Source organism: Sulfuriflexus sp. (assembly GCF_032250955.1).
In the GTDB taxonomy this organism is placed as follows: Bacteria; Pseudomonadota; Gammaproteobacteria; order AKS1; family AKS1; genus Sulfuriflexus.
The window spans coordinates 1-43,205 of sequence record NZ_JAVVES010000020.1; the positions used below are offsets into that span (position 1 = coordinate 1).

Genomic DNA, 43,205 nt, shown 5'->3' on the forward strand with positions numbered 1-43,205 from the left:
GACTGAAATCGCCTTATATCACGCGCTTGGAGCGCTACCTGCCCCGAAAACTACCCATGAATTTTTCTGACGAGGCTAAAATCGAATGGCGGGATAAGGCCTTTCTCCGGATGCTGCCAGCGAACCAGTGCCTCCATACCGCTAACCTTGCCGGTACGGGTATCGATCTGTGGCTGATAGTAAACAACAAACTCATCTCGCTCGAGGCCTTTGCGCATATCCTGTTCTATCTCGAGACGATTATGTGCCTTACGATTCATTTCCTCGCTATAGAAAACCGCCTGGTTACCACCATTGGCACGAGCCCGGTTCAGGGCATTTTCAGCACCCTTGAGAATGGTATCGAAGTCATCGTTATCAAGCGGGTAGAGGCTCAAGCCGATACTGCACTGGATGTGCAGTTCGCTTTCACCGATCCAGACGGGTAGTTCGTTAATCGCCATGATCTCTTGTACAAGATCATTGACCTGATTGAAGTCCTCCAGCCCGGAAGCAAGGATGGCAAAAGTATCATCATGATGATGCGAGATATAGATATCGCCGGTTCTGATAGTCTTGAGTCTTTGCGCATACGCTATCAGGACCTCGTCGACGACATCATGGCCGAGTGTTTCATTAATATGTTTGATTTTATCGATACTCACCAGAGTAGTGGCAATTAATTTTCCCTTTTGCATGGGAAGTTCAATCATCTTTCTGGCACGTTCCTGAAATTTTTTTCGCTTGGGCAAGTCCGTCAAACTATCATAGTGACGTTGATGGTTGATTAATTCCCGGGCACTTTTTAGTTCTGAGATATCCTGTAATGTACCGACGATGCTGACAGGGTTGCCATGTACATCACAGATAATCTCGGTTTGCTGATGAACATACATCTCTACACCATCAGGTCGGATAAGACGATGCTCTATCTGGTATGGCAAATTTCTGGTTAAAAGTTGAGAAAAGGCCTGTTTGAAATGTTCCAGATCATCTGGATGGACGAGCTTCAGGAATTCATCTATTGATTGGTGGTTATATGATTCATCAAGGTTGAGTAGTTCGAGGAGTTCGACAGATGGTCTGATATCATCAGAACCATTATCCATTTCCCAATAACCCAATCGTGCGATACGCTGCGCATGGCTGAGTTTGGCCTGATGCTTTTGCAGGCTTTCATGCATCTCGGTGGCGCGCAGGGCATAACGCACACGTTGTTCGAGCAGGGGCCAGTTAATCGGCTTGGTAATAAAGTCGGTTGCACCGGCATCAAATGCCTTGTCTACCGAGTCGACATCACTGAGACCAGTCAGCATTAAAACAGGCAGGCTCTGGTAGTCAGAAATAGCGCGGAGCCTGCTGCAGGCATCATAACCATTCATGATGGGCATGATGACATCCATCAGTACGAGGTCAGGCTTGTGTGCATTGAACATATCAATGCCGATACTGCCATTGTCGGCATCAAACAGGATGTAACCGTTATTTTTCAGGATTTTGACTAGCGCTTTACGCGTGACGGAATCATCATCAATAACGAGGATTTTTTTCGGTTCTTGTGCCGGCATGGTTGCTATAGGTATTTATTTGCGGAGCATGATGTTGATTGCATCAATGCCTATCGGCAGCTCGGTGTTCAGCAATTGCAGCTGATTCTCTGCTTTCACCATGTCATTATTTCGAGCCTGCACTTCAAGTATGGCGCAGAGCCGGGAAAACCGGGACAGGCCAATAATACCGCTGCTGGATTTTAGCGTGTGCGCCTCGACAAAAACCCTCTCGGTATCATTGGATTGAAGAGAGGCAGCAATGGTTGCGAGTGCGTTGGGGGCGATTCTTGAGAATTCAGAAACGATATCCTGAATTTCGTCACCCATTATCTCTTTGATTTCATTTAGCTTTTCACGGTTCAGGCGGGGCATGTCGTGAGCCTGGTCGATGCCGGTCATAGCGCTGTTCCTTCCTCAATCTACCGTTTACGCTGGTCTATAGATTTATCGGCAGAATAGCTGGTTAATTAAATTTTTTCAGTAAATAAGTGTTAAGTATCTGATATTAATAAAGCCGGAGAGATGGCGGCTACTTCCCAGGGTGCATCTGTTCCGGGCGTAATTTGGGTGTGAAGTATTCTTCGGCGTCATCAATATCAACTTCACCAGCATCATTGACCAGCGGCTGTTCGTAATCATTCCAGCCACGCAGGCCGGTTTTCAACGAACTGACATGGTTATAGCCCAATAATTGCATGACATAGGCCGCGAATACACTGCGGTTGCCGGATCGGCAAATGACGACGACATCCCGGTTGCGCGCCTCAACGAGTTCAGGAACAGTTTCTTCGAAATCATGTTCACAAGCGGTTTCAAGTATGCCGCGTGGAACGTTAAGCGAGTCCTTGATGTGCATGGCTGTAAATTCATAAGGTTCGCGCACATCAACGAGTAAAGGCGGGCTGTCGGATTCGAGTTGCTCCTCAAGATCCCATGGCATGATTTCGCTGACCTTTTCGGCATATTCGCTAACCAGCTCGTTGAATTTCTTCATAGTATTGCCTGTATTGGTTGTTATCTATTCGCTTGCCTGTAACCATGTTCAACTGCAATCACGGCAGCCTCAACACGAGAGTGAACGCCGAGCTTGCGCAAGATGGCCTTGACGTGAAGTTTTACAGTGCCGTCAGAAATGCCGAGATGCCTGGCTATGACCTTGTTACTTTCGCCTCCGGCGATATGCTCAAGGATTTCCTGTTCGCGTGGTGTTAATTCGGAAAGCGGTGTGGCGGGCTCAATTTTTTCCTGTTCCTGCGGCTTACCCTGAATAATGTTGGTTAATGAACCAACCAGTTCCTTGGCAACAACATTCTGGCCAGCGAGGGCATCATTGAGAGCAGGGATCAGCTCATCCGGATTCATATCCTTCAAGAGATAGCCGCGCGCACCGTCTCGCAGGGCCCGCGCAAGATCTTCCTCATCCCTGCTCATGCTTAACATTAGTACCGGAATAGTGTTCTCCAGTTCGCGCAAGCGTGACAGGGTTTCAAGACCGTTCATCCCTGGCATCTTGATGTCAAGCAGGATTATGTCTGGCTGTAGAGAGGTCGCTAATTCAATTCCTTCCTCACCACTACCTGCTGAACCAATCACCTCAATGCCGCGACTCTGCAGGAGTTCTTCAAGCCCTCTTCGAACGAGGGCATGGTCATCTATAAGTAAGACTCGCAATGCTTGTTACCTCAAACTATGTTTCTAAATGTTTCTAAATGTTTCTAAATGTTTCTGATTGGTTTGAGGAATATGCAAAATTATGCGTGTTCCTTCCCCAGCATCACTCTCTATTTCGAGCTCGCCACCCAGGGCATCGGCACGTTCTTGCATAACCGACAGGCCAATATGTTCGCCGGGATTGGCGATTTCCTGATCATCACTGATGCCAAGACCATCATCTTCGATGAGAATCGTGCAACCGCCGTCAGCGGGGCGGTTGAACAGGATGCGTACATTACAGGCATTGCTGTGTTTTTTGATGTTTGCCAAAGCTTCCTGGATGATACGGTAGGCCTGGAATTCTTGTGCCGGTGACATCCCGGCATGATCTTTTATATCGCCGGTATGAAAATAGGTATTGATGCCGGTTTCCTGCTTGAAATTATAGATGAGGTCCTGCACTGCGTAGACGAGACCTCGTTCATCCATGCGCGAGCGGAAGTTAGATAATAATTCACGCAGGCTGGTATGCGCCTCATCAATTGATGTATTCAGGCGACGTACTTCACTCTGTGCAGCACGTACATCCTTCTTGTACAGGGTCTCGCCAAGCATTTTAGTTTGCAGTCGCATTCCAACCAGTGCCTGTGCAAGCGAGTCGTGAAGTTCATTGCCGATCATGTTGCGCTCCTCCATGATGGCCAGGCGCCGGGCATTAACGTCAAGGCGCGACTTTGCAATAGCCAGGCCAAGGTGCTTGCCAATCGAGTTGAGAAGGTCACGGGCATCCCTTCCCAGTTCACTGCTGGGACGCTCCAGAAAGAGATTATAAACCCCAAGTATACGATCCTGATACTGTAGCGGGACAACCACCATTTCACTACAATTCCCCTCGACTACGGCGCAAGAGAGAAACTGGTTACAGGCCTCCACACCTTTCTGGATACCGAGTCCGCCATGTTGGCTTATCCGGCCACACATACAACGATTCATATCGACGAGTAGATCTTCTTCACGGATCGTACTGGTCATACCACGACTGGCGACCAGACGGGTCTGGAGACCTTCAACAAGTCGTACACTGGCAGCACTGGCATCCACCAGCGTCATCAGCGTATCAAGAAACTGTTCCAATAGTTCGTCCAGATTACCGGTTGAACTGAGACTGGTGGTGATGTCATACAGGATTTCAAGCGAGCGCGATTTGTTGGCGATATGCGCGGTCTGCTCACGGACTCGCTGATCCATTTCCTCGGTGAGACTATGCAGCTCATCAGTCAGCCCGTTAACGTCCTGGATAAGACTGGCGAACTCGCCACGGGGTGGCAAGTCGATATGCTTATGCAGATCACCGGCACGAATACGTTGCGACCAGTTACGTAGATCAGCAATGGGTTTAAGCATTTGCTGGCGGATACGGTATACAGTATAGGCGAGCAGGAAGAGCCCACAAACGAGCAACAACAGCTGTGTAATGAAGACCACATCCGCATGGTTTGGCCAGAAAAAGCCGATAAAGGTTGTGGCGGCAAATAGCAACAGGGTAACCAGTAGACCAAGGATGGGCACGAGCAGACGGTTGCGTGACAGGGTGCTGACAACAATATTACCGGACAGTGCACCGAGCGAGTCATCCGGGACATAGTGACTCGTCTGGTTGATTTTATCGCGCTGGAGTATTGATTCAGGGTTCATGACATCGATGTGGTTACAAACTGTGTCTATTTTAGCAGATAAATGGCAAGGAAGGGTGATGTCAGCGACCTGGTATCCATTGAAATATTGTTTAATTACATTGGCTTATGAGTCACGGCGGCGCTTGTAGCGACTAATCGCCTTGACAAGTTCGGGGTAGGGGAATTGTTCGATGCTGTTGAATTCAGCGATGGCATGCGTTACCAGTTCGTGGATGTCGCGGCTCCTGGCTGCGCGGGGCAATGTTTGCAGACCTCGCAGACCACCACTCTTGAGTCTCATCTCCTGGCCATGGGTGAGGAGACCATGCGCGGTATTCAGTTGCAGGGCAAAGCGGGCATTTGCCTTCAACTGGCTAACCAGTGACACACAATCCTGGCGCGCATCAAGATTGGAGCAGATTACATTTTCCTTTTCGCCAACAAATGTCTTGCGCGACTGGGCGCAGTCAAATTCGGTACTTTGTATGGCGCGCTCAAACGGACAGGCATTGGCAACTGCCATGACTATCCGGCTTGTGGCGGTGTCTGGTTTGGATCATTAGGATTAATAAAGATAAAGTGCTTGTCTTCTTCCCCTTCGATATCAACAAAGTCGAGAGTGGCGCCGGTTAGCAGGTCACGCGAGGACTCGCCAATCAATATATCAAGCGGGCCGATGCTGACTACAGCATCGCTGTCGGCCTTGTTATTGTCAAAGCCCATGCCATATTCAATATTGCCTTCTTTATCTTTGGTGGCGGCGATGCGCAGAAACATACCGACCATGTCGCTATCGGCGGCGGATTTCTTGATTTGTTCAATAGCAGCGTCTGTAATCGTTATCATAACATTTCATACCTTAGCTAGTGGTTACGAATTGCGCTTGCCGCGCACAAAATCGATAAAGCGTTTTACCCAGGGGTTATTTTTAACATGACGTTGGTGCGTATAACAGGCTAACATATTTTTATATATGATTCCGTCATGACTGCCATTAATGCCATGTCCACGCATGACTTCATAGGCAAAGCGATAGTCTGAATCAGGCGAAAAATTCTCCAGGCTCGAATAATGGAATTCATGTGCCTGATGCTCCCGGCAGCTATCCTGGGCAGGCCAGATAAAGTCTTCAACTTCCCTGATTCGCACGTAACCACGGCCCTGTGGCTTTGCGTGCATCTGGATATTACCGGGGATCACGCCGACCATGTCATACCGTTCGGTATCCCAGCGAATAGAGCGCGATAGATACATCAGGCCGCCACATTCGGCATAGACAGGTAAGCCGTTCTCGATTGCAGCACGTATGCTTTCAAGCATGCTCTTGTTCGCGGCAAGCCTGTCCATGCAGCTTTCGGGAAAACCGCCGCCGATAAACAGGCCATCGATATTTTTCGGCAGGGAACTGTCATCCATACTGCTGAACTCAACAAGTTCGGCACCGGCATCATGCATGGCCTGCAAATCGCCAGCATAATAAAAGCCAAATGCTGCATCACGTGCGATGGCAATACGCAAATCTGTTGCAGCGGCTGTTATCGTCTGCGCAGCAGGAGTAGTGATTTCGCCAGCCTGCCCGCCGATTTCGAGAAGATGGTCGAGATCGACAGACTCGCTCACATGCCGGGCGATATTGGCGATGTGTTGACCTGCTGCCTGTGCTTCATTGCTGGGCATGAGCCCCAGGTGACGCTCGACGATGGCCATGTCTTCATGCTGGTGTACGGCACCAATTACAGGCACATCGGTATAGTGCTCGATAACCCGGCGGAGCTTGCTTTCATGCCGGGAACCGCCGAGCCGATTGAGAATGACACCACCGATCTGGACATCTGTGTCGAAAGCCTGGTAACCGAGGATTAACGGTGCAACACCGCGTGTCATGCCTCGGGCATCGAGAACCAGTATTACGGGTGCTTCAAGCAGTTTGGCGAGCGCAGCGTTACTGTTACTGCCGTCAAGGTCCAGGCCATCGTATAGACCCTTGTTGCCTTCTATCAGGCTGAAATCGGCTGCATGGGCGAAACGGCTGAAGTTATCCAGGATCTCTTCGTGTTGCATGGTGTAAAAATCGAGATTATGACAATCGCGGCCACTGGCGCTGGCCAGCCACATCGGGTCTATGTAGTCAGGGCCTTTCTTGAAGGGTTGCACCTTGATGCCACGGGCATTCAGGGCGGCGCACAGACCAATACTAATCGTGGTCTTGCCCGATGATTTATGAGCAGCAGAAACAAGAACGTGGGGCATTATGCATACCCCACGTTTTCAGTTATAGCCTTTGCTGTTGGTAACCTAGCCAGCGGTAGCCTCAGCTTCGACCGGGGCTGGCTTGTGGTGTGGGTCAACGAGTGCATCTTCCAGGCTGTTAGGCAGGAAGGGCAGTACTTTGATGGCAAACGTGGTCATGACGAGGGCAAGGGCAACACCACCAAGACCAAGGCCAATTTCCCAAATACTTGGTGCATATTGTGCAACCTGACCATCGAGGAAGCTTGAGCTGGCTTCGTAGCCCGGGAAAATTGGCATCGGGTAAGCCTGGCCACCAATAATGATGACGTACATGGATGCCAGACCGCCGACGATCACCATAGCACTGGCTATGCCAATCCAGTTGCGTGACTTGCCCATGCTCGGGTGATAAACAATCGCCATGGGCAACAGCATGCCGATAATAACCCAGCCGATCCAGAACATCTGGGTATAGATGCCGCCCTCCATGAGGATGAAGCGCTCAATACCGTGGTTTTCGGTGCCATACAGGCTGGTCAGATGGAATACGAATACAAAGTAGAAGATGGCGGCAACAAACACGCCGAGCAGGTTCTTCAGGGTCCGCAGTACACTGTCACCCAGTTCACGCCCGGTCCAGCGGTAGGCGGCCATCAGGGTCAAAATGTAGATAGCGAGACCAAAGCCGAATGACATAATGATGAACATCGGTGCCATGATGGCCGCATCGTAGCCCTGGCGGGCGACAATAAAGCCGAAGATAGAACCGGTGCCGGTCGTCAGAAGCAGGCGCCAGATAAAGGCGAACAGGCCAGCCTGATGCGAATACTTGTTCATGCGCCGTTCCATCATGAACCAGACATAAACCAGTACGGCAAGGAAGAAGCCCGGGTAAAGCAGGATATTCCAGGCAAATACTGACTTCGGATTAAGGTAGGTGGCGGCAATGACCAGGCGGTCAGGTCGGCCGAGGTCGAGCATTAATACCATCAGACCGCCGGCCAGAAAGGCAAAGGCGAGCAGGGCGGATAAACGTCCCAAGGGCTTGTACATCTTCCGGCCAAAAACACTGCCGATAGAGGCAACATTCAGTATCCCAGAGGCGGCGATAATCATGAATACGGCGAAGACGTGGGGCATACCCCAGATGACATGATTATTCATGCCGGTTACGTGGTGGCCGTTATGTTCCATCACCCATGTTGCGCCCAGGCCGAGCAGCAGGACAAAACTCAAAAAACCTAGCAAGCCCCAATAAGCGAGACTGCGACCTTCGACTGTACTGTAATGAATAGCTGGCTTCATTTTTTATAATTCCAATTCCGCTGAATCAGTATCTATTAAATACCACGATAACGAACGCCGGTGTTCAGGTTCAGATCGGCGCGTATTTGTGTAGACGCTTGCTGCTTCAGTTCTTTTGAGAGATTGCTCTCAGGATCGTTCAGATCACCGAAGATAATGGCATTGTGGCCTGCCTTCGAACAAGCTTCAGCACAGGCAGTATTGCCATCGCCACGGTCGATCTTATGAACACACATGGTGCAGGATTCAACCGTACCTTTACCACGCGGCACGTCCGGATTCTGATTGGTGAGTTCTTCATGAATGAATGAGCGTGCCTTGTAGGGGCAGGCCATCATGCAATAGCGACATCCGATACAGATGTGTTTATCGACAAGTACAATGCCATCGGCACGCTTGAAGGAAGCGCCTGTTGGACAGACATCTACGCAAGGTGGTTCTTCACAATGCTGACACATCATCGGCAACTGGTGTTCGCTACCCGTGAGGTTATTCTTCAGGGTAACAGTGCGAATCCACTGTGCCTTTTGCGAAGCACCAGACTGCTGCTCATCGCTGCTGCCGCTACCCCAGGCATTCTCTGTCTCGCAGGCTGTGACACAGTCATTGCAGCCATCTGCGCACTTGTTGCTGTCTACCAGCATACCCCATCGGACCTTATTGCTGACGGACTCATCAGCCGGACGTGCAGATGCCTGACCAACCTGGAACAGGGTGACACCGGATGCAATTGCAATGGCGCCACCGGTTGCGGCCGCAGATTTACCGATAAATTCACGGCGACCTGTAATTACTTTTGGCTGCTTGTTCATTGTTCACCACCTTGACGAGCGATCGAGTCGAGCAGTGTTTTGCTTGGAGGTGCTTCGTGCTGTTCACGGTAGGCATTCATGCGATCAGTTACGATCGGGTGGAAGGCCGTTTCGCGAGGTTTGGTGGCATGACACTCAAAACAATCCAGTTTGACGCTGGTATAGGTATGACAAGACTGGCAGAACTCACCGGGGGCATTGACCGGAATGTAATCTCCTTGTTCATCCTTGTTGGCATGACAATTAATACATTCCTTGAGACTGTATTTCTCGGTGCGAATGCCCTTGTGCATAGTTTCATCTCGCTTGTGCAAGAGAAACTCCATGTGATCCCGACGCATCACCTCAGCAGGTTCGACACATTGGTCGCCCTTGCTGCGATTGATCTTCAGTTCCGGACCGATATCAGCCGCACTGAGCGGCCCACTCAAAATGAGCGAGGCCGCCAGTACGATAAGTAGATTGCGAATCTGCTTCACGATAATCCCTAATTTGGTCAATTAGTGTTCGCCAAGGCCCATCTTGATGTAGCCGGTAGGGCAAACATCAGCACAGATGTGGCAACCAATACAACGAGTGTAGTCTGTGTAGACATAACGACCCATGGTGGACTCGTCCTTCGGTGTACGCAGAACGGCATCCTGTGGGCAATAAATGACACAGTTGTCACACTCGAAGCACATGCCACAACTCATGCAGCGTTTGGCTTCTGTAACCACGTCTTCTTCCGGCAGACCATCCATGCGCTCCTGGAAATGACCCAGTACTTCTTCTGCAGTGGGGACATGTTCGGAACGTTTCTTCCTGTCTTCCTTGGCAAAGTGACCGAGGAACAGTTCTTCATGAGCAATGATTTCATTCGCGGCACGGTCTTCGTAGTTATGAACCGCAAAACCACCGACCGATTTACCTTCACCATCGGTGCCGCGCAAACCGGCATCAATTGCACGTTCGTCTTCTATCGCCTTGAATACACCCGGTGTATTGCCGACTTCTTTCAGTTTATCCATCAGGTTGAATTTATGCACATCGACCTTTGGACGATTCTTCAGGGCTTCATTCTTGAAGAAGTGGTCAATGGTCTCGGCAGTGATCGAACCCTGGCCGATAACGGTAGTAAGCAGATGTGGACGAACAATATCACCACAGGCGAAGAAGCCTGGCTTGTTCGGGATCTGAAAGTGCTTGTCGGCGTCGATAAGACCACGCTCGTTAGCGATGTCATCCATGCCTTCGAAAGTACCACTCTGGCCAATCGCGGAAACGATGAGATCAGCTTCCAGGTCAAACTCGGAACCCTCAATGACTTCCGGTTTGCCGCTTGAGTAATCAAGCTTGGCAACGCGCAGGGCAGTAGCCCGGCCGCTTTCATCGCGGACGACGCTGACCGGTGTCAGGGAGCCCTGAATTTGAATCCCTTCGCGGGTTGCATCTTCAATTTCATGCTGCGCAGCATTCATGTTTTCAACCGGCTGGCGTGAAATCAGGGTAACATTGGCACCCTCCATATTGGCGATGTCGACCACGTCGTGGGCTGTGTGACCGAGAACCACGTTTTCAGGACGGTCTTTTTCGCTGGCATCCTTGATGTGACCAAGACGACGGGCCACCGAGGCAACGTCGATAGAGGTATCACCACCACCGACTACCACAACGCGACCGGAAACGGCCTTCAGACGGCCATCGTTAAAGGCCTCGAGGAAAGCAACACCACTGATGCAGTTTTCTGATTCGTCGAAGCCGTCGATGGGCAGACCGCGACCGGATTGTGCGCCAAGTGCAAACAGCACAGCATCAAAATCTTTTTCCAGTTGTTCCATTGAGATGTCAGTGCCGACCTTGGTGTTGGTCTTGACTTCTACACCCATGTTGATGATGCGGTTGATTTCACCATCCAGCACATCACGTGGCATACGGTAGCCAGGGATGCCATAACGCATCATGCCGCCAAGTTCAGTATGGTTGTCAAAAATGGTAGCAGCGTGACCCATGCGGCGCAGCTGGTAGGCTGCTGACAGGCCAGCAGGACCGCCACCAATGATGGCGACCTTTTTGCCGGAGTCAGTGTTGCTGGCCTCGAAGGTGTAACCGGATTCCAGCGCATTGTCGCCGATAAATTGTTCAACAGCATTGATGCCGACATAGTCATCGACTTCATTACGGTTACAGCCATCCTGACAAGGCGCGGGACAAACGCGACCCATGGTTGACGGGAACGGGTTAGCGTCGGTGGAACGACGGAAGGCATATTCCTTCCAGTCCATCTCGCCGGTCGGCTTTTCTATACCACGAACAATGTTCAGCCAGCCACGGATGTCTTCACCTGAAGGGCAACTGCCCTGGCAGGGTGGAGTCTTGTGGACGTAAGTCGGGCACTTGTGAGTCTCGTCACCGACGAAAATCTGATCGCCCCATGATGCCCAATCTTTCTCGCCATCTTCAAAACGGCGATGTGTAAAACCTTCGAGGTTGCTTGCTATGTCTTTCTTGGATGTTGCCATCTCTGTTCTCCTGATAAGGAATCCAGTTAAATTATTCTTTGGTGCCCAGCTGGATAGCATTGCTAACCAGACCGTGAACACTACCGATCATATCCATTGGGAAGTTGTAATAGGGCAATGTCTTCGTGAACTGACTCTTACAGATCGCACAGATCGCAGCAAGATAGTTCACATCATGCTCTTTCACAAGCTCATCCAGAGCTTGCATACGAGGCATTGCCCCTTTAACACGAAGTTCCATGAGGTCATCGGTCAGCAGGCCGCCGCCGCCACCACAACAGAACGTGTTTTCGTGAATCGTTTCAGGCGCCATATCATAGAAATGATTGACAGACGCCTTGATAACCTCGCGTGGCAGAATGAACTGACCACCTGGCATGTTACCCATGCGTGTTGCACGTGCCACGTTACAGGAATCGTGGAAGGTAACGCGGTGATCGTCATTGGCTGACGGATCGAGGTTCAGTGCGCCGCGCTGTATGAGGTCATGTGTGACCTCAATAATGTGCTGCGGCACAGGGTAATTCGGGTCGAGGAAGTCAAACGGACCAGCCAGCGTGTTCCAGAAGGCATAAGCAACGCGCCAGGCGTGACCACATTCACCGACAACAATACGCTTTACACCCAGATCCAGTGCTGCCTCACGGATACGCAGTGCAACACGTTTCATATTGTCGTAACTACCGATAAACATACCGAAGTTAGCGGCTTCAGAGGCATGCGAACTCAGAGTCCAGTTAATGCCGGCCTGATGGAAGACCTTGCCGTACCCGATGAGGCCATCAATGTGAGGCTCAGCAAAGAAGTCGGCAGAAGGAGTGACAACGAGGATGTCTGCACCTTCAACATCTACCGGGTACTTTACGGCAACGCCGGTGTCCTCTTCGACTTCTTCTTCCAGGTCTTCAAGGGTGTCAACCAGTGCTGGCTTGGGCAGACCGAGGTTGTTACCGATCTTGTAAACCTTGGCGATAATCTCGTTACAGTACTTTTGTCCAACACCAACGGTGTCGAGGATCTCACGGGCAGCCATGGAGATTTCGGCTGTATCGATACCGTAAGGGCAGAAGACCGAGCAACGACGGCATTGTGAACACTGGTGATAGTAGCTGTACCATTCATCAAGTACATCTTTGGTCAAGTCAACAGCGCCGACCAGTTTCGGAAACAGTTTGCCGGGCAGGGTGAAGTAACGACGATAAACCTTGCGCAACAGATCCTGACGTGCCACTGGCATGTTCTTTGGATCGGCGGTACCGAGGAAATAATGGCATTTATCAGTACAGGCGCCACATTTCACACATGAATCAAGGTATACCTTTAGTGAGCGGTACTTGTGTGTCAGGTCTTCGAGCTTGTCGAGCGCAACCTGTTCCCAGTTTTCAACCAGTTCACCGGGAAAGCCAAGTGGTTCCTGATGCTCAGGCTTCGCAATAAATGGCGAGCTCTTGGCCATCGTGCCTTCCTGCACAGCAGGTATGACCGGGATGTCCTTTAGCTCTGGTACGTCGTAATCTGCCACGTTGTTGCTCTCCTAAATCTTGTACTTAACGCTTATTTGTTAGCGTCTTTGGCCCAGTCTGCAACGTGTCGAACTTCACGCGGATTATCGACCTGGTTACGGGTTGGACTGAAGAACAGGCCCGCTGCATGTAACAACTTGCTGAACGGGAACACAATCATCAGCACAGCAACGAGTCCAAGATGAACCATCAAAATGGGGCTTTCCGGCATTGGCTGAATGTTGAATTCCATCAGGCCAATCATAAAATTCTTGACGCCGACAATGTCTGTATGGGAAACAAACTTCATCAGCAGGCCGCTTGCGGCAATACCAATCAGCATAATCAGCATCAGGTGATCAGACGGTGACGAAATATAACGTACGCGATCAACCAGGAAGCGACGTGCCCACAGGCCAAACAGGCCCAGCAGCATAGCGAAACCGGCATAGATACCAAATGGCTGGATAAGATTCACCCAGAACCAGGGGGTATCCGTGAAATAACGGAGGTGGCGCAGCAGCACCAGCAACATACCAAAGTGGAATGCCCAGCCAAATAACCAGGTCCATTTGGTGGCTTTAAACAAGCTCTCGAATAAAACGACCTCGCGTGCCAGCCGATAGGCAACGCCAGCACGGGTAGTCGGTGCGGGTGTCGTCGCAATCTTTAGCGGGGCAGGGGTCTTCGCATACGTATAGATGCGATAGGCCAAGCCAGCAACCAGAGTTACTGTGGCGAAATAAAATAAAATGCTATAGGCCAATGTCACAGACATCGATTAATACCTCATGGCGTAAGTAAGTATGGCCGGGACATATCCCGGCCAAACCGGTATGCAAAGTCTTATACGCAGCCTGTTGGCTTTGGAAGACCAGCGTACTTACAAGCCTGCTTGGCAGGACCGTATGGGAACAGTTCGTACAGGTACTTGCTGTTGCCCTTGTCCTTGCCCAGTTTCTTACCAATAGCCTTGGTCAGAACGCGAACAGCAGGGGCGATCTGGTATTCTTCGTAGTATTCACGCAGGAAGTTAATTACTTCCATGTGATTGTCTGTCAGGTCACAGTTGTCAAGTTCAGCCATATGAGCACCAATCTCTGGAGTCCACTCACTACGGTCAACGAGGTAACCTTCCTCATCTACTTCAATGCTCTTGCCACCAACTTCAATGCTAGCCATCTTCTCTTCTCCTTAAATAGGACAAACTAAAAATTTGTGAACTCAATCAGAGCCACGACTGAACCTGACTATGTTCGGCTGCCAATTTGACAAACGCTGCATAGTCCACAAGTTCGATACCATCAATCACGCGGCCTTTAATACCACGGGCATCAACATCCGCGCCCAGGGCATAAACTTTGACAGTCTTCATAGCATCTTCAACCATGGCTGAAGAGCTGGCACCTGAAATGGCACCGTATACACCATCTTCCAGTAACAGAACCGAGCTGCCTTCTTTCGCTGTGCCGATGGCACGCTCAAGAGAATTCTTGTCAAAGGGTGATTTATTTACTGTGTGCAAAATTGCCATAACCAGTATCCCCCTAGAAATTAAACATGACGTCTGAACTATCGATGAGGTCAGCCATTTCAGTGCGGCTAACGATGCTGATTGATGACTTTTCAGCCCAATCATCATCTTCATCTTCGTAGGTCAAGGCCATCAGGTCATCTTCGGTAAGACCACGCTCATCGAGAGACTCTTTTTCAACATAGATCTTGTTGATGTCATAGTCACCCAGGGCGTTGTAGGTTGGGGCGAAGTTTTTTGTGCCAATACCATTGGTATCCTGACCCTTGAGGATCTGGAAAACGCCGTCATCCATAAACGCGAGTCTTACATCTTGCTCAAAGGCGGCACCGATGAGCACAACTTCAAGTGATTCCAATGCGTAAATCGTGCCGTGTGGGGCCTTACGATTTACATAGAGGAATTGTTTAACTGTACCTTCACTCATTTCACATATCCCTCAATATCAGTCGCCGAACACAACCAGGCGATCTGCCTGAATGCCGGCTTCGATAAGCTGACCAAGACCTGAAATGCGGAATCCTTCCTGGATGTTATCGGCGTCCTTACCGTTACGCTTGGACTCATCTGCGTCGGCGATGCCGCGGCGTTGAGCCGCGGCAACACAGAGGACGAGATCCAGGTCATGTTCTTTAGCCAGTTCTGCCCAACGGTTAACAATGTGGCGGTCATCCTGAGGAGGAGTCGTCAGGCGTGTGCCGTTGTTAACACCGTCATGGTAGAAGAATATACGCATGACTTCATGGCCATTATCAATTGCAGCTTTTGCAAAGTGATAGGCCGAATCAGTCGCTTGATGCGTGTAAGGGCCTTCGTTGATCTGAATCGCAAACTTCATGGATAAATCCCTTAGAAGCGGATATGCGCAGAAGCGTTAAGGCTGTGACGCGCACCCTTCCAGTTATCGACGTGGAACTTGGTGAACGGCAGCTCGGTCAGCTCGAAGAAACGAGGCCAGCCGATACGTTCAACCCAGTCACCGGTACGTTCCCAATCCAGGGCATCCTTACGGTAGGCTTCAAGAATCGTCTTGACGATTGCAGCAGCTTCCGGCCAGCGTGGTGGATTGTTCGGTACGCCAGCAGCAACCAGTTTGTGGAACATTGGCTTGCTACGTGCATTTGAGTGCTTGCCACCAACCCAGATAGCGAGTTTGGTGAATTCAGCATCATTGATCTGCATCGGCGGACATGGTGGGAAGCAAGCACCACAACAGATACATTTCTTCTCATCAACTTCCAGTGATGGCTTGCCGTTAACCATGGCAGGGCGGATAGCCGCAACCGGGCAGCGTGCAACAACAGATGGACGCTCACAGGCATTAGCAACCAGATCATGGTTAATCTTGGGTGGCTTGGTGTGCTGAATGTTAATCGCGATATCACCCTGGCCACCACAGTTAATCTGGCAGCAGGACGTTGTGATGTGTACACGGTTAGGCATTTTTTCAGAAACGAAGTCTTCGTAGAGTTCGTCCATCAGGGCCTTTACAACACCGGAAGCATCGGTGCCCGGGATGTCACAGTGCAACCAGCCCTGGGTGTGAGAGATCATGGTTACTGAAGGACCGGTACCACCAACTGGGTAACCGGCATCTTCGATGGCGGCGATCAGGGGTTCAACCTTTGCTTCGTCAGTAACACAGATTTCCATGTTGGAACGAATTGTAAAGTGGATGTAACCGTCACCAAACTTGTCTGCGATGTCGCAGAGCAGGTTGATTTCGTATGGGCCAAGCTGACGCTGGGTACCCAGACGTACTGACCAGATCTCATCACCGCTCTTGGCAATGTGACGCAGAACACCTGGGCGTGGACGTTCATGGTAAGCCCATGCGCCAAAGTTTTTCTTCATGGACGGGTGCAGATACTGGAACCCGTCAGGACAACCGCTCTCAATTGGAAAACGTGGAGTATCAGACATAAAAGCCTCCAAATTCCTACTAAATTAGTTAAGTATTTTGTTACTCTCTAATGATGGGGCCCGCTTCTAGAAGCGGGCCCCGTCACTGGTTTTTTTGCCAAGTATTAGCCGGCTTTACGCTGGTTCCACTTCTCAGCTTCTTCGTCCCATGTATCCATGCGAACATATGAAGACTGACGAGCGGAGGCGATCATGTTTGGATCAACATCAACACCGATGCCTTCCAGGAAGTTCACCAGGCCGATACGGTCAATCATTTCACCGCAACGCTCGTGCTCAAGACCGTTTTCAGCCCAGAAGTCGATGATTTCTTCAGCCAGCTCGGTGAGGGCTTCGTAATCTTCATCATTTTCCAGCTTCATGAACGGAATCAGAACAGTACCCATAAGGTCACCGATCTTCAGTGTACGCTTACCACCGATAAGGATAGTGACACCTTTGTCGTCACCGACAGACAGGGCCTTGGTCATAACGTTGATGCAATGCATGCAGCGGACGCAGTTACGGTTATCAACGTTCAGGGTGTCGTCATCGTTCAGGGACAGGGCGTTAGTCGGGCAACGTGTTACAACATTGTCGATAACGTATTTGCGGCCTTTGTCGGCAACAAAGTTCTTTACTTCTTCCTGGTTGACCTTCATATCATCGCGCCATGTACCGATAATGGCCATGTCCGCACGCTGAATGGAATTCATGCAGTCATTCGGGCAACCTGAAACCTTGAACTTGAACTTGTAAGGCAGGGCAGGGCGATGCATGTCGTCGATGAAGTTGTTCACCAGCAGGCGGTGAATCTTCATTTCATTGGCACAAGACTGCTCACAACGCGCCGCACCAATACATGACATACCAGTACGTACACAAGGACCGGCACCACCAAGGTCCCAACCGTATGAGTTGATTTCGTCAAAGAAGTGCTGGGTGTTTTCAGTGTCAGTACCGATGAACATGATGTTACCGGTCTGGCCGTGGAAGGCTACCAGGCCTGAACCCCACTTGCTCCATGAGTCAGACAGCTGACGCAGCATATCTGTGGAGTAGTGATTGCCTGCTGGTGGCTGCACACGAATGGTGTGGAATTCTTTTGCCTCAGGGAACATTGGTTTGCCGTCGGCACCCATCAGTTCGGTGAAGCGAGGAATGATACCGCCGCCATAACCGAATACAGAAACGGTGCCGCCTTTCCAGTAACCCAGGCGAGTGTTGTATGAGTGTTCAAGCTGGCCAAGGAGATCGACAACCATGTTGCCGAACTTCTCTTCCATAGCAAGACGTTTCAGACCTGTAACAAAGCTCGGCCACGGACCGTTCTCGAGTTCGTCGAGGTTTGGTGTGTTGTGGAAGTCTTTGCTGGACTTCTTGTCCTTAGGCAGGAACGTATGATGACGTTCTGGATTCTTAGGTGTATCAGCCATTTTTGGATTTCCTCCTGTAGTGCTTGCACCTACATGGTGTATAGCCACAGTTTATTTACAAAACAAAACTTACAAGTTGAGATGCCGACTGCTTTTAGCTCTGTTGAGGGTTTGCCGGTAACCCGGCCTCTCACAGAACAAATCAACACCCCTGTGTTCGATGTTGGAACATTCTACCGATGTCACGCCATAACAAAACCTGTCTTTGGGGGTGTATAGAATCTTTTGCCCCCTCCCAAAAGAGATATAGATAAGACGCTGGATTCTATATTGGTGATCACCTCCCGGCAAATAAACCCATGGATCATTTTGCCGTCTGCTGATAAATCAGTTGAATAGTAGCATTATCAGCATTAGATAACGCATCTCTCTTACGGGGGCTTTCCTGCCGGTCCATTTTCCACTAAAGTTCGCTGCCTCTGTCTAATTCCGATGAAATTGCTTGGGTTTGGCAAGGCGGCTTGCGAGAGACCGTTAGATTACTCTATATATAGATGGATGCGCAATTTAGAAATGCGCGAGACTTAAGGTGTTAGACGTTAATGACAAGCAGTGCCGGTAATCCGTTCGATCTGGACGATGACAGCGCCTACCAGCAATGGCGCGAGCACAAGTTGGCTAACTATCCGCATACGGCAGCGGAGTTACTGGTTGATATCAATGACCCGCGGACGCTTAGCGAGGCGGAGTCAGCATTAATCAAAAATCGAGTTAATGCCTGTAACATGCTGATATATAGAAGCAAGCTTGGCAGCCTTGAGGACAAAAACATCCCGCGTAAACTGGGCCAGCAACTGGGTCTGGACGCACTGGATCCAAACATGCTCGCCGATGATGATGGCATTACCTCCCTGACCGTGGTCGAGGGCAAGAACAAACGGGGCTATATCCCATACTCGGACAAGCGCCTGCTCTGGCATACGGATGGCTATTACAATGCCCCCGGGCAACAAATCAGGGCATTTATCCTGCATTGTGTCAGGCCGGCATCGGCCGGCGGTGAAAACGCGTTGCTGGATCCGGAAATGGTCTATTTACGCCTGCGTGATGAGAACCCGGCGCATATCATGGCCCTGATGCACCCCGAGGCAATGACCATCCCGGCGAACATGGAATCGGGTCAAGTGACCCGGCCGGCCCGGACCGGACCGGTTTTTTCTCTTGATCCGATCGCTCATCGCCTCCATATGCGTTATACGGCACGAACTCGCAGTATTGTCTGGCGCGATGACGACATGACAGTCAAGGCCTTGACAGCACTGGGAAAATTACTGGATGAAGCCAATCCAGATGTATTTCATTACCGGCTGCAGGCCGGCGAAGGTGTGCTGAGTAATAATGTATTGCATAGTCGCACTGCTTTTCGGCAGGGACAGACCGAGGCGGAACAACGTTTGTTATACCGGGCCCGTTACTATGCCAGGATTTCTACTAATTAATTGCAACAGGAAGGACATCGACGATGCTCTACTTGAGTGAAGTATTGATGCAGAACCATGACCTGAACCGCTTCGAAGACCTGGTCAAGGTCATTGAGGAAAAGGCTCGCAGCAGCGGTGAGATCCATTTCGATATGGATGTGAAGCCGACTTACCCGGATACGCCGGAGAACTGGGAAGATCGCCTCGAGGGTGCCTTTGCCGGGATTTACTCGGTGACCCGTTAACAAGAATTTACATTAGGATTACGATATAACATTATGAAATATCTAAATACAGAAGAGATACGGGACGCCGAAGAAGCCGCTGATGCTGAACAACCTGTCGCGCTCTGGGAAGCTCGCCTGCAAGAACTGGAAGACAAGATCACCGAACTGCCAGCGGGCTATGGGCCACTGGAGAAGGCGGAACTCCAGCTACAGGTCTCGGCCGTACTGGTCGACCTCGAACGCGGCGAAGAGGCCTTCGATGTCGCGCGCGAGGCCTTTGACACCTTCACGGCACATGAGGGTTGGGACGGTGCCGCACAGGCATGTAACAACATGTTCATGGCCGATCAGCCATTATCACTGGCCGCGCTCGGACAGGGTATCTGGCTCGGGGTGACGTTTCCCGAGGTGGAGCCGGAACTGACAGTGGCTTTGCTGCAACACGTGGTCAACGAGACCCCGGCCGATTCCGATGGCGCAGCGATTGCCGCCGCCGTCGCCCACTACATTGCCGATCTCCGTACCGAGGGCAAGAAGCACGAGGACCTGACCTTTTTCACCAATTCCCTGCTTGCGACGGTCGCCCGTCGCCACAGCAACATCGAAAAGCAGGAGCAGTTCGCGGCCTGGTTCCAGCGTATGGAACTGGACGACCCGGAGAAATTCCTCGTCCGCATGCGCAACGTCATTGACGTCCTGGTTCAGGATGACTGGTGGGTTGATCGTGATGCGATCTGGGCCAGGCTGCCGGTGAACTAATCGATATGTACTGGCAAGAAGACAATGCACCGGAAAAAACCGCCGGCCCGGATGCGGTTGTGGATCTTGTTTACAAGATCCGCTGTCGCTGCCTGCCGGTTGATCATGCGCACGCCCTGTCCGAAGCATTGCTCGAGCATTTACCCTGGTTGAAAGGCACGCCCGGTGCCGGTATGCACCCCATCAGTATTCAGGAGGCGGGCAATGGCTGGATGCGCCCGGAAGGTGAGGATGAACTCATCCACCTTTCACGCCGCACCCGGTTAACGCTGCGCGTACCACAAGCGCATATTGAATCGGCCAACAGGCTCAGCGGCAAGACCCTGCAGGTGGCCGGCTACGAACTGGATGTACTGGATGCCGAAACACGCCCCTTACTGTCTCTGGAAACCCTGTTTTCGCGTTATAACGTGCTCGAAAAGGACATGGACGAAGAGGCCTTTATGCATGCTGTGGTCGAGGAGCTGGCCGAGATAGGGATCAGGCCGCGAAAGATGCTGGCCGGCAAGGGCCGCAAAATGCGTAATGGTGAAGCGAGACTGCAGACCTTGAGCCTCATGATAGCCGACCTGACACATGAAGAATCGCTACAGATCCAGCAACGTGGTATCGGCCACTACCAGCATCTGGGCTGTGGCGTGTTCATTCCGCAAAAAGGCATTGCCGAGGTGCATGAAATTCAGGAATAAAAATACGGCATAATATTGACCCTTTGGATAAGATAAATCGCCTTTATGGGTGGAGAAGTTTGAATTTTCCGGTACAATTCACGCAATTTTTTTCATCATAAGTAAACCTGTAATAATAGAGGACGTAGTAATATGGCATACGAAGTTGGTGGTAAGACCATTGAAACCGATGCAAACGGTTACCTGGTGGACGTAAATGATTGGAACGAGGAAATCGCCCAGATCATCGCAAAGGAAGAAGGTATCGAGCTGACAGACAAGCATTGGGACCTTATTAATTACCTGCGCGACGAATTTATCAACAACGCAGGCAACCAGCCGAACACCCGTAATATCGTCAAGGCGATGTCTGACAAATGGGGCGAAAAGCTCGGTCAGAAGGATGTGTACGCACTGTTCCCGCGTGACCCGAGCAAGCAGGGTGGCCGTATTGGTGGCCTGCCCGAGTCGCGTCGTAAGGGCGGATATTAAGCAAACTTCTGGTTACCAGTTGGGTAGCCGGGTAGTGTCGGAAAAGGCTGTCATATGACAGCCTTTTCTGTCTTAACCAACCTGACTTGCCGGTCGGGGTGAGAAGGGGTGATGAGAGGCTTGCACAGTATTTTATGAGTGATTCAGCTTACACCTTGCGTGAACTCAAACCGCACAGCTTTATCTATGAAGTAGAGAATGCCTTGCCGGCGACGCTCTGCGACGAGATGGTGGCGCGCTTTGAAGCACACCCTGAACAACAGCACGATGGTCGCATCGGTCAGGGCGAAGATCTCGCGCAATCCATCAAACGTTCCACCGATCTGCGTATTAGTGGTCGTGAAGAGTGGGAAGATATCGACAGCGCCCTGTTTCAATCGCTGGGTAAGACCATCAATGCGCTGGCCGCCGATTACCCCTTCTTTGCCGTGAACCGCCTGCGTGACATGGGTTACCAGTTGCAGCGGACCCGCGAAGGTGAGTTTTATCACTGGCATGTCGATGGCGGCCCGGGCGAATTCAGTCAACGACAGCTTGTCGCCATCTGGTATCTGAACGATGTGGCGGGGCCAGGCGGCACGACAGACTTTGCCGTTCAGGATATCAGCGTGCAGCCACAGCGTGGCAAACTGGTGTTGTTTCCGCCGTTCTGGACGCATATCCATCGCAATGCGACGTTGGAAAAGGGCGTGAAGTATATCGCCACCACGTGGGTGAGCTTCGCGTAACCACGCGTAAGCTGTTATACCTTATGAGCGCCGGGTTAATCATTTTCCTGACCGTGGTCTGCATGCTGACCTACGCGTTCGAGATTACGTTTGGCCTGGCGGGCACGATCATGATGGTCACTATCATGAGTTATTTTATCGATGCCAAGACGCTGGTGATCTATTCACTGCTGCCACAGATGCTGGTCGGCGTGATTGCCCTGGCGCGTTCGGAACGCACCGTCGAACTGCGCTTTCTCGGCGGCATGGTTGGATTTGCCGGATTGGGTTCGGTCGCCGGCTTTTACGTGTTTTATAATATCTCCAGCGAGCTGTTCCAGGTTTTGCTGGCCAGTGTGATTACGCTGGCCGGGGCCTACCTGGTGTTTGCGCCAGGCAAGCTGAAAATAGGCGTCATCGGTGGCCGCATGCTCGACACGGTGGCCGGCACCTCGATGGCACTGTTCGGCATTAGCGGGCCAATCGCGATGACACGCCTGGTAGGGACGTTTGACCGCAAGATTTTGATCCGCAACTATGCCCTGGCGTTCTTCCTGTCGATGAACCTGGTGCGGGCGGTAAGTTATATTGGCAGCGGCACGATCACCGGCGAGATAGGCAAGGTAATGCTCATCAGCGCACCGTTTTTGATTGTGACGCTGTGGTATGCCAACCACCTGCACCTCAGGGTCAACGAGATGGCCTTCAAACGGGTGGTGGCCTGGGTCATCCTGCTGGGCGGGCTGTCAATGCTCTTCGCCGCCAGCAGGTAAGCGAAAAGAGTATTGCGTATAATTTCACGAAAACGGGAATAACAATGACTGAGTTTAAACAAGTAGCCACGCTCGATGATGTCGCTCCCGGCACAATGTACCGTGTCGAGCTTGATGGTAAGCGCATCCTGCTGGCCAATGCCGATGGTACGATTTACGCCTGTGATGAGATGTGTACACATGAAGACTTTTCACTGGCGCTGGGCGCATTACAGGGCGACTGTCTGAAGTGTTCGTTACATGGCAGTCGTTTTGACTTGAAGACCGGTAGGCCGCTGGATGAGCCTGCCGATGAAGACCTGGCCGTGTACCCGGTCAAGGTAGAAGGCAACAAGATTTTTGTGGCACTTGATTAAATAAAGCAAGTGCCGCCAACTGTACAGCAACAGGAGTAAGCAATGAGCGATAACAGTACCCAAATCGCACAAGATCGTGCCTTGATGCATTCGATCATTCAACGCGTGGCCACCGGCCCCGAGTTGAGCAAGGATATCTCGCAGGAAGAGGCCCGTGGTGGCATGCGCGCCATCCTCGACGGTCATATCGATCCGGTTCAGGCGGCGATCTTCCTGATCGGCCTGCGCATGAAACGTGAAACCCCGGAAGAAAACCGCGGCATTCTTGATGGCATTATTGATTGCACTGAGCGGGTCACCGCGGAAGTCGAGGAGCTCGTCGATATCGGTGATCCATACGATGGATATAACCGCACCCTGCCAGCCTCACCCTTTCTGCCTGCCGTCATGGCGGCATGTGGTATCCCGGCGGTTTCGCACGGCATGGAAACGGTGAGTCCGAAATTCGGGGTTACACACCGTCAGATACTACGCGCCGTCGGCAAGCACGATTCGCTAGACCCGCAACAGGCCGCTGCCCAGATTGCAGATAGCGGGATCGGCTGGGCTTATGTCGATCAAAGTCGCTTCTGCCCGAAGCTCAATAACCTGGCCGACTTTCGCGCACTCGTGATCAAACGTCCGACTATTACCACCGTCGAAACCGAAACCATGCCGATTCGTGCCAGGGGCAAGACCCACCATGTCTGTGGTTACGTACACAAGCCATACCCGCCGGTGTATGCCATGCTTGCCGCGCATTCCGGCTTTGATAGTGCACTGCTGGTGCGCGGCATCGAGGGCGGCGTGATCCCGTCATTGCGCCAGACCGGTAAAATCATCAGCTATGCAGGCGAAACCGAAGTCCGCAGTGCCGAGTTCGAGCCGCAGGAACTGGGCTTTGAGCATAAACTGCGCGCGGTGCCTGTGCCCGAGTCCTGCAAGCAGGAAGAGGGCAGTCGGCAAGAAGTGACCGGCGGCTATAACCGCGAAGCCTTTGCAATGGCCGCCGTTGAGGCCGGTCTTGCCGCGTTGAATGGTGACAAGGGCATGACCTACGATGCCCTCGTCTATGGCGGTGCCAACATTCTCTGGCACCTGCAGCGTCACGAGACATTAATCGAGTGCGCCGATGCAGTGCGTGCCGTGCTTGATTCCGGTGAAGCCCTGAAACGCTTTAATGCATCAGCTTAACCAAACAGACAGGGGAGGCGTGTTATGTTGCTGGAAATACCCAGGGTCCTGAATGCCCGCGAACTCGAGGCTGTCAGGGGGGCACTGGAAACTGCGCCGTTTATCGATGGCAAGCTCTCGGCCGGGATGGCCGCGCAACGGGTGAAGCACAACGAAGAGGTCGATGTTCGCTCTCAGGATGTGCAGCAACTCAATAATCTCGTAATGACGCGTCTCGTCGAGCATCCGACTTATCGCGCCGCGGCCTTGCCGATGAAAGTGGCCTCGCCGTATTACGCGCGATACAGCAAGGGCATGTCCTATGGGGATCATGTGGATGACCCGATCATGCAGGCTGACACGCCATATCGTTCGGATATCTCAATCACCGTCTTTCTCAGTGACAAGACAGACTACGAAGGCGGTGAACTGGTCATAAACACCCAGTATGGTGAGCACTCTGTCAAGCTCGCAGCCGGCGATGCGGTTATGTATCCGTCTTCCAGTGTGCATCACGTCAACGAGATCACCAGTGGCACACGCCTGGTCGCTGTTACCTGGCTGCAAAGCCTTGTCCGCGAGCCGGCGAAACGCGAACTGCTTTATGATATGTATCTTGTCAAGGAACAGCTATTAAGAGAGGCCCCCGATGACGAAAATACCAAGCGTCTTGACCGGAGCTATGTAAATCTTATACGAATGTGGGGGGATGTATAAGTTTGAATGCTCGATGTTGTCGCGGTTTATTTTACCGTGTTATCCAGGGACAGGATATAATGAACAATATCGCTCCTGTCCCATTGGATGTATGTGATGTCGATCTATTTGTTGGTTGATAATGGTTCAAAAAATCCTGCAGCGACCCTGCGCTTGAGGGAATTGGCGATGCTGCTTGGTCAGCGTGTCGACAAAACCATTCATCCGGTGTCGTTGCAGCATGCTGATGCAATCGACACGGCCGAACTTGAGGGAAAACCCGCAAATACCTTTAACGCTTTTCTTCGTTACCACCTCGGGAAAGGCGAGCGGGAGTTTATTGTCCTACCCCTGTTTTTCGGCGTGAGCCGTGCACTTACCTCCTTTATTCCGCAGCAGGTCGAATCGCTTACCGCTGATTGCGGTGATTTTGTTCTCAAGCTGGCCGATGTCATCTATCCCTTACCGGCAGGTGATGACCGCCTGGCACAGATCGTCTTTGAACATATCCGTACGGCACAGGCCGTGCTTGCCGATGATAAGGTGCGTGCGGTAGTGGTGGATCATGGTTCGCCAATCCCGGAAATCACTGAAGTGCGAAAACGTATAGCGCAGTCCGTGGCCGCTTTGCTGAATGACACGCCCACACCTGGTGAGGCTGTCATGGAACGGCGTGATGGCAAGGAGTATGATTTCAATGGCGAGCTGCTTGCAGACTGGCTGCGATATCAGGCAGAGCAGGGTGCTACAACAGTTGTTATCGCGATGTTGTTCTTTTTGCCTGGCCGTCATGCCGGCGTAGCTGGCGACGTCGAGGAGATTTGTGACAATGTCGTCAAGGACTATCCGCAGCTTACCTGTACGGTCACGCCGCTTATCACCGAACATCCCCTGCTTATCGACATCCTTGTAGACCGTTTACGGGCTGTCGATTCATCCACTTGAAGGATCCTGCCTTATATTTACGGCTATAGCCTGGCCTCGATGTCGACATAACCACAATCCGTGATAGTACCGATTTCACCCGGCACATTAATCCGGTATAGATAATTGGTTAGTTATGTTCCCATCACGCGTCGAGGTCACCGCTATGTTAAATATCACACTGAATATGCCGGCTGTAGCAGATTGTGAGGTTTCGAACTGCGTTTATAATATGAACAGTGCCTGCCACGCCAGGGCGATTACCGTAGGCGACAGCTTCGGCGCCATGTGCGATACCTTTCTGGACTCGAATCCGCACACGAAGGGAATCTATGAAGCGGGGGTAGGTGCCTGCAAGATGGCGGATTGCAGGCACAACACCGATTATGAATGCCAGGCAGACAGTATATTGGTGGTTTCCATCAACCAGATGGCAAGGTGCGGCACCTTTGAACCATAAATGTTAATCAATAAAGCGGTCGGGGTGGTACTCGAAATTTATGCTTGGGGAGTGATGATTTAGTCCTTATCAATCATCGTTCCGCAACCAGCAATCTGGTTTATTCCATGGTTTCAGATTTTTTGTACCACTCCTGTGCCTTGGAGGTATCTTTTTCGACACCCAGGCCCTGCTCATACATGAGTCCCAGGGTCATGGCGGAACCGGCAAGGCCCTGCTCAGCGGCCCTGGTGAACCACTTGACGGCCTTGGCCTCGTTCTTGTCGACGCATTCGCCATGCATATACATAAAGCCGAGACCATGCTGGGCCATTGAATACCCCTGTTCGGCCGCCTTTTGCATCCAGTAGAAGGCCTGCCTCTCATCCTTCACCAGCCCGAGGCCATTCTGGTACATGATGGCCATGCGATGCTGCGCCTCGACGTTGCCGTCCTCGGCGTAGCGCGACAGGAATTGTTTGGCACGGGTAAATTCCTTGGCTTCAAAAGCGGCCATACCGCTGGCCAGGTCCATGTCGAGATTGGCGTTATCAGACATCGGGTACTCCAAAACATATTCATAGTAAACAGGTCGGTTATTGTGCCAGAGGCGTACGCATTCGGCCAGTCGTATTTCCGACAATTCCCGCAGACCTGTGTGTGTTTAACAGGCCATGCATTCAGGCACGGCTTTGTTATAATTCCCCGGCATTTTTCAGCCGGAGTATTCAATGATTCTCACCGCCTATATTAACGACCTTGCCTATGAGCTCGACGTGCCACAAGACATGCTCGATGAGGGAGAAAGCTTTTTCAGTAAACTTGACGCGGATATGGAAAAGGGCTGGCAGATGAGCCGTGAGTTTGTTGAGAGTCCGACTCGTGTCGAGCGGTGCAAGATCGTTGCCGATCGCATTCTGGACGCCCTGAGCACGGGTAATCGTACACTGGCCTTGCTGTGCGGGGCCTATCTGCTGGATCGTATGCCGGGTATCGGTGCTGTCTATATCGACACTACGGGTGACATCATGGAGACGAGCTTCGTGCCCGAGTCTCAGCACGAGGCGACCCCGCTATTGAATGAAAACGAGGCGCGCGCCAGGGCTGAGGGCGAGATAAGCAATGTCTACAAGGTCGGCCGGGTTTACCGCTATTCAGTGCGCAACCCGTTTACTGGCAGCTGGGAAGAAGCTCCGGCAGTAAAGACCGAGGAGGAGGCCCAGCGTTTGCGTGAAGACAGTCTTGGCAAGCGTATGCGCGAATTGATGGGACGCCGCATCAGCCTCAACGATCAGGCGGGGGATTAGGCCGCCGGGCCGAGTTGCGCGGCGTAGCGAGCCTCTACATTGCGGGCGGCCTGTCCGGCGTCATTGTTGAGCATTATCTCCAATAGCCTCCGGGCTTCATCCTGCCAACGCGGCGCGGCCTGTTGCGCACACGACTGCAATTGGTCCAGCTGGCCGCTGGCCTGCCAGTGTTCATAGGCGCCGAGGAGTTCAGGAAACAAGAGCTTGCGCAGGCCGGTGAAGTTGCCGAAGTAAAAATGCAGACCGGGATGATTTTCATGCTCGAGCAACCATGGCAGCGTGGTCAGGGCATCGGCAAGGTGATCCCGCACGGCTCTTGCGAGATGTTCGGCGCGACCGCCGGCGATAGTGTTCAGCCCTTGATCCCATGCCTGGCCGAGTAGCCGGCCGGCTGCCGCTTCGCCGAGTTCATGTTGCAGGACGACTTCGGTTTCGTTTGCGGTCATGTCATCAAGCAAGGCCTCAAGCCGGTGCGGGCTAATGGCCAGCTCGGTGATGTCGACATCATAACAACAGGCCGAGGCGATGATGGGCGAGTCCTTGAGTTTACGCCAGCGGTTTTCCTCGATCTTTTCCCAGACAAAACGTCGCAGTGATTCCTGGCGGATAAAGATCTTCTGCTCGCGTAGCATCGCCGGTGGTGCCACCAGGTCACGTGCCACTTCGCCGGCGGCGATATACACATCCTGGCCGTCGATGTTGCGGTATTCAGCCAGCTTGCCGAGAAAGAAATGCGGTTTGCCGAACAGACCTTTACCGCTGCTGTAGATGTAGCCCTGTTCGAGCAGGGCAGAGTTGAGGCTGTTCTCGTCGAAAGGGTCAATCGCGTGCTGCTCACAGCAGTCCAGGGGCGCATAGTCCTGTTCGTCGAGCTCGTTCCAGGCCTCTTCACGGGCCACGAGCCATGGCCCAACGTCATCCTTGGCGATCTGTTCGGACAGTGGAATCGCCTGTTCCCAGCGATAGTATTCGCGCATCTGCAGCAGGAAGGTGCACAGGGAGTAGTTACCGGCATAACGCGCATCGGAAATGTGGCAATTATGCTGGATACGTTGGCGCAGACTATCGACATCAAACATAACAAAAGTTCCTCCTTGCCCGCAGTCTAGCAGTCCGGACATGCAAGCTCACCCTTAAAAAATCGCCTATACTTCAAATGGAAATAGCCCGCGGGCTTTGCTGAATGCTCGCGTTCCCGGTACTATTTCATTCCCGATGCTGAATTAACAGGAAAAGCCTGTGGCCGTACGACTGAAAACCAAGTGGCACCGCTCCAAGCGCAGCCAGCGCAACATGGAAGGCTCGAAGCGCGAGAAGAGCATGACCGATCTCGCCGGTGTGATCTCTTTTAATATCTGGAAGCTCGCCAAGGAGATCTATACCAACATGGAAAAGGAAGAGTTCCTGTTGGGATCGGATAAGCAGGTGATGGACATCCTCACCGAGATCATCGCCTTTATGATCCAGGTTGCTGATCGCATGGTCTATGGCAAGATCACCGAGGAACAACGTCGCGAGTTTATTACCGCGATGGCCACGCAACTGGCCGACATGGTCGACAGCAATATGAATGATCTAATCGGTGAGGGTGATTATCGCCAGCCTTTTATCGATACCCTGAATAATCGTTTTGGCGAATATGCCGAGTGTCTATTTGAAAAGGGCGAACCCGGTTTTGATTTCCGTCGCCTGCTGGGCAAGCATGTTTCCGACATCATGGCCGGCACAGACAACCGCTGGGTGGTTGAGTACGTGATGGATGTCGAGGTACCAAATAGCCTGAAAAAACTGCAGCGTCTGATCACGGATGTGCTGGGGCTCAGAAAAAGGCGGATTGCTGAATAAAAACCAAAGGCTGAATAGACAGGATTAACAGGATTGACAAGATTAAATAATGTTAATTCTGTGTTTCCATCCGGTTAATCCTGTCAATCCTGTCCAGTTTTGTTTTTACCAGACCATAAAAAAGCCCCGCAGTTGCGGGGCTTTTTGTACAGGGATGTACTTATACCGTGGAGGCCAGGGAAGGCCGTGAACGGCTTTGTACAGGGATGTACTTATACCGTGGAGGCCAGGGAAGGCCGTGAACGGCATGTACAAATAACGCGACTAGCGCTCGCCGGCAAAGGCGCTCAGCAGGTGCAGCAGGCTGAGGAACAGGTTGTAGATGCTGACATACAGCGTAACCGTTGCCATGATGTAGTTGGTCTCACCACCGTGAACCAGTTGGCTGGTCTGGTACAGGATCATGCCGCCCATGAGCAGAATGAACATCGCAGAGACCGCCAGTGACAGACCCGGCAAGGTGAAGAACATGCTGGCGATACCGGCCAGGAAGGCCACCAGGATACCGATCATCAGGAAACCGCCGATGAAGCTGAAATCCTTGCGGGTGGTCAGCGCGTAACCGGACAGGCCAAGGAAGATCACGCCTGTGCCGCCGAGCGACATCATGACCAGCTGGTCACCATTCGAGAAGGCATTCAGGTAGGCATTGATAATCGGTCCGAGGGTCAGCCCCATGAAGCCGGTGAGGGCGAACACGGAAACGATGCCCCAGGCGCTGTTACGGGTCGCATTGGTCAGCATCAAGAGGCCAAAATAGCCAACGAGGGTAATCAACATGCCCGGATGCGGCATGTTGAACTGCATAGCGAGGCCAGCCATGAGGGCACTGAACAGCAAGGTCATGGAAAGCAGGGTATAGGTGTTACGAATGACCTTGTTCGTTGCCAGCACTGCCTCTGGTGATCGAGTCAAAGTACGTTCATTCATGTTCATGGTGTTTCCTCAATTGCTTTGTATGTAAATCTTTGACCAGAATGGTCTGAAAACTATCCCTAGCATACCCTGAAAGCCTGAAAACTCAAGTCCCTCAGTAAGTTTCCCGGTCCCGTACCTTGGATAAATGGAGGCAAAAAACTGCCTTTCAAGGGTGATTCTCAAGACCAGAGTGGTGTAGAATACCGTCCGCTGGAGAGGTGGCTGAGTGGTCGAAAGCTCTGGTCTTGAAAACCAGCGTACCTTTACCGGTACCGTGGGTTCGAATCCCACCCTCTCCGCCATATTTAGCATGGCACGGAATTTCGGCTGCTTACCTGATAACTCATCGGTGGCCAGCCGGGTTCGAGAGGGTGTAGAGAGACACGCTAGCGCGTGTCGCCAAAAAGCTTTCCGCCAGCCAGTCGAGCTGTCTCGCAGAACCTCAATGAGGTTCATTGCAAGTACCCAACGCCTTCGGCGTCAGGGCAAGCTCAACCGGCGTTCGGCGGCGCGCAAAGCGGTGCTTTGCAAACGCTTGCCTCACCCCTCTCCGCCATATTTATTACCATGGCACTGTGGTAGGTCGGATTAGTGCGAATGCACGTAATCCGACGCCCCAATCAACATGGGCACGTCGGCTTACGTCATCTCTGATTCCTAAGCCGACCTACGAAATTTTGCCATTCAGCTGAAACAGGCCCCTCTGGGGCCATTTTTGTTCAGCATCCCGAGTCACCGGGCAGGAGAACATTGATGTACTACGTCGCAGAAAGCCCCGTTCATGGTCGAGGCCTGTTTGCCTCGCGGCTGATCAAGGAAGGTGAGCTCCTGGGGGAGGTCGAGGGCAAGCCAACCACGGTCGATGGCCCGCATGTCCTGTGGATGACTGAAAAGCGCGGCTTCAAGGTTAGTTGTGACCTGCGCTATATCAACCACAGCAAGTCTCCCAACGTCGCTTATTATGATGACCTGACCGTTGTCGCATTGCGTGATATCAACACGGACGAGGAAATCGTCCATGACTACGGCGACGACTGGGCATAACCTCAGTTTTTTTGCGAGTTTATACAGGCCTTTGTTTTCTCAATCAGCTGTAGGAACAAGCTTACTTTTTCCTACAAAATGCGCGTGACATCATATATGCTTTACCCATAACAAGGATGGCCTGTGAAAGGCCGCCAACAGGGAGCAAGTAGCGTGACCATTAGAGTATTACTGGTTGATGACCATGAGCTGGTGAGGACGGGGATCCGAAGATTACTGGAAGATTTCGATGGAATCGAGATCATGGCTGAAGCTGAAAATGGCGAAGAGGCGGTAAGTCTCGTCCGCAAGGATAAACCGGATGTCATTCTCATGGATGTGAATATGCCGGGGATCGGGGGCCTGGAAGCTACCCGTAAGTTGCTGCAGATTCATGACGATATGAAGATTATCGTTGTCACCATTCATGTCGAAGAACCCTTTCCGTCCCGTTTGCTGAAGGCCGGTGCATCAGGTTACCTGACCAAGGGCTGTGCGATTAACGAAATTGTTGAAGCGATTCGTACCGTGCACAAGGGCAAACGTTTTATCGGTAGCGATGTGGCGCAGCAATTGGCGATGAGTATATTGCCGGGCAATGACAAATCACCGTTTGAAACATTATCCCAGCGCGAATTACAGGTTATGTTAATGGTGACGCAGGGGCAAAGGATTCAGGAGATTGCTGAAAAGCTGTGCCTGAGCCCAAAGACCGTGAGTACCTATCGTTATCGCTTGTTCGATAAACTGGATGTTAAAAGCGATGTCGAGTTAACCCACCTGGCAATGCGTCACGGCATGATAGATGACAGCAGTCTTGTCGACGGCTGATTGTTTTTTCGCCCAGTCGGAAACAAACTCGCTATAAACTTTATTCAATGCCATACCGAAGGCCTCCACGAGGTCATGGGGGGCAGTGCTATTGGCCGCCTGCGTAACATGATAGTCCTTGATCAGAACCGGTTTACCCTCATTGTCATCCAGTCGTAGTTCCAGCCCGACCAGTACTTCGCTGCGCTTGCCGCGCTCAATCTGTTCGAAGTGACGTATCTTGCCTGACAGGGTATAGGCGCTACGTTGTACCGGATCATAATTCATGACTGTGTCGGCAACACCGGCACTGCGCAGGGCACTGATCAGATGTTCCTGCAGCATACGCGGTGGTGAGTCACTCCAGTGGTGATAATGATACTGCTGTAACCGCAGGGCCTGGCCAGTCTCGCTAAAGAGCAGGGCGCGCTCACTGTGCAGGCCATCAGTGACCAGGCGTTTAACAGCCAATTCACTGCCGACGGCTATTTCCCCTGTTGTTAGTTGTGCCGCGGGCAGGCGGTAAAAGTGGTCTTCGGGCACCGGCGGCTGTGCCGAACAGGCGAACAATGAAGCGAGTATGCCGGTTGCCAGCAACACTTTTCCCATGCGTATGCGCATCAACTCTGGCCGGGCGCTCATCTTGCTGCCTCCACGGCCTTGTCCTTCGGCGGGGTACTGCCCAGCAGCAAACCGGGGTTCTCACGAATCTGACGGCTGAACTCATTCATGTTGCGACTGGTTCCTTCAAGGTTATAAGTGATCGTATTAATGTGCTGCGAAACCACCTCGAGACTCGCACTCAGATGACGAATCGAGCGTTGAATATCGGCACGATTATCATTAACCAGTGCACTGGACGATTTCACCATGTGATCAACCTCCGAGAGGGTATCGTCGAGGCGCTGCGAGAGTGAGTTCATGTTGCCGAGCATGTCACTGACATTTTTTGCGTTTGTCTGGCTTAACATCCCTTCGAGACTGGCCGCGCTGTTATCGAGGCGCTTGAGCAATTTCCTGGCATCCGCCAGCAGGTCTGTTTCCTCATTCAGGGTATGCACAAACTTGCGCACATCACCGATGAGTAATTTAATGTCGCCGGCGGCACCACCGACAGCGGCAAACAGATCGGCGCCTTCCTGCCCGGGCATGGTCTGGCCTGGTTTTAATGCGGTTTTGCTCACGCCTTCCTTGATGTCAATGGAAATGCCACCGAGCAGCCCGGAAGAAACGATTCGGGCAACACTGTCGGCAGGAACCTTCCAGTCTTCGCGGATCCCGAAGGTGACCTTGTAACGTGTTTTACCATTATCCTGTACTGGCTCAACGGCCTCGACCTGGCCAAGTTGATAACCTTCATAGGAGACAATCGTTCCGTACTTGAGGCCGGCGACGCTGTCGTAGTAGACATTATAGTTCTCCGTGTCACCATCACGACCTGTGATCAATGTCAGGCTGATAATCAGTGCCGCCAGTACGGCCAGCACAAAACTGCCGACAACAAGATAATTGACATTTTCATGTTTCATAAGGGTTTGCTCTTTTGTCCAGTCAGTTCCCGCAGGTATTCATCGGCGTCGATTTCAACATGACGGGCCTCGCGGTTTAACAGGCTTTGTATGCGTTCATTGTCTGAGTGACGTACTTCATCGACTGTGCCTATCATGAGGATGTTGCCGCGATCCAGCACCGTTATCCGATCCGCGATACGGAAGGTACTGTCGAGGTCATGGGTAACCACAACAATCGTTGTGTTAAGTGCCTTGCGAATGCGCAAGATCAGGTCGTCCAGTTCAGCCGCCGCCACCGGGTCAAGTCCCGCTGACGGTTCATCAAAGAACAATAGTTTCGGATCCATGATTACGGCGCGGGCCAGGGCGGCACGTTTTATCATGCCGCCGGAAAGCTGCGAGGGCATGAGGTTTTCAAAACCACCGAGGTTGACTACTGATAACTTCATGCGGCTCATGATCTGCATGGTATTTTCATCAAGCCTGGTGTGCTCGCGCAGGGGCAGGCAAACATTTTCACCAACGGTCATGGAGTTAAATAACGCGCCACCCTGAAACGAGACCCCCATGCTTTTGCGTAACTCGTGCATCTCTTTGGCATTGAGTTCGGTAATGTCATGACCGAGTAGCCTGATGCTGCCGCTGGTTGGCACGTGCAGGCCCAGCAGGTAACGGAGCAGGGTGCTCTTGCCAGAGCCGGAGCCACCCATGATCACCATAATCTCGCCGCTGTTCACCTGCATATTCACGTTATTCAGAATGCGCGTGTTGCCATAGTGAGTAACGAGGTTTTCAACTTCGATGACAGGTTCGATTATGGTTTCGTGGCTATTCATGTCAATGCGTCAGGAAGTAGGTAAAGACCATGTCGGCGATGACAATGTAGGTGATCGATAACACAACCGAGCGGGTCGTGGCCTTGCCGACACCTTCGGCACCGGCGGTGACGGAAAAGCCGTTTACGAAACTGACCAGGGTGATGATTACGGCAAACACCAGGCTTTTCCACAGGCCCTGGGTTATGTCACTGACCTTGAGAACTTCAATGGTTCTGTCGGCGTAGGCCTGCAGGCTCATGCCGAGGTCGAATGCGCTGTACACGCCGCCACCAAGCAGGCCAACCAGGTCGGCGAAAAAGGTGAGTGTCGGCAACATGATCAGCATGGCCAGCATCGCCGGGGCCACCAGGTAACGTACCGGGCTGATACCGATGACGCGCAAGGCATCGATCTCCTGGGCTATCTGCATGGTGCCGATACGCGCCGCAAGCGCGGAACCGGAACGACCGGCAACGAGGATGCCAATGATTAACGGCGAGAACTCACGCGTTACCGAAAGTGCGATGCCGAGGACCACCTGCGATTCGGCACCGAAGGTGCGCAAGGTCGCGATGCCCTGAATGGCGAGCATCATGCCAATCGTAAAGGAGAGGATGGTCACGATCGGCAGGGCCTGGATACCGATATGCATCATTTGTGCAAAAACAGGCGGAAGCTTGACGGTCTGTTGACGGCGATAGCCCAGTAGCATCCAGTACATGGATTCAAAGAACAGGGCAAAGGCATACCCCAGTTCCTCGATTCCTCGTATGGTGGTCTGTCCCAGCTTTTCAGTGAAGGAGCGTAACACTATGGCAATCAGGAGGCCTGTAATCGCTCACTGAGTGAGGCATGAATGGGAAAGACCTTGTCGAGGTTGGCAAGCTGCAAGACATTCATGGCGGCCTCACTTACATTAACCAGTCCGAATTCGAGGTTATCATTTTTGGCAAGCTGGTAGCCTTCGACGAGACTGGCCACACCGGAACTGTCAATATATTTGACCCCGGAAAGGTCAACGACGGTATTACGTTTTTGTTTGAGGCAGTTGAGGATGACTTCGCGGGCATGTGGAGAACCGTACAGATCTATCTCGCCGGCAAAGCGAATGACGAGATAACCTTGTTCGTCATCAATCTCAAAACTCACGGGACTGTCACCGATCTTGGTCATTGAATTGTTATTCTCATTTCGAGGCGATTGCCTCGCCCATCTTCTCGAACAGTATAGCTCAGGCTATCCATTAACTGTTGCATAAAGTGTACACCGAGACCGCCGGGACGTACATCTTCCAGCGCCCGCGGACGAATTTTATCCACGTCTACTATATCGGCATAGTCGCGTAAGACAATCACCAGTTGTGGCCACTCCACGGAAATATCCACTTCTATCCGGCCATCTTCATGACCATAGGCATGTTTGATGATATTGCTGGCGGCCTCGCTGATCGCCAGCACGATGCTCTCGGCCTGGGCGCTGGAACTGCCGGCGGCCAATACTGTGTCACGGCTGCTTTCACGCAAGCTTTTGAGTTCCCTGGCTTTTGCCGGCATTTCCAGGCACAGGGCCGGTGCGGGAGCGGGTTTCTCGATAACCAGTACAGTCACGTCATCGTGCAACTGGCGGCCCTCACGTTGCAGGCTGGCGAACATGGCATTCAGGCGGGCGGCCACCGGTTTGTCGCGATGGGCGCTGATCATGGTCATCAGGCCCTCTTCACCGAGCATCTGGCCATTCTGCTGGGCCTCGGTGACACCATCTGTATATATGTAGAGCGTGCCGTCGCCAAGCTTCAGTGTCGTTTCCGTGAATTCAATATCGGGCACGATCCCCAGAGGGGGGGCGGCACCCTGGATTTCCTCGAAGCGGCCATTGCTGTGCTGTAGCAAGGGTGGCTGGTGACCGGCATTGGCAAGCGTGATCTCGTCGCTGACAGGGTCGTATATGCCCCCGACCATGGTGACGAACATGCCGCGCGTGCTGTTCTCATGCACTTCGTTATTGACCATGGCCAATAATTTGCCCGGTGCCGTCTGGGTCTTGCCCAGGCAATGGAACAGGCTGCTGGTCTTGGCCATGAGCAGGGCGGCATTCATGCCCTTGCCGGAGACATCGGCCAGGTTAAACACAATCCGGCCGTCCGGCAGACTGAAGTGGTCAAAAAAATCACCAGAGACCTCGCGCATGGGCAGGTTATACCCATGAACGGGGAAGTCCGGCCCACGGGAGTCGGGTAACAGGTTGCCCTGAATCTCGCGTGCCAGTTCCAGTTCGTGCTGGATACGCTCCTGTTCGAGCAGCGCCGAGGCCATGGCGGCGTTGTGAATGGCAAGGGCAGCCGAGGAGGCCAGCGCGGTAAGAATATGCTGGTCATCGCTGGCAAACAGGCCGTCAGCGGTCTTCTTGTTGATGACCTCGATGGCGCCGAGCTTCTTGTCCTTGACTGTGAGCGGGGCACAAAGAATGGAACGGGTCGTGAAGCCGGTCTTCTCATCAACCTGCGTGGTGAAGTCCGGGTCAGAACTGACATCACGCACCATTTGCACGTGGTTTTGCTTGACCGTGCTGCCGACAATGCCCTGATCAGCCGGGAGGTGCAGGCCAATGAGTTTGATAGGGCCGGCACAGGCCCGGCAGACCAGCTCGGTATCATCATTTTCAAGCAGGAAAATCGAAGCGGCTTCTGCATTCATATACACCATCATCTGCTCGATGGCGTTGTTCAGGGTCTCCTCGATATCCAGCGAAGTCGTGAACTCCTGGGTCATGCGCGCGAGCAGGGCCAGGTGACGGTCAAGTTGGGCATCGCGTTCCTGTTCGAGTAACTCATGTCCGTGCAGTTTATCCATGGGGCTATCATGCCCGGCTTTATTGTGGGCATCAATCTCGACGCCGTACTGTCGCCCGTGTAGGATAGCCGCCAGGGGCAAGACAAGGAGAGGACGCGGGCATGAAAATAACCGCGCCCGAGGGAAAAGCATGAATGCACCAAGGATCCACGCACCGGAACTGCCGGAGACACTGCAGTGGTATAACACCGACGGCAAGCCGGTAAAGCTCGCTGACCTGCGCGGCAAGGTGGTGTTGCTCGATTTCTGGACCTATTGCTGTGTCAACTGCATGCATGTCCTGCCCGATCTGGCCTGGCTGGAGCGCCGTTACCCGGATACCCTGGCGGTGATCGGTATCCATACCCCCAAGTTCCCGAATGAGCGTATCGGCGATAATGTGCAGAAGGCCATTAATCGTCATTACATCCGCCACCCGGTCGCGCACGATGCCGCGTTCTCGGTCTGGCAGCAATACGGCATCAAGGCCTGGCCCACGATCATCTATATCGACCCGGAAGGCTATATCGTCGGTGTCCTGCGCGGTGAGGGGCGTCGCAAGCAGCTCGACCAGCTGATAGAGAAGGACGTCAGGGAAGCCGAGGCCAAGGGTACCCTTGTGCGTTCACCCATGAATATCAAGCTCTGGCCAGAACCCAGCCTGGAATTGAAATTCCCCGGCAAGGTGCTGGTCACGGCTGACAAATTGTTCATCAGCGACAGCGCCCACAACCGTGTGCTTGAGTGCATGCCTAACGGTCGGATCCTGCGTGTCTATGGCTCGGGTGCACCGGGGCAGCTGGATGGCATGGAAACCGATGCGGCCTTTGATAATCCCCAGGGTCTGGCCTGTGTCGGTGGCCACCTGTTTGTCGCCGACACCGGTAATCATTTGATTCGCAAAATTGACCTTGAGAGCCATGACGTCAGTACCGTGGCCGGGCTTGGCAGGATCGGTCGCGTCAAAACCTTCGAAACCTTCAATGACCCGCTCAAGGTGCCGCTGAACAGCCCCTGGGATCTAACCTATCACAGCGGCTCCTTGTATATCGCCATGGCCGGCAGTCACCAGATATGGGTGCTTGATTTGGCGAGGAACAGCCTTCGTGTCTATGCCGGTACCGGTACAGAGAATATCAAAGACGGCACGGCGGAAAGCGCCAGCTTTGCCCAGCCATCCGGGCTGATCATTGGCGAGGATCTGGAAAAGATGCTGTATATCGCGGATGCTGAAACGTCTGCGATCCGCTCCATTCGCCTGCGCGATAACTATGTGAACACACTGGTCGGCAAGGGCATGTTTGAATTTGGTGACAAGGACGGCAAGGGCAGCGAGGCCCTCATGCAACACCCGCTGGGCGTCGCATTCGATCCAAAGCGCAAGGCCCTGTGGGTGGCCGATACCTTCAATCATCGCATCCGCCACATCAAGCTCAGTAATAACACGGTTTCCAGCCTGCGCCTGTCACAGCCCCTGGCCGAACCGGGTGGCCTGAGTATTCATGACGACAGTCTGTGGGTGGCCAACACCAACGCGCATAATATCGTCAAAATCAATATCAAGACCGGCGAGATGGAACAAGTCGAGATTTTTTCCCTCGAAAACGATTAAAATAGCAGGATGAAATCCTCTGCTAATGCCTTCGATCTGAATTGTCGTCGCTGTCCGCGTCTCAGCAGTTTTCTTGCCGAGGTCAGGGCGGAGCATCCCGACTACCATGCACGCCCCGTGGCACCGTTCGGTGCCAGGAACCCGGCCTTGCTGATTGTTGGCCTCGCACCCGGCATGCACGGCGCGAATGCGACGGGCCGCCCGTTCACTGGCGACTTTGCCGGTATCCTGCTGTACGCGACCCTGCACAAGTTCGGCTTCAGCAATAAACCGGAAGCGCTATCGCGCGATGATGGTCTGAAGCTGAAAGACTGTCGCATCACCAACGCGGTGAAGTGCCTGCCACCGCAGAACAAGCCTGCCACTGATGAAATCAATACCTGTAATGCCTTGCTGCAAGAAGAGCTCGAGGCCTTGCCGAAGACCCGGGTCATTCTTGTTCTCGGCCTGATTGCCCACAAGGCGGTGTTGCGGGCCTGCGGGGTGAAAATCAAGGACTATCCATTTGCACACAATGCCTGCGCGCAACTGCCGGACGGCCGCTGGCTGTTGAGTTCCTACCACTGCAGTAAATACAACACCTCGACCAAACGTCTCACCGAAAAGATGTTCCATGACGTGTTCAAGACGGCACGCAAGCATATCGATGCGTAGCTGGTTATAAGTGTAATGACCGAGAGTTTCGACAAGAAGACCTTTCTCGCCAGCCTCACCAACCGGCCGGGTGTGTATCGCATGCACGCCGAGGACGATACGATTCTATATGTTGGCAAGGCGCGTAATCTGAAAAAACGTGTCGCGAGTTATTTTCGCGGCAGTGGCCTGGCGCCAAAGACCCGGGCATTGATGCAGCAGATGCGCAACATCACCATCACCGTCACGAACACTGAAAGCGAGGCATTGATTCTTGAGAACAACCTGATCAAGGAGTTTCGGCCGCGCTACAACATTCTCTTGCGCGATGACAAGAGCTATCCATACATCTACCTGTCAACCGATCAGGACTTTCCGCGTCTCGGCTTTCACCGTGGCGGGCGGCGAGGCAAGGGTCGTTACTTCGGCCCGTACCCGAGCGCCGGCGCGGTGCGCGATACCCTGAGCCTGCTGCAAAAGCTGTTCCCGGTTCGCCAGTGTGAAGATAGTTACTTTCGCAACCGTTCCCGGCCCTGCCTGCAATACCAGATCAAGCGTTGCTCCGCGCCGTGCGTCGGCTTTATTGACAAAGACGAATATGCCGAAGACGTCAGGAACACCATCCTGTTTCTCGAAGGTCGTGACGATGCCGTTATCGAACGCCTTGTCGAACGCATGGAAGAGGCGGCTGCGAGGCTCGATTTTGAACGCGCCACCGTGTACCGGGATCAGATCGGTCGCCTGCGCGCCTTGTCGGAGAAGCAGTACATCAGTACCGATGCCGGCGATCTGGATATCATTGCCTGCAGCACCGCCAGCGGCAGCAGTTGCGTGCAGGTGTTTACTGTCCGCGGCGGGCATCATCTCGGCAACCGCGCCTATTTTCCGAAACATACCGCCGAGAGTGAGGATGCCGAGATCATTGCCGCCTTTATCACGCAATATTACCTGAATGAAGGCCAGGGGGGTGGCTCGCGCCGCCCGATACCGACGCAGATCCTCGTTAATCATGCGCTTGACGAGGCAGACTGGTTACAGACTGTGCTTGGTGAACAGGCGGGGCATAAGGTGAGCATCCATGCCCGGGTTCGCGGTGAGCGTGCACGCTGGCTGGCCATGGCGACCCAGAATGCCGAACATGCCCTGCAGCAGCACCTGAGTTCGAAAAGCAGCCTTACGGCGCGTTTCGAGGCCCTGCAGGACGCTCTCGGGCTTGAGGCGGTGCCGCAACGCATGGAGTGCTTTGATATCAGTCACACCATGGGCGAGGCGACCGTGGCCTCCTGCGTGGTGTTTGACAGCGAGGGGCCGAACAAGTCGGACTACCGCCGTTACAATATCGAGGGCATCACCCCCGGCGACGATTTCGCTGCCATGAAGCAGGCCTTGCTACGGCGTTACACGAAGCTCAAGGAAGGCGAGGGCCGGGTGCCGGACATTCTCTTCATTGATGGCGGTAAGGGCCAGCTCAGGCAGGCCGGCGAGGTCCTGGCGGAACTGCAAATCCCGGATATTACCGTGATCGGCATCGCCAAGGGCCCTGAACGTAAGCCCGGTGAGGAAGACCTGTTCTTGTTAGGCCATAGCACGCCCTTTATACTGCCGGCAGATTCCAGGGCCTTGCACCTCATCCAGCAGATCCGCGACGAGGCACACCGTTTTGCCATCACCGGCCACCGCCAGCGGCGCGCCAGGACACGCAAACGCTCCGTGCTGGAGGATATAAAAGGCCTGGGGCCGAAGCGCCGCCAGCAGCTGTTAAAGCAATTTGGTGGCCTGCAAGGAGTGAACCGTGCCGGGAAAGAAGACCTGGTGCGGGTTGAGGGTATCAGTCCGGCCCTGGCAGAACGGATTTATGATGTATTACATGGCGACAACCCATAAATGAACCTGAACATTCCGAATATCCTGACCCTGACCCGTATCGCCGTGATCCCGGTCTTTGTTATCGCCTTCTACCTGCCTTTTAGCTGGGCGAATGTCGCTACCGCCGGCATCTTTGCCGTGGCGGGGCTGACCGACTGGCTGGACGGTTACCTGGCAAGAAAGCTCAACCAGACCTCGCGGTTCGGGGCCTTTCTCGATCCGGTGGCTGACAAGCTTATGGTCGCCGTGACCCTGATCCTGCTCGTTGCCGCCGATCCCGGGGCCTGGCTGGCCGTACCGGCAGCCATTATTATTGGCCGCGAGATCGCGATCTCCGCCTTGCGCGAATGGATGGCGGAGATCGGTGAACGCACCCAGGTCGCCGTTAGCCATATCGGCAAAATCAAGACCACGGCGCAGATGCTGGCGCTGTTGCTGCTGTTATACCGGGATCCGCTAGGGGGCTTCCCGGTATACGAGGTCGGGCTGGTTCTCCTCTATATTGCCGCGATCCTGACCCTTTGGTCGATGATCATCTATCTGCGTGCCGCCTGGCCGGCACTGAGCGATGATAACAACCAATAAAATAATGATTAAATCTCTCCCGGTGCTTGACTCCTGGCCCACCATCTCTACAATACGGGTCCTCTCAAAGCGGGAATAGCTCAGCTGGTAGAGCACGACCTTGCCAAGGTCGGGGTCGCGAGTTCGAATCTCGTTTCCCGCTCCAAATTACAGTTCGGGGAAGTGGTCCAGCATCACTTCCCCGTTTTTGTAATAGAATACGTATAGACGGCACACCCCTCGCGGCGGAATGGCAGAATGGCTATGCAGCGGATTGCAAATCCGTGTATCTCGGTTCGACTCCGGGTTCCGCCTCCATCTTTTCCTGATCTGAACACTACAGCAATCGCCCAAGACACGTTACAATGCGCGCTGCTTCTGCCCGGGTGGCGAAACTGGTAGACGCAAGGGACTTAAAATCCCTCGGTGGCAACACCGTGCCGGTTCGATTCCGGCCCCGGGCACCATTTACTCAGCTTTTCCGAAGACAGTACTGCAAATCATTTAGTCTCGGGCGCTACAATCCCGAATCTGTTATTCGCCGATGCCTTTTCACGATAAAAGCACCCTGGTTAGTCCCGTCTCATAGTCTATGCCAGATCACCGGCTGACGCTGGTCTGGTACAAGGCGAGGTCGCAAAACGCTTTGATTTATTCTACTACCTTATCCAGAATACGACTTCTGCAAGTCGGAATATAAAAATATGCCTCGTCAGAAAAATTCATGGGTAGTTTTCGGGGCAGGTAGCGCTCCAAGCGCGTGATATAAGGCGA

The 43,205-nt window shown here is 52.8% G+C and carries 49 protein-coding genes and 4 tRNA genes; 24 read left to right on the forward strand and 29 right to left on the reverse strand.

From position 1 onward, the window contains the following. Positions 1-50: 50 nt before the first annotated feature. The 20 genes from RQ738_RS05330 to dsrA form a co-directional block, all read right to left on the reverse strand. On the reverse strand, positions 51-1,547 hold the full coding sequence (locus RQ738_RS05330; RefSeq protein WP_314162658.1) for a diguanylate cyclase domain-containing protein: 1,497 nt from the start codon (positions 1,545-1,547) through the stop codon (positions 51-53). 15 nt (positions 1,548-1,562) lie between these two features. Beyond that, positions 1,563-1,928, reverse strand: a complete 366-nt coding sequence (locus RQ738_RS05335) for an Hpt domain-containing protein (RefSeq protein WP_314162660.1) — start codon at positions 1,926-1,928, stop codon at positions 1,563-1,565. Between the two features lie 130 nt (positions 1,929-2,058). After that, complete coding sequence (locus RQ738_RS05340) at positions 2,059-2,523, reverse strand: rhodanese-like domain-containing protein (RefSeq protein WP_314162661.1); 465 nt, start codon at positions 2,521-2,523, stop codon at positions 2,059-2,061. 20 nt (positions 2,524-2,543) lie between these two features. Continuing rightward, positions 2,544-3,200, reverse strand: a complete 657-nt coding sequence (locus RQ738_RS05345; RefSeq protein WP_314162662.1) for a response regulator — start codon at positions 3,198-3,200, stop codon at positions 2,544-2,546. 24 nt (positions 3,201-3,224) lie between these two features. Further along, entirely contained in the window at positions 3,225-4,877 is a 1,653-nt protein-coding gene (locus tag RQ738_RS05350) for an ATP-binding protein (protein WP_314162663.1), read from the reverse strand. A 105-nt stretch (positions 4,878-4,982) separates the two neighbouring features. After that, positions 4,983-5,381, reverse strand: a complete 399-nt coding sequence (locus tag RQ738_RS05355) for a hypothetical protein (protein ID WP_314162665.1) — start codon at positions 5,379-5,381, stop codon at positions 4,983-4,985. Positions 5,382-5,383: 2 nt separating this feature from the next. Further along, positions 5,384-5,704: a HesB/IscA family protein gene (locus RQ738_RS05360; protein WP_314162669.1), complete on the reverse strand. Its 321-nt coding sequence runs from the start codon at positions 5,702-5,704 to the stop codon at positions 5,384-5,386. A 24-nt stretch (positions 5,705-5,728) separates the two neighbouring features. Then, positions 5,729-7,108 (reverse strand): cobyrinate a,c-diamide synthase, encoded by a 1,380-nt coding sequence (locus tag RQ738_RS05365; RefSeq protein ID WP_314162670.1) that lies wholly within the window; start codon positions 7,106-7,108, stop codon positions 5,729-5,731. 45 nt (positions 7,109-7,153) lie between these two features. Continuing rightward, on the reverse strand, positions 7,154-8,395 hold the full coding sequence (gene nrfD, locus RQ738_RS05370) for an NrfD/PsrC family molybdoenzyme membrane anchor subunit (protein WP_314162671.1): 1,242 nt from the start codon (positions 8,393-8,395) through the stop codon (positions 7,154-7,156). Between the two features lie 35 nt (positions 8,396-8,430). After that, positions 8,431-9,207 (reverse strand): sulfate reduction electron transfer complex DsrMKJOP subunit DsrO, encoded by a 777-nt coding sequence (dsrO, locus tag RQ738_RS05375; protein WP_314162672.1) that lies wholly within the window; start codon positions 9,205-9,207, stop codon positions 8,431-8,433. Further along, positions 9,204-9,686 (reverse strand): sulfur reduction protein DsrJ, encoded by a 483-nt coding sequence (locus tag RQ738_RS05380; protein WP_314162673.1) that lies wholly within the window; start codon positions 9,684-9,686, stop codon positions 9,204-9,206. Before RQ738_RS05380 ends, dsrO begins: the two co-directional genes overlap by 4 nt. A gap of 21 nt (positions 9,687-9,707) precedes the next feature. Beyond that, a complete protein-coding gene (locus RQ738_RS05385; RefSeq protein WP_314162674.1) occupies positions 9,708-11,708 on the reverse strand; it encodes an NAD(P)-binding protein in 2,001 nt (666 codons plus the stop codon). A gap of 31 nt (positions 11,709-11,739) precedes the next feature. Beyond that, positions 11,740-13,230 carry a sulfate reduction electron transfer complex DsrMKJOP subunit DsrK gene (gene dsrK, locus RQ738_RS05390; protein WP_314162675.1) on the reverse strand — a complete coding sequence of 497 codons (1,491 nt, stop codon included), beginning with the start codon at positions 13,228-13,230 and terminating at the stop codon, positions 11,740-11,742. A gap of 32 nt (positions 13,231-13,262) precedes the next feature. Next, positions 13,263-13,988, reverse strand: a complete 726-nt coding sequence (locus RQ738_RS05395) for a respiratory nitrate reductase subunit gamma (RefSeq protein WP_314162677.1) — start codon at positions 13,986-13,988, stop codon at positions 13,263-13,265. Between the two features lie 68 nt (positions 13,989-14,056). After that, positions 14,057-14,392 (reverse strand): TusE/DsrC/DsvC family sulfur relay protein, encoded by a 336-nt coding sequence (locus RQ738_RS05400; RefSeq protein WP_314162678.1) that lies wholly within the window; start codon positions 14,390-14,392, stop codon positions 14,057-14,059. A 46-nt stretch (positions 14,393-14,438) separates the two neighbouring features. Beyond that, the gene (tusB, locus tag RQ738_RS05405; RefSeq protein WP_314162679.1) at positions 14,439-14,744 is read right to left on the reverse strand and encodes a sulfurtransferase complex subunit TusB; all 306 of its coding nucleotides are present in this window, start codon (positions 14,742-14,744) and stop codon (positions 14,439-14,441) included. A gap of 13 nt (positions 14,745-14,757) precedes the next feature. After that, on the reverse strand, positions 14,758-15,171 hold the full coding sequence (gene tusC / locus RQ738_RS05410; protein WP_314162681.1) for a sulfurtransferase complex subunit TusC: 414 nt from the start codon (positions 15,169-15,171) through the stop codon (positions 14,758-14,760). An 18-nt stretch (positions 15,172-15,189) separates the two neighbouring features. After that, the gene (gene tusD, locus RQ738_RS05415; RefSeq protein WP_314162682.1) at positions 15,190-15,582 is read right to left on the reverse strand and encodes a sulfurtransferase complex subunit TusD; all 393 of its coding nucleotides are present in this window, start codon (positions 15,580-15,582) and stop codon (positions 15,190-15,192) included. Positions 15,583-15,593: 11 nt separating this feature from the next. Beyond that, complete coding sequence (gene dsrB / locus RQ738_RS05420) at positions 15,594-16,667, reverse strand: dissimilatory-type sulfite reductase subunit beta (protein WP_314162688.1); 1,074 nt, start codon at positions 16,665-16,667, stop codon at positions 15,594-15,596. Between the two features lie 104 nt (positions 16,668-16,771). Further along, on the reverse strand, positions 16,772-18,082 hold the full coding sequence (gene dsrA, locus RQ738_RS05425) for a dissimilatory-type sulfite reductase subunit alpha (RefSeq protein WP_314162690.1): 1,311 nt from the start codon (positions 18,080-18,082) through the stop codon (positions 16,772-16,774). Between the two features lie 542 nt (positions 18,083-18,624). Between dsrA and RQ738_RS05430 the strand changes: the two genes are divergently transcribed. The 12 genes from RQ738_RS05430 (at position 18,625) to RQ738_RS05485 (ending at position 26,717) form a co-directional block, all read left to right on the forward strand. Further along, positions 18,625-19,521 carry a TauD/TfdA family dioxygenase gene (locus tag RQ738_RS05430; RefSeq protein WP_314162693.1) on the forward strand — a complete coding sequence of 299 codons (897 nt, stop codon included), beginning with the start codon at positions 18,625-18,627 and terminating at the stop codon, positions 19,519-19,521. 23 nt (positions 19,522-19,544) lie between these two features. Next, positions 19,545-19,748, forward strand: coding sequence for a sulfur relay protein DsrC (locus RQ738_RS05435; protein ID WP_314162694.1), 204 nt, complete (start codon positions 19,545-19,547; stop codon positions 19,746-19,748). Between the two features lie 33 nt (positions 19,749-19,781). Beyond that, positions 19,782-20,489, forward strand: coding sequence for a hypothetical protein (locus RQ738_RS05440; RefSeq protein ID WP_314162696.1), 708 nt, complete (start codon positions 19,782-19,784; stop codon positions 20,487-20,489). Positions 20,490-20,494: 5 nt separating this feature from the next. Next, positions 20,495-21,178, forward strand: coding sequence for a type I-MYXAN CRISPR-associated protein Cas6/Cmx6 (gene cas6, locus RQ738_RS05445; RefSeq protein WP_314162699.1), 684 nt, complete (start codon positions 20,495-20,497; stop codon positions 21,176-21,178). 132 nt (positions 21,179-21,310) lie between these two features. Then, positions 21,311-21,649, forward strand: a complete 339-nt coding sequence (locus RQ738_RS05450) for a TusE/DsrC/DsvC family sulfur relay protein (RefSeq protein ID WP_314162700.1) — start codon at positions 21,311-21,313, stop codon at positions 21,647-21,649. A 134-nt stretch (positions 21,650-21,783) separates the two neighbouring features. After that, positions 21,784-22,377 carry a 2OG-Fe(II) oxygenase gene (locus RQ738_RS05455; RefSeq protein WP_314162702.1) on the forward strand — a complete coding sequence of 198 codons (594 nt, stop codon included), beginning with the start codon at positions 21,784-21,786 and terminating at the stop codon, positions 22,375-22,377. A gap of 23 nt (positions 22,378-22,400) precedes the next feature. Next, complete coding sequence (locus tag RQ738_RS05460; RefSeq protein WP_314162704.1) at positions 22,401-23,129, forward strand: sulfite exporter TauE/SafE family protein; 729 nt, start codon at positions 22,401-22,403, stop codon at positions 23,127-23,129. Positions 23,130-23,173: 44 nt separating this feature from the next. Further along, positions 23,174-23,485: a non-heme iron oxygenase ferredoxin subunit gene (locus RQ738_RS05465; RefSeq protein ID WP_314162705.1), complete on the forward strand. Its 312-nt coding sequence runs from the start codon at positions 23,174-23,176 to the stop codon at positions 23,483-23,485. Positions 23,486-23,527: 42 nt separating this feature from the next. After that, positions 23,528-24,658: an anthranilate phosphoribosyltransferase gene (locus RQ738_RS05470; protein WP_314162706.1), complete on the forward strand. Its 1,131-nt coding sequence runs from the start codon at positions 23,528-23,530 to the stop codon at positions 24,656-24,658. A gap of 24 nt (positions 24,659-24,682) precedes the next feature. Next, the gene (locus RQ738_RS05475) at positions 24,683-25,354 is read left to right on the forward strand and encodes a Fe2+-dependent dioxygenase (protein ID WP_314162707.1); all 672 of its coding nucleotides are present in this window, start codon (positions 24,683-24,685) and stop codon (positions 25,352-25,354) included. Positions 25,355-25,450: 96 nt separating this feature from the next. Continuing rightward, positions 25,451-26,278, forward strand: a complete 828-nt coding sequence (locus tag RQ738_RS05480; protein ID WP_314162708.1) for a sirohydrochlorin chelatase — start codon at positions 25,451-25,453, stop codon at positions 26,276-26,278. Between the two features lie 145 nt (positions 26,279-26,423). Then, positions 26,424-26,717 (forward strand): DUF1540 domain-containing protein, encoded by a 294-nt coding sequence (locus tag RQ738_RS05485; protein WP_314162709.1) that lies wholly within the window; start codon positions 26,424-26,426, stop codon positions 26,715-26,717. Positions 26,718-26,817: 100 nt separating this feature from the next. On the opposite strand, the gene RQ738_RS05490 is transcribed toward RQ738_RS05485, so the two are convergent. Then, complete coding sequence (locus RQ738_RS05490) at positions 26,818-27,255, reverse strand: tetratricopeptide repeat protein (RefSeq protein ID WP_314162710.1); 438 nt, start codon at positions 27,253-27,255, stop codon at positions 26,818-26,820. A gap of 172 nt (positions 27,256-27,427) precedes the next feature. Between RQ738_RS05490 and RQ738_RS05495 the strand changes: the two genes are divergently transcribed. Continuing rightward, positions 27,428-28,003 (forward strand): hypothetical protein, encoded by a 576-nt coding sequence (locus RQ738_RS05495; protein WP_314162711.1) that lies wholly within the window; start codon positions 27,428-27,430, stop codon positions 28,001-28,003. Here the strand turns inward: RQ738_RS05495 and RQ738_RS05500 are convergent. Next, positions 28,000-29,082 (reverse strand): Sfum_1244 family protein, encoded by a 1,083-nt coding sequence (locus RQ738_RS05500; protein ID WP_314162712.1) that lies wholly within the window; start codon positions 29,080-29,082, stop codon positions 28,000-28,002. The two genes, RQ738_RS05495 and RQ738_RS05500, sit on opposite strands and share 4 nt — an antisense overlap. 160 nt (positions 29,083-29,242) lie before the next feature. Between RQ738_RS05500 and RQ738_RS05505 the strand changes: the two genes are divergently transcribed. After that, positions 29,243-29,848, forward strand: a complete 606-nt coding sequence (locus RQ738_RS05505; protein ID WP_314162713.1) for a hypothetical protein — start codon at positions 29,243-29,245, stop codon at positions 29,846-29,848. Between the two features lie 264 nt (positions 29,849-30,112). On the opposite strand, the gene RQ738_RS05510 is transcribed toward RQ738_RS05505, so the two are convergent. Further along, entirely contained in the window at positions 30,113-30,784 is a 672-nt protein-coding gene (locus tag RQ738_RS05510) for a Bax inhibitor-1/YccA family protein (protein ID WP_314162715.1), read from the reverse strand. A 194-nt stretch (positions 30,785-30,978) separates the two neighbouring features. Between RQ738_RS05510 and RQ738_RS05515 the strand changes: the two genes are divergently transcribed. The 3 genes from RQ738_RS05515 (at position 30,979) to uvrY (ending at position 32,620) form a co-directional block, all read left to right on the forward strand. Beyond that, positions 30,979-31,068: transfer RNA gene (locus RQ738_RS05515), tRNA-Ser, on the forward strand. Between the two features lie 451 nt (positions 31,069-31,519). Then, positions 31,520-31,810, forward strand: coding sequence for an SET domain-containing protein (locus RQ738_RS05520; protein ID WP_314162716.1), 291 nt, complete (start codon positions 31,520-31,522; stop codon positions 31,808-31,810). A 153-nt stretch (positions 31,811-31,963) separates the two neighbouring features. Continuing rightward, on the forward strand, positions 31,964-32,620 hold the full coding sequence (gene uvrY / locus RQ738_RS05525) for a UvrY/SirA/GacA family response regulator transcription factor (RefSeq protein WP_314162717.1): 657 nt from the start codon (positions 31,964-31,966) through the stop codon (positions 32,618-32,620). Here uvrY and RQ738_RS05530 read toward each other — a convergent pair. The 6 genes from RQ738_RS05530 to RQ738_RS05555 are packed head-to-tail and all read right to left on the reverse strand — an operon-like array spanning position 32,561 to position 37,777. Then, complete coding sequence (locus tag RQ738_RS05530; protein ID WP_314162718.1) at positions 32,561-33,241, reverse strand: ABC-type transport auxiliary lipoprotein family protein; 681 nt, start codon at positions 33,239-33,241, stop codon at positions 32,561-32,563. The two genes, uvrY and RQ738_RS05530, sit on opposite strands and share 60 nt — an antisense overlap. Next, positions 33,238-34,128: an MlaD family protein gene (locus RQ738_RS05535; protein WP_314162719.1), complete on the reverse strand. Its 891-nt coding sequence runs from the start codon at positions 34,126-34,128 to the stop codon at positions 33,238-33,240. The genes RQ738_RS05530 and RQ738_RS05535 overlap by 4 nt, the downstream gene beginning before the upstream one ends. Then, a complete protein-coding gene (locus RQ738_RS05540; RefSeq protein ID WP_314162720.1) occupies positions 34,125-34,946 on the reverse strand; it encodes an ABC transporter ATP-binding protein in 822 nt (273 codons plus the stop codon). Before RQ738_RS05540 ends, RQ738_RS05535 begins: the two co-directional genes overlap by 4 nt. A 1-nt stretch (position 34,947) precedes the next feature. Further along, complete coding sequence (locus tag RQ738_RS05545; RefSeq protein ID WP_314162721.1) at positions 34,948-35,739, reverse strand: ABC transporter permease; 792 nt, start codon at positions 35,737-35,739, stop codon at positions 34,948-34,950. 8 nt (positions 35,740-35,747) lie between these two features. Next, positions 35,748-36,101, reverse strand: coding sequence for an STAS domain-containing protein (locus tag RQ738_RS05550; RefSeq protein ID WP_314162722.1), 354 nt, complete (start codon positions 36,099-36,101; stop codon positions 35,748-35,750). After that, positions 36,098-37,777: a SpoIIE family protein phosphatase gene (locus tag RQ738_RS05555; protein WP_314162723.1), complete on the reverse strand. Its 1,680-nt coding sequence runs from the start codon at positions 37,775-37,777 to the stop codon at positions 36,098-36,100. Before RQ738_RS05555 ends, RQ738_RS05550 begins: the two co-directional genes overlap by 4 nt. Positions 37,778-37,907: 130 nt before the next feature. Between RQ738_RS05555 and RQ738_RS05560 the strand changes: the two genes are divergently transcribed. The 7 genes from RQ738_RS05560 to RQ738_RS05590 all read left to right on the forward strand — a co-directional run bounded on the left by RQ738_RS05560 (position 37,908) and on the right by RQ738_RS05590 (position 42,898). Continuing rightward, on the forward strand, positions 37,908-39,368 hold the full coding sequence (locus tag RQ738_RS05560) for a thioredoxin-like domain-containing protein (RefSeq protein WP_314162724.1): 1,461 nt from the start codon (positions 37,908-37,910) through the stop codon (positions 39,366-39,368). Positions 39,369-39,377: 9 nt separating this feature from the next. Further along, entirely contained in the window at positions 39,378-40,022 is a 645-nt protein-coding gene (locus tag RQ738_RS05565) for a uracil-DNA glycosylase (RefSeq protein WP_314162725.1), read from the forward strand. Between the two features lie 15 nt (positions 40,023-40,037). Continuing rightward, positions 40,038-41,885: an excinuclease ABC subunit UvrC gene (uvrC, locus tag RQ738_RS05570; RefSeq protein ID WP_314162726.1), complete on the forward strand. Its 1,848-nt coding sequence runs from the start codon at positions 40,038-40,040 to the stop codon at positions 41,883-41,885. Further along, on the forward strand, positions 41,886-42,452 hold the full coding sequence (gene pgsA, locus RQ738_RS05575) for a CDP-diacylglycerol--glycerol-3-phosphate 3-phosphatidyltransferase (RefSeq protein ID WP_314162727.1): 567 nt from the start codon (positions 41,886-41,888) through the stop codon (positions 42,450-42,452). A 69-nt stretch (positions 42,453-42,521) separates the two neighbouring features. Next, positions 42,522-42,597: transfer RNA gene (locus tag RQ738_RS05580), tRNA-Gly, on the forward strand. 78 nt (positions 42,598-42,675) lie between these two features. Beyond that, positions 42,676-42,749, forward strand: a tRNA-Cys gene (locus tag RQ738_RS05585). 62 nt (positions 42,750-42,811) lie between these two features. Further along, positions 42,812-42,898 (forward strand) — tRNA-Leu (locus tag RQ738_RS05590). Positions 42,899-43,205 lie beyond the last annotated feature (307 nt).

Excerpts from the sequence above, each read along its gene's own strand:
- tusD (WP_314162682.1), bottom strand. The coding sequence starts at position 15,582 with ATGAAGTTTGCGATTCAGATCAACGAAGGCCCTTACACGCATCAAGCG.
- RQ738_RS05460 (WP_314162704.1), top strand. The coding sequence starts at position 22,401 with ATGAGCGCCGGGTTAATCATTTTCCTGACCGTGGTCTGCATGCTGACC.
- RQ738_RS05480 (WP_314162708.1), top strand. The coding sequence starts at position 25,451 with ATGTCGATCTATTTGTTGGTTGATAATGGTTCAAAAAATCCTGCAGCG.
- RQ738_RS05530 (WP_314162718.1), bottom strand. The coding sequence starts at position 33,241 with ATGAGCGCCCGGCCAGAGTTGATGCGCATACGCATGGGAAAAGTGTTG.
- dsrA (WP_314162690.1), bottom strand. The coding sequence starts at position 18,082 with ATGGCTGATACACCTAAGAATCCAGAACGTCATCATACGTTCCTGCCT.
- RQ738_RS05450 (WP_314162700.1), top strand. The coding sequence starts at position 21,311 with ATGGCATACGAAGTTGGTGGTAAGACCATTGAAACCGATGCAAACGGT.
- RQ738_RS05535 (WP_314162719.1), bottom strand. The coding sequence starts at position 34,128 with ATGAAACATGAAAATGTCAATTATCTTGTTGTCGGCAGTTTTGTGCTG.
- RQ738_RS05395 (WP_314162677.1), bottom strand. The coding sequence starts at position 13,988 with ATGTCTGTGACATTGGCCTATAGCATTTTATTTTATTTCGCCACAGTA.
- RQ738_RS05430 (WP_314162693.1), top strand. The coding sequence starts at position 18,625 with ATGACAAGCAGTGCCGGTAATCCGTTCGATCTGGACGATGACAGCGCC.
- RQ738_RS05335 (WP_314162660.1), bottom strand. The coding sequence starts at position 1,928 with ATGACCGGCATCGACCAGGCTCACGACATGCCCCGCCTGAACCGTGAA.
- RQ738_RS05465 (WP_314162705.1), top strand. The coding sequence starts at position 23,174 with ATGACTGAGTTTAAACAAGTAGCCACGCTCGATGATGTCGCTCCCGGC.
- RQ738_RS05435 (WP_314162694.1), top strand. The coding sequence starts at position 19,545 with ATGCTCTACTTGAGTGAAGTATTGATGCAGAACCATGACCTGAACCGC.
- RQ738_RS05350 (WP_314162663.1), bottom strand. The coding sequence starts at position 4,877 with ATGAACCCTGAATCAATACTCCAGCGCGATAAAATCAACCAGACGAGT.
- RQ738_RS05520 (WP_314162716.1), top strand. The coding sequence starts at position 31,520 with ATGTACTACGTCGCAGAAAGCCCCGTTCATGGTCGAGGCCTGTTTGCC.
- RQ738_RS05455 (WP_314162702.1), top strand. The coding sequence starts at position 21,784 with ATGAGTGATTCAGCTTACACCTTGCGTGAACTCAAACCGCACAGCTTT.
- tusC (WP_314162681.1), bottom strand. The coding sequence starts at position 15,171 with ATGAGTGAAGGTACAGTTAAACAATTCCTCTATGTAAATCGTAAGGCC.
- RQ738_RS05500 (WP_314162712.1), bottom strand. The coding sequence starts at position 29,082 with ATGTTTGATGTCGATAGTCTGCGCCAACGTATCCAGCATAATTGCCAC.
- RQ738_RS05330 (WP_314162658.1), bottom strand. The coding sequence starts at position 1,547 with ATGCCGGCACAAGAACCGAAAAAAATCCTCGTTATTGATGATGATTCC.
- RQ738_RS05485 (WP_314162709.1), top strand. The coding sequence starts at position 26,424 with ATGTTAAATATCACACTGAATATGCCGGCTGTAGCAGATTGTGAGGTT.
- pgsA (WP_314162727.1), top strand. The coding sequence starts at position 41,886 with ATGAACCTGAACATTCCGAATATCCTGACCCTGACCCGTATCGCCGTG.
- RQ738_RS05565 (WP_314162725.1), top strand. The coding sequence starts at position 39,378 with ATGAAATCCTCTGCTAATGCCTTCGATCTGAATTGTCGTCGCTGTCCG.
- RQ738_RS05365 (WP_314162670.1), bottom strand. The coding sequence starts at position 7,108 with ATGCCCCACGTTCTTGTTTCTGCTGCTCATAAATCATCGGGCAAGACC.
- uvrC (WP_314162726.1), top strand. The coding sequence starts at position 40,038 with ATGACCGAGAGTTTCGACAAGAAGACCTTTCTCGCCAGCCTCACCAAC.
- RQ738_RS05540 (WP_314162720.1), bottom strand. The coding sequence starts at position 34,946 with ATGAATAGCCACGAAACCATAATCGAACCTGTCATCGAAGTTGAAAAC.
- RQ738_RS05400 (WP_314162678.1), bottom strand. The coding sequence starts at position 14,392 with ATGGCTAGCATTGAAGTTGGTGGCAAGAGCATTGAAGTAGATGAGGAA.
- RQ738_RS05440 (WP_314162696.1), top strand. The coding sequence starts at position 19,782 with ATGAAATATCTAAATACAGAAGAGATACGGGACGCCGAAGAAGCCGCT.
- dsrB (WP_314162688.1), bottom strand. The coding sequence starts at position 16,667 with ATGTCTGATACTCCACGTTTTCCAATTGAGAGCGGTTGTCCTGACGGG.
- nrfD (WP_314162671.1), bottom strand. The coding sequence starts at position 8,395 with ATGAAGCCAGCTATTCATTACAGTACAGTCGAAGGTCGCAGTCTCGCT.
- RQ738_RS05340 (WP_314162661.1), bottom strand. The coding sequence starts at position 2,523 with ATGAAGAAATTCAACGAGCTGGTTAGCGAATATGCCGAAAAGGTCAGC.
- RQ738_RS05385 (WP_314162674.1), bottom strand. The coding sequence starts at position 11,708 with ATGGCAACATCCAAGAAAGACATAGCAAGCAACCTCGAAGGTTTTACA.
- RQ738_RS05475 (WP_314162707.1), top strand. The coding sequence starts at position 24,683 with ATGTTGCTGGAAATACCCAGGGTCCTGAATGCCCGCGAACTCGAGGCT.
- tusB (WP_314162679.1), bottom strand. The coding sequence starts at position 14,744 with ATGGCAATTTTGCACACAGTAAATAAATCACCCTTTGACAAGAATTCT.
- RQ738_RS05550 (WP_314162722.1), bottom strand. The coding sequence starts at position 36,101 with ATGACCAAGATCGGTGACAGTCCCGTGAGTTTTGAGATTGATGACGAA.
- RQ738_RS05555 (WP_314162723.1), bottom strand. The coding sequence starts at position 37,777 with ATGGATAAACTGCACGGACATGAGTTACTCGAACAGGAACGCGATGCC.
- RQ738_RS05470 (WP_314162706.1), top strand. The coding sequence starts at position 23,528 with ATGAGCGATAACAGTACCCAAATCGCACAAGATCGTGCCTTGATGCAT.
- RQ738_RS05510 (WP_314162715.1), bottom strand. The coding sequence starts at position 30,784 with ATGAACATGAATGAACGTACTTTGACTCGATCACCAGAGGCAGTGCTG.
- RQ738_RS05560 (WP_314162724.1), top strand. The coding sequence starts at position 37,908 with ATGAATGCACCAAGGATCCACGCACCGGAACTGCCGGAGACACTGCAG.
- RQ738_RS05360 (WP_314162669.1), bottom strand. The coding sequence starts at position 5,704 with ATGATAACGATTACAGACGCTGCTATTGAACAAATCAAGAAATCCGCC.
- RQ738_RS05355 (WP_314162665.1), bottom strand. The coding sequence starts at position 5,381 with ATGGCAGTTGCCAATGCCTGTCCGTTTGAGCGCGCCATACAAAGTACC.
- dsrO (WP_314162672.1), bottom strand. The coding sequence starts at position 9,207 with ATGAACAAGCAGCCAAAAGTAATTACAGGTCGCCGTGAATTTATCGGT.
- cas6 (WP_314162699.1), top strand. The coding sequence starts at position 20,495 with ATGTACTGGCAAGAAGACAATGCACCGGAAAAAACCGCCGGCCCGGAT.
- RQ738_RS05490 (WP_314162710.1), bottom strand. The coding sequence starts at position 27,255 with ATGTCTGATAACGCCAATCTCGACATGGACCTGGCCAGCGGTATGGCC.
- RQ738_RS05495 (WP_314162711.1), top strand. The coding sequence starts at position 27,428 with ATGATTCTCACCGCCTATATTAACGACCTTGCCTATGAGCTCGACGTG.